This window comes from Actinomadura sp. NPDC048021 (assembly GCF_040653135.1).
Classification (GTDB): domain Bacteria; phylum Actinomycetota; class Actinomycetes; order Streptosporangiales; family Streptosporangiaceae; genus Spirillospora; species Spirillospora verrucosospora.
The window spans coordinates 241,648-291,401 of record NZ_JBEZJQ010000011.1; the positions used below are offsets into that span (position 1 = coordinate 241,648).

48 protein-coding genes and 2 pseudogenes (1 of these 50 running past the window's edge) are annotated in these 49,754 nt (G+C 73.1%); 26 read left to right on the forward strand and 24 right to left on the reverse strand.

Annotation, left to right across the window (positions count from 1 at the left end):
* A protein-coding gene (locus AB0C87_RS20475; RefSeq protein WP_345179489.1) for a glycoside hydrolase family 18 protein crosses the window boundary here: on the reverse strand, positions 1 to 1,085 show its 5' portion. 679 nt of this gene lie to the left of the window's left edge; only the first 1,085 of its 1,764 coding nucleotides appear in the window; it begins with the start codon at positions 1,083 to 1,085; the stop codon falls past the left edge of the window.
* Between the two features lie 10 nt (positions 1,086 to 1,095).
* Positions 1,096 to 2,664: a cellulose binding domain-containing protein gene (locus tag AB0C87_RS20480; protein ID WP_345179487.1), complete on the reverse strand. Its 1,569-nt coding sequence runs from the start codon at positions 2,662 to 2,664 to the stop codon at positions 1,096 to 1,098.
* 397 nt (positions 2,665 to 3,061) lie between these two features.
* Here AB0C87_RS20480 and AB0C87_RS20485 point away from each other — a divergent pair, with 397 nt between their 5' ends.
* The gene (locus AB0C87_RS20485) at positions 3,062 to 3,493 is read left to right on the forward strand and encodes a Fur family transcriptional regulator (RefSeq protein ID WP_345179486.1); all 432 of its coding nucleotides are present in this window, start codon (positions 3,062 to 3,064) and stop codon (positions 3,491 to 3,493) included.
* A 30-nt stretch (positions 3,494 to 3,523) separates the two neighbouring features.
* Positions 3,524 to 5,740, forward strand: a complete 2,217-nt coding sequence (gene katG / locus AB0C87_RS20490; RefSeq protein ID WP_345179483.1) for a catalase/peroxidase HPI — start codon at positions 3,524 to 3,526, stop codon at positions 5,738 to 5,740.
* A gap of 99 nt (positions 5,741 to 5,839) precedes the next feature.
* On the opposite strand, the gene AB0C87_RS20495 is transcribed toward katG, so the two are convergent.
* On the reverse strand, positions 5,840 to 6,274 hold the full coding sequence (locus AB0C87_RS20495) for a Fur family transcriptional regulator (RefSeq protein WP_345179481.1): 435 nt from the start codon (positions 6,272 to 6,274) through the stop codon (positions 5,840 to 5,842).
* Between the two features lie 126 nt (positions 6,275 to 6,400).
* Positions 6,401 to 7,969: a cellulose binding domain-containing protein gene (locus tag AB0C87_RS20500; RefSeq protein WP_345179479.1), complete on the reverse strand. Its 1,569-nt coding sequence runs from the start codon at positions 7,967 to 7,969 to the stop codon at positions 6,401 to 6,403.
* A 314-nt stretch (positions 7,970 to 8,283) separates the two neighbouring features.
* Between AB0C87_RS20500 and AB0C87_RS20505 the strand changes: the two genes are divergently transcribed.
* The gene (locus tag AB0C87_RS20505; protein WP_345179478.1) at positions 8,284 to 9,009 is read left to right on the forward strand and encodes a hypothetical protein; all 726 of its coding nucleotides are present in this window, start codon (positions 8,284 to 8,286) and stop codon (positions 9,007 to 9,009) included.
* A 52-nt stretch (positions 9,010 to 9,061) separates the two neighbouring features.
* On the opposite strand, the gene AB0C87_RS20510 is transcribed toward AB0C87_RS20505, so the two are convergent.
* Entirely contained in the window at positions 9,062 to 9,634 is a 573-nt protein-coding gene (locus AB0C87_RS20510; RefSeq protein WP_345179475.1) for an isochorismatase family cysteine hydrolase, read from the reverse strand.
* Positions 9,635 to 9,750: 116 nt separating this feature from the next.
* Between AB0C87_RS20510 and AB0C87_RS20515 the strand changes: the two genes are divergently transcribed.
* A complete protein-coding gene (locus AB0C87_RS20515) occupies positions 9,751 to 10,677 on the forward strand; it encodes an NAD(P)-dependent oxidoreductase (protein WP_360578977.1) in 927 nt (308 codons plus the stop codon).
* Between the two features lie 61 nt (positions 10,678 to 10,738).
* On the opposite strand, the gene AB0C87_RS20520 is transcribed toward AB0C87_RS20515, so the two are convergent.
* A complete protein-coding gene (locus AB0C87_RS20520; RefSeq protein WP_360578979.1) occupies positions 10,739 to 10,900 on the reverse strand; it encodes a hypothetical protein in 162 nt (53 codons plus the stop codon).
* A 36-nt stretch (positions 10,901 to 10,936) separates the two neighbouring features.
* Between AB0C87_RS20520 and AB0C87_RS20525 the strand changes: the two genes are divergently transcribed.
* A complete protein-coding gene (locus AB0C87_RS20525; protein WP_353833062.1) occupies positions 10,937 to 12,481 on the forward strand; it encodes an AMP-binding protein in 1,545 nt (514 codons plus the stop codon).
* Positions 12,482 to 12,523: 42 nt separating this feature from the next.
* Here AB0C87_RS20525 and AB0C87_RS20530 read toward each other — a convergent pair whose 3' ends face one another.
* Both AB0C87_RS20530 and AB0C87_RS20535 read right to left on the reverse strand, forming a co-directional pair.
* On the reverse strand, positions 12,524 to 12,970 hold the full coding sequence (locus AB0C87_RS20530) for a hypothetical protein (protein ID WP_360578982.1): 447 nt from the start codon (positions 12,968 to 12,970) through the stop codon (positions 12,524 to 12,526).
* A gap of 383 nt (positions 12,971 to 13,353) precedes the next feature.
* Positions 13,354 to 14,736, reverse strand: a complete 1,383-nt coding sequence (locus AB0C87_RS20535; RefSeq protein ID WP_345179465.1) for a cytosine permease — start codon at positions 14,734 to 14,736, stop codon at positions 13,354 to 13,356.
* A gap of 156 nt (positions 14,737 to 14,892) precedes the next feature.
* Between AB0C87_RS20535 and AB0C87_RS20540 the strand changes: the two genes are divergently transcribed.
* Entirely contained in the window at positions 14,893 to 16,449 is a 1,557-nt protein-coding gene (locus AB0C87_RS20540; RefSeq protein WP_345179463.1) for a helix-turn-helix domain-containing protein, read from the forward strand.
* A gap of 14 nt (positions 16,450 to 16,463) precedes the next feature.
* On the opposite strand, the gene AB0C87_RS20545 is transcribed toward AB0C87_RS20540, so the two are convergent.
* The 3 genes from AB0C87_RS20545 to AB0C87_RS20555 are packed head-to-tail and all read right to left on the reverse strand — an operon-like array spanning position 16,464 to position 19,184.
* Positions 16,464 to 17,330, reverse strand: a complete 867-nt coding sequence (locus AB0C87_RS20545; protein WP_345179462.1) for a polysaccharide deacetylase — start codon at positions 17,328 to 17,330, stop codon at positions 16,464 to 16,466.
* A 34-nt stretch (positions 17,331 to 17,364) separates the two neighbouring features.
* Positions 17,365 to 18,495 carry an NADH:flavin oxidoreductase gene (locus AB0C87_RS20550; RefSeq protein WP_345179460.1) on the reverse strand — a complete coding sequence of 377 codons (1,131 nt, stop codon included), beginning with the start codon at positions 18,493 to 18,495 and terminating at the stop codon, positions 17,365 to 17,367.
* 47 nt (positions 18,496 to 18,542) lie between these two features.
* The gene (locus AB0C87_RS20555; protein WP_360578984.1) at positions 18,543 to 19,184 is read right to left on the reverse strand and encodes an urea carboxylase-associated family protein; all 642 of its coding nucleotides are present in this window, start codon (positions 19,182 to 19,184) and stop codon (positions 18,543 to 18,545) included.
* A 376-nt stretch (positions 19,185 to 19,560) separates the two neighbouring features.
* On the opposite strand from AB0C87_RS20555, the gene AB0C87_RS20560 reads away from it, so the two are divergent.
* The 17 genes and pseudogenes from AB0C87_RS20560 (at position 19,561) to AB0C87_RS20640 (ending at position 35,089) form a co-directional block, all read left to right on the forward strand.
* A complete protein-coding gene (locus tag AB0C87_RS20560; protein WP_360578986.1) occupies positions 19,561 to 20,358 on the forward strand; it encodes an STAS domain-containing protein in 798 nt (265 codons plus the stop codon).
* Positions 20,358 to 20,744, forward strand: a complete 387-nt coding sequence (locus AB0C87_RS20565; RefSeq protein WP_345179454.1) for an STAS domain-containing protein — start codon at positions 20,358 to 20,360, stop codon at positions 20,742 to 20,744. Before AB0C87_RS20560 ends, AB0C87_RS20565 begins: the two co-directional genes overlap by 1 nt.
* Positions 20,741 to 21,151 (forward strand): anti-sigma regulatory factor, encoded by a 411-nt coding sequence (locus tag AB0C87_RS20570; protein ID WP_345179452.1) that lies wholly within the window; start codon positions 20,741 to 20,743, stop codon positions 21,149 to 21,151. The genes AB0C87_RS20565 and AB0C87_RS20570 overlap by 4 nt, the downstream gene beginning before the upstream one ends.
* The gene (locus tag AB0C87_RS20575) at positions 21,139 to 22,194 is read left to right on the forward strand and encodes an ATP-binding protein (RefSeq protein ID WP_345179450.1); all 1,056 of its coding nucleotides are present in this window, start codon (positions 21,139 to 21,141) and stop codon (positions 22,192 to 22,194) included. Before AB0C87_RS20570 ends, AB0C87_RS20575 begins: the two co-directional genes overlap by 13 nt.
* Before the next feature lie 4 nt (positions 22,195 to 22,198).
* The gene (locus AB0C87_RS20580) at positions 22,199 to 23,923 is read left to right on the forward strand and encodes an ATP-binding protein (RefSeq protein WP_360578989.1); all 1,725 of its coding nucleotides are present in this window, start codon (positions 22,199 to 22,201) and stop codon (positions 23,921 to 23,923) included.
* On the forward strand, positions 23,920 to 25,500 hold the full coding sequence (locus tag AB0C87_RS20585) for a SpoIIE family protein phosphatase (RefSeq protein WP_353833057.1): 1,581 nt from the start codon (positions 23,920 to 23,922) through the stop codon (positions 25,498 to 25,500). The genes AB0C87_RS20580 and AB0C87_RS20585 overlap by 4 nt, the downstream gene beginning before the upstream one ends.
* Positions 25,501 to 25,695: 195 nt before the next feature.
* A complete protein-coding gene (locus tag AB0C87_RS20590; protein ID WP_353833056.1) occupies positions 25,696 to 26,670 on the forward strand; it encodes an urea transporter in 975 nt (324 codons plus the stop codon).
* Between the two features lie 34 nt (positions 26,671 to 26,704).
* Positions 26,705 to 27,013, forward strand: a complete 309-nt coding sequence (locus tag AB0C87_RS20595; protein ID WP_345179443.1) for an urease subunit gamma — start codon at positions 26,705 to 26,707, stop codon at positions 27,011 to 27,013.
* Positions 27,014 to 27,105: 92 nt separating this feature from the next.
* Positions 27,106 to 27,774 carry a hypothetical protein gene (locus AB0C87_RS20600; RefSeq protein ID WP_360578993.1) on the forward strand — a complete coding sequence of 223 codons (669 nt, stop codon included), beginning with the start codon at positions 27,106 to 27,108 and terminating at the stop codon, positions 27,772 to 27,774.
* A gap of 24 nt (positions 27,775 to 27,798) precedes the next feature.
* Positions 27,799 to 28,101: pseudogene (ureB, locus tag AB0C87_RS20605) on the forward strand (urease subunit beta); the annotation flags it as partial.
* 135 nt (positions 28,102 to 28,236) lie between these two features.
* Entirely contained in the window at positions 28,237 to 29,958 is a 1,722-nt protein-coding gene (ureC, locus tag AB0C87_RS20610) for an urease subunit alpha (RefSeq protein ID WP_360578995.1), read from the forward strand.
* A complete protein-coding gene (locus AB0C87_RS20615; RefSeq protein WP_360578997.1) occupies positions 29,955 to 30,665 on the forward strand; it encodes an urease accessory UreF family protein in 711 nt (236 codons plus the stop codon). The genes ureC and AB0C87_RS20615 overlap by 4 nt, the downstream gene beginning before the upstream one ends.
* Before the next feature lie 23 nt (positions 30,666 to 30,688).
* Entirely contained in the window at positions 30,689 to 31,324 is a 636-nt protein-coding gene (gene ureG / locus AB0C87_RS20620; protein ID WP_345179437.1) for an urease accessory protein UreG, read from the forward strand.
* Positions 31,306 to 32,274 (forward strand): urease accessory protein UreD, encoded by a 969-nt coding sequence (locus AB0C87_RS20625; protein WP_345179435.1) that lies wholly within the window; start codon positions 31,306 to 31,308, stop codon positions 32,272 to 32,274. Before ureG ends, AB0C87_RS20625 begins: the two co-directional genes overlap by 19 nt.
* A gap of 8 nt (positions 32,275 to 32,282) precedes the next feature.
* Positions 32,283 to 32,798 carry a CrcB family protein gene (locus tag AB0C87_RS20630; RefSeq protein ID WP_360356797.1) on the forward strand — a complete coding sequence of 172 codons (516 nt, stop codon included), beginning with the start codon at positions 32,283 to 32,285 and terminating at the stop codon, positions 32,796 to 32,798.
* Positions 32,795 to 33,151 carry a fluoride efflux transporter CrcB gene (gene crcB / locus AB0C87_RS20635; protein WP_360579000.1) on the forward strand — a complete coding sequence of 119 codons (357 nt, stop codon included), beginning with the start codon at positions 32,795 to 32,797 and terminating at the stop codon, positions 33,149 to 33,151. Before AB0C87_RS20630 ends, crcB begins: the two co-directional genes overlap by 4 nt.
* An 18-nt stretch (positions 33,152 to 33,169) precedes the next feature.
* Positions 33,170 to 35,089, forward strand: coding sequence for an FUSC family protein (locus tag AB0C87_RS20640; protein ID WP_345179429.1), 1,920 nt, complete (start codon positions 33,170 to 33,172; stop codon positions 35,087 to 35,089).
* A gap of 13 nt (positions 35,090 to 35,102) precedes the next feature.
* Here AB0C87_RS20640 and AB0C87_RS20645 read toward each other — a convergent pair whose 3' ends face one another.
* Positions 35,103 to 36,317 (reverse strand): ammonium transporter, encoded by a 1,215-nt coding sequence (locus AB0C87_RS20645; protein WP_345179427.1) that lies wholly within the window; start codon positions 36,315 to 36,317, stop codon positions 35,103 to 35,105.
* A gap of 323 nt (positions 36,318 to 36,640) precedes the next feature.
* Between AB0C87_RS20645 and AB0C87_RS20650 the strand changes: the two genes are divergently transcribed.
* The gene (locus AB0C87_RS20650) at positions 36,641 to 37,648 is read left to right on the forward strand and encodes an NBR1-Ig-like domain-containing protein (protein WP_345179611.1); all 1,008 of its coding nucleotides are present in this window, start codon (positions 36,641 to 36,643) and stop codon (positions 37,646 to 37,648) included.
* Positions 37,649 to 37,695: 47 nt separating this feature from the next.
* Here the strand turns inward: AB0C87_RS20650 and AB0C87_RS20655 are convergent, their stop codons facing one another.
* The 3 genes from AB0C87_RS20655 to AB0C87_RS20665 are packed head-to-tail and all read right to left on the reverse strand — an operon-like array spanning position 37,696 to position 40,472.
* Complete coding sequence (locus tag AB0C87_RS20655; RefSeq protein WP_345179426.1) at positions 37,696 to 38,643, reverse strand: peptidase inhibitor family I36 protein; 948 nt, start codon at positions 38,641 to 38,643, stop codon at positions 37,696 to 37,698.
* A gap of 34 nt (positions 38,644 to 38,677) precedes the next feature.
* Positions 38,678 to 39,568: a peptidase inhibitor family I36 protein gene (locus AB0C87_RS20660; RefSeq protein WP_360356785.1), complete on the reverse strand. Its 891-nt coding sequence runs from the start codon at positions 39,566 to 39,568 to the stop codon at positions 38,678 to 38,680.
* A gap of 43 nt (positions 39,569 to 39,611) precedes the next feature.
* Positions 39,612 to 40,472, reverse strand: a complete 861-nt coding sequence (locus tag AB0C87_RS20665; RefSeq protein ID WP_360579003.1) for a peptidoglycan-binding protein — start codon at positions 40,470 to 40,472, stop codon at positions 39,612 to 39,614.
* Between the two features lie 235 nt (positions 40,473 to 40,707).
* On the opposite strand from AB0C87_RS20665, the gene AB0C87_RS20670 reads away from it, so the two are divergent.
* Positions 40,708 to 41,484 carry an aldo/keto reductase gene (locus AB0C87_RS20670; protein ID WP_345179422.1) on the forward strand — a complete coding sequence of 259 codons (777 nt, stop codon included), beginning with the start codon at positions 40,708 to 40,710 and terminating at the stop codon, positions 41,482 to 41,484.
* 52 nt (positions 41,485 to 41,536) lie between these two features.
* Here AB0C87_RS20670 and AB0C87_RS20675 read toward each other — a convergent pair whose 3' ends face one another.
* Genes AB0C87_RS20675 through AB0C87_RS20685 form a run of 3 tightly spaced genes read right to left on the reverse strand, consistent with a single transcriptional unit; the run spans position 41,537 to position 43,708 of the window.
* Entirely contained in the window at positions 41,537 to 42,457 is a 921-nt protein-coding gene (locus AB0C87_RS20675; RefSeq protein WP_345179421.1) for an NAD(P)-dependent oxidoreductase, read from the reverse strand.
* A complete protein-coding gene (locus AB0C87_RS20680) occupies positions 42,454 to 43,059 on the reverse strand; it encodes a dihydrofolate reductase family protein (protein ID WP_360579006.1) in 606 nt (201 codons plus the stop codon). Before AB0C87_RS20680 ends, AB0C87_RS20675 begins: the two co-directional genes overlap by 4 nt.
* Before the next feature lie 46 nt (positions 43,060 to 43,105).
* Positions 43,106 to 43,708 (reverse strand): dihydrofolate reductase family protein, encoded by a 603-nt coding sequence (locus AB0C87_RS20685; protein WP_360579008.1) that lies wholly within the window; start codon positions 43,706 to 43,708, stop codon positions 43,106 to 43,108.
* Between the two features lie 107 nt (positions 43,709 to 43,815).
* On the opposite strand from AB0C87_RS20685, the gene AB0C87_RS20690 reads away from it, so the two are divergent.
* Positions 43,816 to 46,719 (forward strand): AAA family ATPase, encoded by a 2,904-nt coding sequence (locus AB0C87_RS20690; RefSeq protein ID WP_360579010.1) that lies wholly within the window; start codon positions 43,816 to 43,818, stop codon positions 46,717 to 46,719.
* Positions 46,720 to 46,901: 182 nt separating this feature from the next.
* On the opposite strand, the pseudogene AB0C87_RS20695 reads toward AB0C87_RS20690, so the two are convergent.
* The 6 genes and pseudogenes from AB0C87_RS20695 to AB0C87_RS20720 form a co-directional block, all read right to left on the reverse strand.
* A pseudogene (locus AB0C87_RS20695) lies at positions 46,902 to 47,594 on the reverse strand (alpha/beta hydrolase); the annotation flags it as partial.
* A 59-nt stretch (positions 47,595 to 47,653) separates the two neighbouring features.
* Positions 47,654 to 48,232: an alkaline shock response membrane anchor protein AmaP gene (locus AB0C87_RS20700; RefSeq protein ID WP_345187797.1), complete on the reverse strand. Its 579-nt coding sequence runs from the start codon at positions 48,230 to 48,232 to the stop codon at positions 47,654 to 47,656.
* Positions 48,232 to 48,840, reverse strand: coding sequence for a DUF6286 domain-containing protein (locus tag AB0C87_RS20705; RefSeq protein ID WP_345187795.1), 609 nt, complete (start codon positions 48,838 to 48,840; stop codon positions 48,232 to 48,234). Before AB0C87_RS20705 ends, AB0C87_RS20700 begins: the two co-directional genes overlap by 1 nt.
* Complete coding sequence (locus AB0C87_RS20710) at positions 48,837 to 49,190, reverse strand: Asp23/Gls24 family envelope stress response protein (protein ID WP_345187792.1); 354 nt, start codon at positions 49,188 to 49,190, stop codon at positions 48,837 to 48,839. Before AB0C87_RS20710 ends, AB0C87_RS20705 begins: the two co-directional genes overlap by 4 nt.
* Positions 49,187 to 49,390: a hypothetical protein gene (locus AB0C87_RS20715; protein ID WP_345187789.1), complete on the reverse strand. Its 204-nt coding sequence runs from the start codon at positions 49,388 to 49,390 to the stop codon at positions 49,187 to 49,189. Before AB0C87_RS20715 ends, AB0C87_RS20710 begins: the two co-directional genes overlap by 4 nt.
* Positions 49,391 to 49,420: 30 nt before the next feature.
* On the reverse strand, positions 49,421 to 49,754 hold a 334-nt coding region (locus tag AB0C87_RS20720; RefSeq protein ID WP_360579013.1), incomplete at its 5' end, for a hypothetical protein.

A 49,754-nucleotide genomic window follows, 5' to 3' on the forward strand; every position in this document is an offset into this window, starting at 1 on the left:
CTGTCGATGATGGCCGACACCGACCGGACGAACGCGTCCCGCGCGGCCGCCGTCGTGAGCTGCACCTGCCCGTTCTGGCCGCCGATCGAGATCAGCACCTTCTTGCCCTGCGCCTGCTTCGCGCGGATCGCGGCGACGAACTCCTCGTCGCTCTCCACGTTCGCGCACTCGCTCGCCGGGCAGCGGGCGAACCGGATGTCGCCGGAGGTGGGCGACGTCGGCTCGCCGAACGCGAGGTCGATGATGTCCCACGCGTCCGGGACGTCCGCCATCCGCACGTAGCCGGAGCCGTTGGCGAAGCTCGCGTGCAGGTAGCCGACGAGCGCGTGCCTGGGCAGCCCGGTGTCGGTGCAGCCGCTGGTCCGCGCGCTGACGGGCCCTGATCTCACCGACTCGCCGACGTCGTTGTAGGCGGCGACCGTGAAGGTGTGCGAGCTGCACGCGGCCAGGCCCGAGACGGTGGCGGCCGTCCCGGTGACCGTGGCCTTGACCGCGGTGCCCTCGTAGACGCGGTAGCCGGTGACCGTCCCGGACGACGCCCCCCACTGGAGGGCGATCGAGCCGTCGGTGACCGCGCCGGTCCTCGGGGCGCCGGGCGCGCCCGGGACGCCCGGCTGCGGCGCGCCGCCGGGACCGTCGAGGGCGACGTCGTCGGCGTAGTACGCGCCGTTGCCGTACCAGCCGTGCAGGTAGATCTGCGCGGACGTCTGGTCGGCGCCGGTCGTGAACGTCAGCGACAGCTTGGTGAAGTCGGCGGCGGACGGCGTCCACGCGGACGTCCCGCCCGTCACGCCGAGGTAGACGTAGCTGCCGCGCACCCAGGCCGACAGCGTGTACGCGGTGTTCGCCTTCACGCTCACGGTCTGCGTGCACTGGCCGGTGCTCCCGGCCGACACCCCGCCCGCGAGCGCGTGCCCGCCCGTCCGCGCAGGGCTCGTCACGACCGAGCCGCCGTCGCACGTCCAGGGGCTGAGCGAACCGCTCTCGAACCCGGCGTTGGCCAGGATGTTGTCCGCGTGGGCCGGGGCGGTGACCCCGGTCAGCAGCCCGGCGACCATGGCCGCCACAACCCAGATCCTCTTCATGGCGGCCTCCCTACGGCAGGGTGTCCAGGTGCGGGCCGACGGTCCCGGCGAAGCCGCCGCCGTTGGTGACGTCCCAGTTGACGGACCACGTCATCGCGCCGCGGATGTCGGGGTAGGTGCGCGACGGCTTGAACGTGCCGCAGCCGGTCCCCTTGGCGAGGCAGTCGAGCGCGTTGTTGACGGCCGACGGGGCCACGACCCCGCCGCCCGCCGCGCCGGGCCCGGCCGGGAGCCCGAGCGACACCTGGTCGGGGCGCAGCCCGTTCTCCAGCTGGATGCAGGCCAGCGCGGTCATGAAGTCGACCGTCCCCTGCCCGTACACCTTCTGGTCGCAGCCGAGCATCGCGCCCGAGTTGTAGTACTGCATGTGGACGACGGTGAGGATGTCCTTGATCTTCAGCGCGAGCTGGAAGTACGACGCGCCGGTCGACTGCATGTCGAGCGTCTGCGGCGCCATCGTGATGATCAGGTCGGCGCCGGCCTTGGCGCGCAGCGCCCGCAGCGCCTGCTCCATGAAGGTCGGGTTGAGGCCGTTCTCCAGGTCGATGTCGACGCCGTCGAACCCGTACTGCGTCATCAGCCCGGACACCGAGTCGGCGAAGAGCTGCGCGGACGCGCCGTCCGCGACCCGGATGGCGCCCTTCTCGCCGCCGACCGACAGGATGACCTTCTTGCCCCTGGCGTGCAGGCCGGCGATGTCGGCCTTGAACTGCGCGTCGGTGTAGCCGCCGAGGGCCGTGGAGAGCTCGGGGTCGAGGCGGAACGAGACCTCGCCGGACCGGCCGGTCGCCTCGCCGAAGGCCACGGCGACCAGGTCGTACTGGTCCGGGACCTGCGAGAGCCTGATCTCCTGCGCCGGGTTGACGAAGTCGTGCCAGTAGCCGGTCAGGAAGTGCTTGGGCAGCGGTCCGGTCGCGCACCCGCCGGTCGTCCCGGTGACGGCCGCGCTGGCCGGCGACTCGCCCTTGTCGTCGTAGGCCCTGACCGTGTAGGTGTGCGTCGAGCACTTGGCGAGCCCGCCGACCGTGGCGGAGGTCCCGGTGACCGTCGCCTTCAGGTCCGGGCCCTCGTAGACGCGGTGCCCGGTGGGCGTCCCGCTTCCGGGCTGCCAGGCCAGCGTCAGCGAGGTGTCGGTCCGTCCGGTGACCGTGGGCGTGCCGGGGGCGCCGAGCCCGCCCGGGGGATCGGTCGGCCCGCCCGCGCAGGGCCGCCCGTTGAACGTGCAGTTCTGCGGGCTCCCGGGACCGTTCCCGAGGAAGCCGAACGTGACGGACCCTCCGGGCGGCAGGACGGCGTTGTACTCGCGGTTCTGGAACGTGTTCCGCTGGCCGTTCTTCGTCAGCAGCGCGTCCCAGTAGGAGCCGACGGACGTCCCGGACGGCAGGTCGAACTCGACCCGCCACCCGTTGATCGCGGTGTCGGTGCCGTTGGTGAGGGTGAAGCGTCCCTCCCAGCCCGAGCCCCAGTCGGAGGGCTTGGTGAAGGTCGCGGCGGCGGCGCCGGCGGCGTGCGCGCCGGGCGCGAGGGCGAGGACGAGGAGCAGGGCGGCGAGGACGCCGAGGGCAGAGCGGGGGCGCAAGGGCTCACTCCATCGCTTCAGGCAGGCTGGCGGATTCCCCCGAACCCCGAGATCGTTCACGTATTAGACAGGAAGGTTTCCTATCTATTTAGGGTCAAGGTAGCCAGCGGCCGGGGCGTCGGCAAGACCCTGGTGCGGGCGCCGTGCGGGCCCCGTGCCGGCGTCCGGGATCACCCCAGCTCGCGCACCGAACCAGCTCCCGCGATCTTGGAAATCGGCAATTCTCGCCGGAACTCGCGGCGATCGACGGCGAACATCGCCAGGTGACCGGCCCGGCCGCCCGATCTAGGCTCGCGAGGACCCCGTGCGCGGCCGGTCGCGGGTAAAGAAACGATCTTCCTGAACATGGTTGATTCAATATCTTGACTGATTCCAGAAAATGGGACAGTCTGGGGTCGTGGCCAGCTCCTTGGACTTCCACGCGATGCTGCGTGCGGCCGCCCTGAGCGTGACCCGCCCGCGGCTGGCGGTGCTGAGCGCCGTCAACGCGCACCCGCACGCCGACACCGAGTCGGTCATCGGCGCCGTGCGCGAGGAACTCCCGAAGGTCTCCCACCAGGCCGTCTACGACTCGCTGCGCGCGCTGACGGCGGCGGGCCTGCTGCGGCGCATCCAGCCGTCCGGTTCCGTGGCCCGCTACGAGTCGCGGATCGGGGACAACCACCACCACGTCGTCTGCCGTTCGTGCGGGGCCATCGCCGACGTCGACTGCGCCGTGGGCGCGGCGCCCTGCCTGACGGCCTCCGACGACCGCGGCTACCTGATCGACGAGGCCGAGGTCGTCTACTGGGGCCTCTGCCCCGACTGCTCAACCGCCCACAGTTCCTGATTCACCCACGGTCGCCCTGGAAGGAATCACATGTCCGAGAAGAACGAAGCCGCCGCCGGTGGCGGCTGCCCGGTCGCGCACGAGCGCGCTCCCCACCCGACCCAGGGGGGCGGCAACCGCGGCTGGTGGCCGGAACGGCTCAACCTGAAACTGCTCGCCAAGAACCCGCCCATGGCCAACCCGCTGGGCGAGGACTTCAACTACGCCGAGGCGTTCGAGAGCCTCGACCTCGCCGCCGTGAAGCAGGACATCGCGCACGTCCTCACGGACTCCCAGGACTGGTGGCCCGCCGACTTCGGCAACTACGGGCCGCTGATCATCCGCATGGCGTGGCACAGCGCGGGCACCTACCGCGTCAGCGACGGCCGCGGCGGCGCCGGCGCGGGCCAGCAGCGCTTCGCGCCCCTCAACAGCTGGCCGGACAACGCGAGCCTCGACAAGGCCCGCCGCGTGCTGTGGCCGGTCAAGAAGAAGTACGGCCGGAAGATCTCGTGGGCCGACCTGATGATCCTGGCCGGCAACGTCGCCCTGGAGACGATGGGCCTGAAGACCTTCGGCTTCGCCGGCGGCCGCCGCGACGCCTGGGAGGCCGAGGAGGACGTCTTCTGGGGCCCCGAGACCGCCTGGCTCGACGACGAGCGCTACAGCGGCGAGCGCGAGCTGGAGAAGCCCCTGGCCGCGGTCCAGATGGGCCTCATCTACGTCAACCCGGAGGGCCCGAACGGCAACCCGGACCCGGTCGCCGCGGCGCGCGACATCCGCGAGACGTTCGGCCGCATGGCGATGAACGACGAGGAGACCGTCGCGCTGATCGCCGGCGGCCACACCTTCGGCAAGACGCACGGCGCCGCGCCGGCCGACAGCATCGGCGCCGAGCCCGAGGCCGCCCCGCTGGAGGACATGGGCCTCGGCTGGAAGGGCACGCACGGCACCGGCAAGGGCCGCGACTCCTACACCAGCGGCCTCGAGGTCACCTGGACGCCCACCCCCACCAAGTGGGACAACACCTTCTTCGAGGTCCTCTTCGGGTACGAGTGGGAGCTGACCGAGAGCCCCGCCGGGGCGCAGCAGTGGCGGCCGAAGGACGGCGCGGGGGCCAACACCGTCCCCGACCCGGAGGACGGCACGCTGAACCGCCAGCCGATGATGCTGACGACCGACCTGTCGCTGCGCTTCGACCCGATCTACGAGCCGATCTCGCGGCGCTTCATGGAGAACCCGGACGAGTTCGCCGACGCGTTCGCCCGCGCCTGGTTCAAGCTGACCCACCGCGACATGGGCCCCGTCAGCCGCTACCTCGGCCCCGAGATCCCGTCCGAGACGCTGATCTGGCAGGACCCGGTCCCGGCGGTGGACCACGAGCTCGTCGACGCCGAGGACGTCGCCGCGCTCAAGCGCCGCCTGCTGGACTCCGGGCTGTCGGTCGCCCAGCTCGTCACCACCGCGTGGGCGTCGGCCGCGTCGTTCCGCGGCACCGACAAGCGCGGCGGCGCCAACGGCGCCCGGATCCGGCTGGAGCCGCAGCGCAGCTGGGAGGTCAACAACCCCGACGAGCTGCGGAACGTGCTGCGGACCCTGGAGCAGGTCCAGGAGACGTTCAACGCCGAGCAGACCGGCAACAAGCGGATCTCCATCGCGGACCTGATCGTGCTCGGCGGGTGCGCCGGGGTCGAGGAGGCCGCCAGGGCCGCCGGGTACGACGTCGAGGTGCCCTTCACGCCGGGGCGCACCGACGCCTCCCAGGAGGAGACCGACGTCGAGTCCTTCGAGGTGATGGAGCCGACGCACGACGGGTTCCGCAACTTCCTCCAGAAGGGCAACGTCCTGCCGGGCGAGTTCCTCCTGGTCGACAGGGCGAACCTGCTCACGCTGACCGCGCCGGAGATGACGGTCCTCGTCGGCGGCCTGCGCGCCATCGGGGCGAACTACGACGGGTCGTCGCTCGGCGTCCTCACCGACAACCCCGGTGCGCTGACCAACGACTTCTTCGTGAACCTGCTCGACATGGGCACGGTGTGGAAGGGCACGGGCGAGGACCCGATGACCTCTGAGACCTTCGAGGGGCGCGACGCCTCGGGGGCGCTCAGGTGGACCGGCAGCCGGGCCGACCTCGTGTTCGGCGCGAACTCCGAGCTGCGCGCCGTCTCGGAGGTCTACGCGAGCGACGACGCGGGCGAGAAGTTCGTCCTCGACTTCGTCGCCGCGTGGGACAAGGTGATGAACCTCGACCGGTACGACCTCACCTGATCGGGAACGTCCGGGACGTCCGGGCCGGTCGCTTCGGTGGCCGGCCCGGACGCCGTCACGGGGCTGTGCGGGCCGGGCGCGGCCCGGGCGCGGCCCGGGTCAGCCGGCGTCCGTCCGGCAGGCCGGGCACAGGCCCCAGAACGTGACGTCGGCCTCGTCGATGAGGTAGCCGGCGTCGTCCACCGGGTCCAGGCAGGGCGGGTGCCCCACGGCGCAGTCGACGTCCTTGATCGCGCCGCAGTTCCGGCACACCAGGTGGTGGTGGTTGTCGCCGACGCGGCCCTCGAACCGGGCGGGGCTTCCGGCCGGCTCGATGCGGCGGACCAGCCCGGCCGCGGTGAGCGCGTGGAGCGCCTCGTACACCGCCTGCAGGGAGATGTGGCCCACGCGGTCGCGCACGCCCGAGGCGAGCGCCTCGACGCCGAGGTGGTCCCCGGCCCGGACGGTGTCCAGCAGGGCCACGCGGGCGGCCGTCACCCGAAGTCCGGCGCCGCGCAGCTCCTCGGCGGCGGACGGGGTCTGGGACGCGGTCATGGCGCCGAACCCTCCTCGTAAACGCGAATCGTTTAAGACAACAAATGAGGCAAGTCTAGCCGGGCGGGCCGGAGGCGGGCGCGGCCCGCGTCCCCCGAGCCGGGACGCGGGCCGCCGGCGGGACGGTCAGAAACCGGCCGTGATCTTGGTGAACTCCCAGGGCTGCTGGTCGGTGCCGCTGCAGTTCTCGGCGACGCCGCCGCCCGGGCAGGGCCGGTCCCGGTTGACCGACCAGAACGCCAGCCTGGCCAGGCCCTTGGACTTCGCCCAGTCGCGGATCTTCGTCCAGGTGGCGGTCGAGGTGAGCTCCTGCTGGTCGGACAGGCCGTTCATGCCGGAGATCCCCATGTGCGAGTAGGCGGTGGCGTCCGACCACCCGAACGCCGACTTCAGCGCCGTCTTCAGGCCCTCGGACGCGTTGACGGTGCTGCCGTACATGTCCGCGCCGCCGCCGAAGTCGAACGGCATGATCGTGAAGACGTCCACGTTCGCCTGCAGCGCCGCGGCCTGGTCGATGAGCCGCTTGCCCCAGTAGTTCGGCCCGGTGGTGGTCGTGCCGAACGTCAGGATCGTCTGCAGACCCGGGTTGTTCTGCTTGAGGATCTTCAGGGCGCCGAGGACGCGGTCCTGCACGGCGGCGTTCTCGAACTCGTCGCTGTTCTCGATGTCGATGTCGATGGCCTTGAGCCCGTAGGCGTCGATGACCTTCTGGTACGCGCCGGCCAGCGCCTCGGGCGTGGAGCAGTTCGGGCCGAGCTTGTTGCCCGACCAGCCGCCGACGGAGGGCAGCACGTCGCCGCCGGCCGCGCGGATCTGCGAGATCGCCTGCTCGTCCACGCCGCCCTTGAGCGGGCGCTGCCCGTCCCAGCCGGGGTTGCAGCCGCCGCTGGACAGGATGAACGCCATCGTGAACCACTTGATGCCGGTGGCGCTCATGACGGTGGAGGGGCTCGGCGGGTCGCCCCAGCCCATGTACAGGTAGGGCGCGGCGCGGCGGCTGGCGGGCGGCGGCTCCGTGCAGCCGGTCGTGGTGGCCGTGACCGGGCCGCTCGCCGCCGACTCGCCGGCGGTGTTGTACGCCTTCACCGTGTAGGTGTGGTCCGAGCAGGCGGTCAGCCCGCCGACGGTGGCGCCGGTCCCGGTCGCGGTGGCCCTGACCGCCGTGCCCTCGTAGACGCGGTAGCCGGTGACCGTGCCGGACGAGGCCTGCCACGACAGCGTCAGCGAGGTGTCGGTCCTGGCCGTCACGGTCGGCGTCCCGGGGGCGGAGGGGGTGCCGGGCGGAGGCGTGTCGCCGCCCGTGCAGGAGGCGCCGTTGACCGTGCAGTTCTGCGGCGCCCCGGCCCCGTTGACGATGAAGCCGAACGTGACGCTGGCGCCGGCGGCGACGCTCCCGTTGTACTCGCGGTTGGCGAACGCGGCGTGCTGCCCGGACTTGGTGAGCAGCGCGTCCCAGTAGGTCCCGACCGACGAGCCGGACGGCAGGTCGAACTCCACCTTCCAGCCGGTGACGGCGGAGGCGGTGCCGTTCTTGATCGTGTACCTGCCCTCGTACCCCGAGCCCCAGTCGGAGGCCTTGGCGAAGGTCGCCGTCACCGAGGCGGCGGCGCCGGCCTGGACGGGGACGAGGAGGGCGAGCACGAGGGAGCAGAGGGCGGTGAGCAGGAAACCGGGGAGAAGCCTTCTTCTTCGCAATGTCACTCCCGGGTAGGAGACGTGGACGAGCGGGAATCCCCCGAACCCCGAGTCGGTCGCGCGCGATCTGATAGGAAACTTTCCTATAAAACTCGAATGCACCGTAACCACCCGCCCGCCGCCCCGCAAGACCCTGGCGCACACCGATCGCGGCCCGCCCGGACGCCCGTCCGACCACCCCTGCTCCCGGACCGAACCGGCCGGTCGGACCCCGGAAAGTCCGTCCGGCCGCGCGCCCCCGCGGATCCGCTGGTGGGCGGCGGAGGGCGCTGGCATGATCGTCGAATCTCGAACCCTGACAGAACGGTGCGTCGATGCCCCCCAGAACCGTTTCCGCCGCCGCCGCGCTGGCCGTCGCCGCCGGTGTGCTCGCCGGCGGCGCGACCGCCGCCGAAGCCGAGTCGCTCCAGTTCCGCGTCGAGGTGCCGAAGCGCCTCTCCGTCGGCAAGGGCGACTACAACGCGTCCTGCGCCATGGACGTGTGGGTGTGGGGCACCCAGGGTCCCTCGGTCGCCTACTCCAGGGCCTATCTGATCGACCCCGACGGGCGGATCCCCGCGGGCCGCGTCTACAAGCGGGTCCTGGCCAAGGACCAGGTCGGCTGGTCCGTCGGCTGCCCCGGCCACGTGGAGGACCTCGGACGCTGGCGCGTCCGGGTCGTCGCCTACAACGCGAGCGGCAAGGCACTGGGAAGCCGCGAGGACTACTGGTACGAGAAGTTCGACACGGCGATCCAGAGCTACAACGCCGCGCCCGAGCCCGTGCGCGCGGGCCGCCCGATCGCCGTGTCCGGCCGCCTGAAGCGACTCAACGACTTCGCCACCGGATACACCGTGTACCCGGGCAAGACGATCCGCGTCTACTTCCGTCCCCAGGGCTCCGCGTCCTGGACGTACATGGGATCGGCCAAGACCGCCCGCGACGGCCGGTTCCAGAAGGCGTTCACGGCCAAGCAGGACGGCTACTGGCGCGCCTACTTCCCCGGCACGAGCAACTTCGACCGCCAGAAGTCCGCCGACGACTTCGTCGACGTGCGCTGACCGGTTTGGAAAACGAGAACGCCCCGCCCGTCCGGCGGGGCGTTCTCCGCTTTCAGAAGCAGCGGTCGGCGGTGACGATCTCGGCGCGCATGTTCGACTCCATCATGCGCAGCGCGGCGTCGCCGAGCCCGGCGTCGATGTGCGCCACCGCGTCCCGGACCACCCGGAGCTGGAAGTGCCGGACGTAGGCGTCCAGCGCGCTGTAGAGGACGCACTGCTCGGTGACCTGGCCGGTGAGGACGACCTGCTCCACCTTCTCGCGGGACAGCAGGTACTCCAGCGCGGTCCCGTAGAAGGCGCTGTGCCTGACCTTGGACATGAACCCGCAGCCGGGCTCCGGGACGACGGGCTCGACCAGGTCGGGCCGCCGCCCCTTCAACGCGCGGTCGACGAGGTCCCTCCGGTCGGCCGAGAAGTCGCCGTAGTTGTCGTTGACGTACAGGACGCGCACGTCGTCGCGCCGCCTGGCGTCGTCCAGCAGGCGCCGCAGCGGGCCGACCATCTCCTGCACGCTCTCGATCAACGCGTCCGCGTCCTCGTGCTCGTACGGGTTCAGCATGTCGATGACGATCAGTGCGCTCGTGCTCACGGACGTGCCCTGCCCGGCGGGGAGGATCGCAATCATGACCGCCGCCCGCGGCGTTCTCCCAGGCCCGTCGCGGAAAGGCGGTGCCGGTATGTCACAGACCCGGAGGGAGGGGCGTCTTGAGGGGAGAGGCATTCCAGGGAAGGAAGAAGAGGATGCGAGTCTTCGTCACCGGAGCGACGGGAGCGCTGGGGCGCCACCTCGTCCCCGGGCTGATCGCGGCGGGCCACCAGGTCACGGCCGCCACGAGGTCGCCCGCCCGGGCGGCGGTCCTGCGCGGGACGGGCGCCGAGCCGGTGGTCCTGGACGGCTTGGACCGCGACGCCGTGGTCGCGGCGGTGCGGGCCGCGGCGCCGGACGTGATCGTCCACCAGATGACGGCGCTGGCGGACATGCGGAGCCTGCGCAGGGTCGACCGGGTGTTCGCCGCGACCAACGAGCTGCGGACGCGGGGCACCGACAACCTGCTGGAGGCCGCGGACGCCGCGGGCGTCCGCCGGGTCGTCGCGCAGGGCCACAACTTCCTCTACGGGCATTCCGGCGGCCCGGTGAAGACCGAGGACGACCCGGTCGAGACGCGGCCGGTCCCGTCGGCCGAGCGGACGGTGGCGGCGATCAGGTACGTGGACGAGACCGTGCGGCTCAAGGCGCCGGAGGGGATCGTGCTGCGCTACGGCACCTTCTACGGGCCGGGCGCTTCGGACTCCATGGTGGAGCTCGTGCGGAAGCGGCAGATGCCGGTGGTCGGCGGCGGGGCCGGGGTCTGGTCGTTCATCGACTGCGCCGACGCCGCGTCCGCGACGCTCGCGGCGATCGAACGCGGCGAGCCGGGCGCGTACAACGTCGCCGACGACGACCCGGCGCCCGTCGCGGAGTGGCTGCCCCGCCTCGCCGAGGTGGCGGGCGCGAAGCCGCCGCTGCGGGTGCCCGCGTGGCTCGGGCGGCTGCTCGCCGGAGAGTTCGTCGTGGCCCAGATGACCAGCGCGCGGGGCGTCTCGAACGAGAAGGCGAAGAAGGAGCTCGGCTGGGAGCCGCGGTACGCGAGCTGGCGGGAGGGGTTCCGCGCCGCGGTCGGCGCCTAGCGGCGGGGGCGCGACTTGTAAGCGACTCCTTATTCGGGTTTAGCTTACAGGAGTCGTTTCGTCAGGAGGTCGCGCCGATGACGGTGACCGAGGGGACGCCCGCGAGCCCGCCGGACGGGCGGGAGCGCCGCGGCGAGCCCGCGCCGTCCGGTACATGCCGATCGCCTACCGCGCCCGGCAGGCGGCCCGCGCCCAGGAGCGGCTGGAGCGCGCCCTGGCACACCGGCCCATGTGAACCCCCCGCAGGAGGTCGATCACCATGCCCGCCGAAGACCCGCTGGCGGCGACGGCCGCCGCCGCCCCCTCGAAGATCGCGGTCGTCGAGGGCGAGCGGCGCCTGACCTACCCGGAGTTCAACACCCTCGTGAACCGGTACGCCAACCTGCTGGTCGAGCACGGCGTCCGGGCCGGGACCAAGGTCGTGTGGTGCGGCCGCAACAGCACCGAGGTCGTCGCGCTGATCTCGGCCCTGCGCAAGTGCGGCGCCGTCGGCGTCCCGCTCAACTACCGCCTCACACCGGAGGAGACGGCCTACGTCGTCGAGAACGCCGACGCCGCGCTGGTGGTGTTCGACGCCGAGCAGGCCCCCCAGCTCGAAGCGGCCCGCGGCCTGGCGGCCGGCGTCCGCGCCTGGCTCGCCTGGGGCTCCGCGCCGCCGGACTGGGCGTCCTCGCTCGACGCCCTGGCCGACCGGAGCCCGGGAACCGAGCCCGTCGCCCGCGGCGCCGACCCCGCGGCCGGCACCTCGATGTTCTACACCTCCGGGACGACCGGCAAGCCGAAGGGCGTCGTGCGGGGCGAGCCCGACCCGGCCCTGGTCCTCGGGCTGGTCGGCGAGATCGGCTTCGAGCCCGGCGACGTCTACCTCACCACCGGCCCGCTCTACCACTCGGGCCCGATGAGCTTCATGCTGATCGTCCAGCTCATGGGCGGGACCGTGGTCGTGATGCGCGACTTCGACCCCGAACGCTGGCTGGACCTCGTCGAGCGGCACCGGGTGACCACCACGTTCTCCGCGCCGACCCCGATCCGCCGCGTGGTGGACCTGCCGGAGGAGGCGATCCGTCGCAGGGACCTCTCCTCGCTGCGGCGGGTCATCGCCAACGCCGCCCCGTGGCCGTTCGAGCTCAAGCGCCGGTACGTCGACCGCATCGGCGACGGCTCCCTGTTCGAGGTGTACGGCTCCACCGAGCTCGGCGTCGACACCGTCCTGCGCCCCGAGGACCAGATGCGCAAGCCCGGAAGCTGCGGCCGCGCCGCGCCCGGCGTGGAGATCGCGCTCTTCGGCGAGGACGGCCGCCCCGTCGAGGAGCCGCGCGTCCCCGGCGACCTCTACGTGCGCGGCGCCGGCACCTTCAACGCCTACTACAAGGCGGAGGGCAAGTTCCGGGACGCCGGCCGCGGCGACTGGCTGACCGTCGGCGACATCGCCTACCGCGACGAGGAGGGCTTCTACTACATCTGCGACCGCCGCACCGACATGATCATCTCGGGCGGGATGAACATCTACCCGGCCGAGATCGAGGCCGTCCTCACCGCCCACCCGGCGGTGGCCGACGCGGCCGTGTTCGGCGTCCCGTCCGACGAATGGGGCGAGTCCGTCCACGCCGCCATCGTCCCGGCACCGGACGCCGTCGCCACGGACGACGAGCTCCGCGACTTCTGCCGGGAGCACCTGGCCGCCTACAAGACCCCCAGAGGCTTCGACCGGCTCGCGGAGATCCCCCGCAACCCCTCAGGCAAGACCCTGAAACGCCAACTCCGCGCCCCCTACTGGGAATCCCGCCCCTCCAACCTCACCTGATCCGGCCGCGGTCGGGTGCCGCGGCCGCCGGCTCTCGTCCGGTCAGGGGTGGGCGCGTTCGGTGTGGCGGTGGTCTGCCTTTCCCTCGGGTTCCGTAGGGCGGGCCCAGGGAGAGCGCTGGCCGGGGTGGCGGTGGTGGGTTCTGGCCCGCCTCGGGAGGCGTTGGGTCAGGTACTCCGTGGCGTCCTCGGCGTCCCGGGGGAGGGGCGGCGCGGTGCCCCGGTCGGCGAGGCGCGCCGAGGTGATCGTGAGCTCGTAGTGGGCCCACACCATGGCGGCGTTCTCCAGGCGGCCGGGCGTGGCGTGGACCAGGTAGACCTCGGACAGGGCGGTGACGATCAACAGGACGGGCGTGCCGCGGTCCAGGTCGGCCGCGGTGGGGTCGGACGGCCAGACCGCCACGCGCAGGCGCCGGTCGTCGAGGACGCGGAGCTCTCCCCAGTCGGGCACGCAGACCCGGGGCCGCCCGTCCGGGGCGCAAGTGATCATAACGACGGGGTGCTGGCGGGAGGGGGCGCTGCTGATCGCTTGGACGGCGGCTGGGAGCACCTCGGAGGAGAAGGCCATCGGCATGTCCGCCTTACGTCGAAGGTCCGACCGGCCCGGCGGGCGCCCCGGGCCGGTCCCTGCGCGTCTCACTCACTCGATCATATGTTCGATTTCAGGGTCGGGCGAGCGAAAATTCGACGAGCGAGGGCGCCTGCATCATTCCCAGTGGAGGGGGGCCGCCATGCGCCGACCTGTCGTGCAGGAGACATGGTTGGCCCGTTGAGGATGCGTCGAGCTCGGCGGTCCGCATCCGGGCGGACGCGCACGGTGAGCCGCCGGCGCCGTGGCGTCGGCGGCTCACCGTGGAGGGCGCGGAACTCCCGTCAGGCGGCCGTCCCGATCGGTGCGGCCTTCCGGTGGGCTCGGCGCGCCAGGGCGTAGTGCAGCCCGCCCGCGACCAGGGCGCCCGAGAGCCACGAGAAGTCGGTGTTCCCCAGCGTCCGCGCGATCGGGCCCTGCAGGGCGGGCACCGTGCCGAACTGCCACGCCCATGCCGCCAGCAGCCCGAGCGCCAGGCTGACCAGGGCCCGGACGTTCGCGCCGCCGTCCCGGTAGAGGGCGGACACGTCGATCCGGCCGCGCCGCAGGACGAAGAAGTCCACCAGGACGATCGCCGCCCACGGGCTGATCCACACCAGGATGGACGCCATCCAGTGGTCGAACGCCTGGGCGAAGCTGTCGGCGTGCACGAACACCACCAGCACCAGGGACGCCACCGTCCCGGCCACCAGCGTCACCTTCCACCGGGCGACCCGGATGCCGACCGACAGCGCGGCGAGCGAGCACGAGTACAGGTTCAGGATGTTGGTCGCCACGGGCCCGTGCATGATCAGCAGCAGGACGGGCACGGCCATCACCCCGAACGCGCCCGTCACGAGGCTGGAGGGGTCGCCCCCGTCGCCCGCGCTGGCGAGGCAGGCGCCGAGTGCGGCCAGCCACACGGTGGGGACGTACATCCCGAGCGCGGTGGACCAGAACACCGACCGGTCCGAGGCCGCGGGGCGGACGAAGCGGCTGTAGTCGGCGGAGTAGGGCAGCCAGCTGATGCCCCAGCCGATGCCGATGGCGGTGAGCAGCTGGGTCACGGCGGTGAACTTGTCGCCCGCGGTGGTCGCGGTGGAGGCCGTCCAGTGGAGGTCGGCCTGCGCGAGGGCCAGCCCGGTCATGACCACCATCACCAGGACCGTGGCCGGGACGGTGTACTTCTCGAACGTGCGGATCGCGTAGAACCCGTAGAGGGCCAGGAGGAGCTGGGCGCCCATGATGAGCCCGGCCACCAGGTAGCGCAGCCCTGTGCCGCCGTGCACCCCCGCCTGGGCGAGGATCTCGATCACCAGGTCCAGCACCACCCAGGTGTTGACGCCGACCCAGCCCATGGTCAGCAGCCCCTGCACCAGGCCGGGGACGAGGGCGCCGCGCCGGCCGAACGGCCCGCGCCCGAGGACCATCTGGTTGACGCCGGTGCGGTGGCCGATCACGTTGAACAGCCCGAAGACCGCGCAGCCCACCAGGTTGCCGAGGGTGACGACCACCAGGGTCTCCACCAGGCTCAGGCCGAGCGTGACGCCCAGCGCGCCGAGCACCCAGTTGATCGGCGCGATGTTGGCCCCGCACCAGATCCAGAACTGCTGCCACGGCGTGGAGTCGCGGGCGGAGGCCGGGATGGGCTCGATGCCGTGTTCGTCGAAGCGAACCTGATCTTCCAAGCGAACCGGTTCGGCGGCCGGGCCTCGGTATGCGGATTCGTTGCTGGACATGGGTTCCTCCGTCCGTGACGTACAGCACACCAAAGCACTGCGCCGTCCCGTCCAGAAGTAGAGAAACCTCTATCGTCGAACCCAGGGGATGGATAGATTTACAGGGTGTTCACGCTGGCGTCCCTGCTGGAAGACGAGTCGCTGGGCCTCAGGGTCCTGGTTCCGGGCCCTGAAGGGGCCCTGGAGGAGCCGGTCGCCTGGGTCCACAACACCGAGCTGCCGGACCCCTCGGGCTACGTGCGGCGGCGCGAGCTGGTGCTGACCAACGGCCTGTGGGACGACCGGATCGCGGCCTCCGGGTTCGTCGCCAACGTCCGGCGGGCCCGGGCGGCCGGCATCGTCTTCGGCCTGCGCCCGGAGCGCCCCGCCACCCCGCAGGACCTGGTCGACGCCTGCCGTGACGCGGGCGTGCCCCTGCTGGAGATCGCGGCGGCGGTGCCGTTCACCGCGATCTCCGAGGCCGTCGCCACCCGCTACAGCGAGGAGCGGCAGGGCGCGCTGGTCGGCATGGTGCGCCGGGGGGACGCGCTGGCCACGGCGATCTCGCGGGGTGCGGGCGCGTCCGGCGTCCTGCGGGTGCTGCGCCGCGACCACGAGCTGCCGCTCGCGGTCGTCGACCGGATGGGCCGCCTGCTGGCCTCGGCGGGGACGGAGCTGGACGCCGCCCAGCTCCACGCGGTCGCCACGGGGCTGACCCGCCGTCCGCCGCCCCTGGAGCTCGACCTCGGCGCCGCCGGACGGGCCGCGCTGTACCTGGTCGGCGCGGTCGGCGACGTCGACGCGGCGCTGATCTGCCTGCGCCCGGTGAGCGAGCTGACGCGCGCCGAGCAGGACGCGCTGGACCAGGCGGCGCGCTTCCTCAGCCTGGAGGTCGCCAAGCAGCAGGCCGTGCAGGCGATCGAGCTGCGGTTCGCCAGCGAGCTGCTGGAGATGGTGCTGTCGGGGGGCAGCCGCGACGCCGAGGTCCCCGGCCGGCTGCGCGCGTTCGGCGTCGACCCGGAGGGGCCGCTCGCGGTGTGGACGACGGCGTTCGCGGGCGCGGAGGCCACCCTGCCCGGACTCGCGGAGGTGGTCGGCGAGTTCTTCGTCTCCGCCGGCGTCCCGGTCGTCGTGGCGGCCGGGTCGCAGGACGTGGTGGCGGTCCTGTCGTGGCGGCACGGCGAGCGGGAGGCGGCGCCCCTCGCCGAGCGCCTCGCCGCCGCCGTGGGGGAGCGCTTCCCCGGCCACCGCGCCGTCGTGGGCCTCGGCGGGACCGCCCGGGGGCCGGCGGGGCTGCGCGAACCGCTCATCAGGTCGCGCGAGGTCTGCCGCACCCTGCGGCGGGGCGGCGCCGGGCCCGCCGTCCGGACCTTCGCCGAGCTCGGCCCCCACCGGCTCCTGCTCGGGACGCAGAACGCGGCCGCCCTGCGCACCCTGGCGGACGGCGTGCTCGCGCCGATACGCGAGCACGACGCCCGGCGGGGCGGCGAGCTGGAGGCCACGCTGCGCGCGTTCCTGGACCACGACGGGCACTGGCAGGCCACCGCCGCCGCCCTGCGGGTGCACGTCAACACGCTGCGGAACCGGCTCGCCAGGATCGCCGAGCTGACCGGCCGCGACACCGCCCGCACCGCCGACCGCGTCGACCTGTTCCTGGCCCTGCGGGCCGCCGACATGGCCTGACCCGGCGCGGGCGGTCAGTGGGGGTGGACGTCCGGGTCCACCCGCGGGGGGCGGTGGGGACGCGGCCGGACGTCCGGATCGGCGAGCGCCGCCTCCGCCACGTCCCGGCAGCGGGCGAACGCGACGTCACCGCACTCCCGCGCGTACTCGATGAACCGGCGCAGCGCCAGCGCCCGGCCCGGCCGCCCGGACAGGAACGGGTGCACGCACAGGTTGAACAGGCACCGGTAGTGCCGCATGCCGTCCAGCTCCGCCCGCCACAGCTCCAGCACCTTGCCCGGCGACTCGATGACCGCCCCGACGTGCGGCTCGGGCAGGTAGGCGTACTGCTCCCAGTCGTCCAGCGACCAGTGCACCGGCAGCTCGACGATCTCGCCCGCCGCGGTGGGCACCCGGTAGGGCCGGTCGTCGCCCATCAGGGACGAGTCGTAGCGCAGCCCGTGCTCGGCCACCAGCTCCGCCGTCGTCCAGGACGCCTCCCACAGCGCCGCCCGGTGCCCGGTGATCTCGATGCCCTGCCCGGCGAACACCTCCAGGGCGCGCTCGAAGTCCGCGCGCTCCTCCTCCGGGGACATCGACGTGGGCGGACGGTGGGAGTAGGAGTGGTGCGCCACCTCGTGCCCGCGCTCGACGATGGAGGCGGCCAGCCCCGGGCGCCGCTCGGCCACCCAGCCCGGCACGAAGAACGTCGCCGGGACCTCCAGGTCGTCCAGCAGTTCGAGGATCCGGGGGAGCCCCACGTCCGGCCCGTAGGCCTGGTGGGACATCGTGCTCGCGTGCGCGGCGTACCGGCCGCCCTGGGCGAGGACCGGCGTCTCGGCGTCCACGTCGAAGCCCAGGGCGACCACCGCGGCGGCCCCGCCGTGCCAGCTTCCGGCCATGTCCCCGCCCCTCTCCTCGCCCTCCGCCGCCGGATCAGGCGTCCGCACCGGCCGCCAGCCGCCAGCGCCGGACGTTGTCCAGGGTGACCATCGGCGACAGCATCGCATGGTCGAACCGCTCGGACGGCGTGCCCTCGGCGAGGCGGCGCGGCAGGTCGGGGTGCACCAGCGCGCCCCTGGCCACCGAGACCAGGTCGGCGTGGCCGTCCGCCAGGACCTGCGCCGACAGGTCCGGATCGTGCATCCCCCCGTTGGCGATCACCGGCAGGCCGCTCACCCGGCGGGCCAGGCCGGTGACGGTGAGCCCCCGGTCCAGCCGCGCGGATTCGAGCCAGTTGCGCCCTTCGCTCGCGACGTGCAGGTAGCTCGCGCCCGCCTCGGCCAGCGCGGCGAAGATCACCTCCGCGTCGTGGGCGCCGCCGGGCCAGCGGTACCGGAAGTCGTTCACCTTGGTCTGCGACACCCTTACCCCGACGCTCCAGTCCGGCCCCACCTCCGCGCGGATCGCCGCGACGACCTCCGCCGCCAGGCGCACCCGGGAGGCGACCGGCCCGCCGTAGGAGTCCTCGCGCAGGTTGGTGTAGTCGGTGAGGAACTGGTCCAGCAGGTAGCCGTTGGCGGCGTGGACCTCCACCCCGTCGAACCCGGCGCGCTTGGCGTTCGCCGCCGAGGCGACGAAACCGTCCACGGCCTGCCTGATGTCGTCCAGGCTCATCTCCTTGGGGGCCGTCCAGGGGCCGTGCCCGCCGTACTCGGGCATCTTGACGCCCTGCGGCACCACCGCGGACGGCCCCGCGGTGTCGTCGCGGTAGGGGTTCCCCTGCGACAGCGCGCCCGCGTGCATCAGCTGGGCCACGATGGAGCCCCCGGCCTCGTGCACACCGGCCGTGGCCTCTCGCCAAGCGGCCACGTGCCGCTCCGACACCAGGCCCGGCTGGTTGAGGTAGCCCTGGCTGTAGACGGTGTCGGTGTAGGTCCCCTCAGTGATGACCAGGCCGAAGCCGCCGCGCGCGAACTCCGTGTAGTACTCGGCCATCTCGGGGGTCGGGGTGCCGTCCGGCGCGGCCGAGACGCGTGTCATCGGCGCCACCACCAGGCGGTTGGACGTGCGCAGCCCGCCGGCTCGTCCCGGCTCCAGCGCCGGATGCGCGATCTTCACGGTCATCTTCGCTCTCCTTCTCGTTCCGTGGACCGGGTCGAGGCCGGTCCGTCTCACAGGACGTCGATCGCCATCGGGGTCGGGCCGTCGGCGTTGATCCCGGCCAGGTCCTGCGGGCACGCCGACACGACGACGACGCAGTCCATGACCGCCTCGAAGGTGATCGCGTCCCCGGCCCGGCTCTCGGCGGCCAGCCACCGCAGCCGTCCGGACGCCTCCACCGGGATCCGCATGAACACGTTGACCGGCTGCGGGACGGTGGCGGTCGACAGCCCCATCCCCGCCAGCGCCGATTCGAGGTTCCGCGCGCACGAGGCGTGCCCCGGCGCTCCGAGCCCCTCGTACCGGGCGGGGTCGCACGCGGCGATCAGCATGTCGTGCGAGCCGGGGGAGGTGTCGTCCGCCAGGGTCAGGATCGGCCTGCGCCGATCAGTGACGAACGACTCACCCACCTGGGGAAAGAGCCGGCTCGTCACGCTGCGGGTGTGCGCGGCGCTCAGATGCTCGCGCGGGTCGTCCGCGGCGAACGCGAACAGGTCGCCGACCTGGCCGCCCTCCACGTCCACCACGCGCACCCGCCGCCCGGCGCCCACCCGCACCGCCCGGCCTTCTCCGGCGGGCACCATCGTCCGTCCCATCGTCACCATGCCGGACAGCACACCACCGGCCAGACCGCCGTGGCCATAGAGCTTCATCCAGGTTTGTATAGGTCGGGTGGACCTTCATCCATGGTCGACCGTCCTGGACGGGCCAGTGCCCGGCCCGCCCTCCGGCGTGCCCGCTTCGCGCCCGCACGGGGCGAGGCCGATGGCGGCCATGCACCCTCGGTCACGGCCGGTAACCGGCGGAGCGGGCCGCCGGTCGGTCGCCTCATGGTCCACGACCCGCTCGCCGGACGCGGCCCGGACCGGAGCCACGCCGCCGCCCGCTCCGAATGATCATGGCGCCTGGTCCGTTTCTCTCTGATATGGGCGGTACTCTTCCCGCAGCGTTCATGCGTGATGAAGGTGCGGCGGGCAGAGAGGGACACGGCAGTTGAGCAAGGGAACAGGCGATGCACATCTCCCCGAGATGTTGCGCTCCCGGCGGGATGTCATTCTTAACCGGTGGGTCAACCTGGTCGTCGCGGGGGTGCGCGGCCGGATCACGGAGAGTGAGCTCAGGGTCGAGCTCTCCGAGCTGTACGGGTTGATCGAGAAGGCGACCGGCGGAGAGCGGGAGGCGGCCGCGGAACTCCGGGCCGCGCTGACCGAGATCTCCCGCACCCGCGCCCGGCAGGGATTCAGCCCCAGCGAGACCGCGGTGAGCGTGTTCTCGATCAAGCAGGCGGTCCTGGAGCAGGTCGGCGCCCTCGGCGACGTGGCGGCGTACGCCGAGTTCGCGGCGTTCTCCTCCGAGATCGACGATCTGGGGCTGCTGACCTTCGAGACCTACGCCGCCGCGCGCGAGCAGGTCATCGCCGACCAGACCGAGCAGCTGCTCGAACTGTCCACGCCCGTGGTGAAGCTGTGGGAGGGGATCCTCGGGGTCCCGCTGGTGGGCACGCTCGACTCCGCCCGCACGCAGGTGGTGATGGAGACCCTGCTGGAGCGCCTGGTCGAGACGGGCTCCCAGTTCGCGGTGATCGACATCACCGGCGTCCCGGCCGTGGACACCGAGGTGGCCCAGCACCTGCTGAAGACCGTGATGGCGGCCAGGCTGATGGGCACCGACTGCGTGATCTCCGGCATCCGCCCGCAGATCGCCCAGACCATCGTGGCGCTCGGGATCGAGTTCGGCGACATCCCGACCAAGGCCTCCCTGGCCGACGCCCTGGAATGGGCGCTGGAGCGCAACGGCACCCGGGTCGTCGCCGGGGCGGGGGCCTGATGGAGCGCGTGCCGATTCTGAAGATCGGCCAGGTCCTGCTGGTGTCGATCCAGATCGACCTGCAGGACCAGACCGTGCTGGCGCTCCAGGAGGATCTGGCCGACCGGATCGTCAGGACGGGCGCACGCGGTGTGATCATCGACATCACCGCGGTGGACATCGTGGACTCGTTCATCGGCAGGATGTTCGCCACCATCGCCTCGATGTCGCGGCTGATGGACGCCGAGACGGTCGTGGTGGGCATGCGGCCCGCGGTGGCGATCACCCTGGTCGAGCTGGGGCTGTCGCTGGGCGGCGTCCGCACCGCCCTGGACCTGGAGAAGGGCATGCGCCTGCTCGGCGCGCCGCTGCCGGCCATCGCCCCCGGCGCCGTGGACGCTCGGTGACGACTCCGGCGGGTGACTCCGTCCCCATCACCTCCAACGACGACGTGGTCCGGGTGCGGCAGCTCGTGCGGGCCGCGGCGGCGTCGGCGGGGATGTCGCTGGTCGACCAGACCAAGATCGTCACAGCGGCCAGCGAGCTGGCCCGCAACACCTTCGTGCACGGCGGAGGCGGCTCCGCGCGCGTGGAGTCCGTCGTCAACGCGCGGGGACGCGCCGGGGTGCGGCTGGTGTTCACCGACTCGGGCGGCGGGATCCCCGACGTGGCGCAGGCGCTGACCGAAGGGTGGACGAGCGGGGGCGGCCTCGGCCTGGGCCTGCCGGGCGCGCGGCGCCTCGCGGACGAGTTCGAGCTGGAGACCGAGGTCGGGAGGGGCACCACGGTGACGGTGACCAAGTGGATCCGCTGACCGGCACCGGATGGATGACCAGCCCGCCGCCCGGTGACGCGGTATGGCTGCGGGCCGAGGAGCCCAGCGCGGCGGCCGGCGCCCGGCGCCACGCCGCCCGCCTGGCCGGGAGGCTCGGCTTCGCGGGGGAGCGCCTCGGGCAGATCCAGCTCGCGGTGACCGAGGCGGCCACCAACCTCGCCAAGCACGCCGTGCAGGGCGAGATGCTCGTACGGATCGTCCGGACGGGTGAGGAGGCCTCGCTGGAGCTCGTGTGCCTGGACCGGGGCCCCGGCATCACCGATGTCCGCGCGTCCCGCCTGGACGGGCACTCCACGTCCGGCACGCTCGGCCTGGGGCTCGGGTCGATCGAGCGGCTCGCCGACCGCACCGGAATGCATTCGCTCCCGGGCGCCGGCACCGTCCTGTACGCCGGGTTCACGCGGTCCGCCGGCAGGGAGGCCGGCCCGGCGCCGGGCCCGCCCTTCGCCGGGCTGACCCGGCCGATCGACGGGGAAGAGGAGTGCGGCGACGCCTACGCCGCGCGGCTGGACGGCGGAACGGTCTACGCGATGGTCTGCGACGGCCTCGGGCACGGGCCGATGGCGGCGCGGGCCGGCCGGGAGGCCGTCACGGCGATGCGCGAGGCCGTGCTGCCGGCGCGCCCCCTCGACCTGCTGCGCCAGGTGCACCAGCGCCTCGGGGCGACCCGGGGCGGCGCGGTCGCGGTGGCGGCCGTGGACCCGGCGGCGGGCGCGGTGCGGTTCGCCGGCCTGGGCAACGTCGCCGGATGGATCGTCGGTCCCGACCGCCGGCAGGGCATGATCTCGGTGCCGGGCATCGCCGGCGCGAAGACCCGGACGCTGCGCGAGCACGCCTACGAGCTGCCGGAGGGCGCCGCCGTGGTGCTGCACTCCGACGGGCTGACCGACAAGTGGGGCCCCGCCGGCCGTCCCGGGCCCTCCCGCGAGCCGCTGCTCATCGCCGCGGACCTGCTGCGCTCCGCCGGGGTGCGGCACGACGACCGCTGCGTGCTGGCCGTGACCACCGCCGGACGGAGGTGAGCCGATGCCGGAGGAACTGCTGCGCCTGCGGGTGGCCGACGACGAGGGGGTCTTCGCCCTCCGCCAGGCCGGCCGGCAGGTCGCCGCGGCGGTCCGGCTGGACGTCCAGGACCAGGTGCGGGTCGCCACCGCGCTCAGCGAGGTCGGCCGGGAGCTGGTGGCCCACTCGGGCAGCGTCGCGGTGGTCTTCTGCCTCGACGTGCGTCCCGTGCCGCGGCTGCTGATCGACCTGGAGTACGCGCCCGCGCGCGGCGACCGCCGTCCCATGGAGGGCGACGCCGCCGCCGCGCGCCTCATGGACCTGGTGGAGGAGACGGGGCTGGAGGCGAAGCGGACCGTCCGCCTCGCCAAGGACCTGCCCGCCGACGCCGTCGCGGTGGCGGGAGCGACGCTGGCCGACCTGCGCGCCCGGCTGGCGCGCCTGCAGCCCGCCACCGCGCTGGAGGAACTGCGGACCCAGAACGCCGAGCTGGTCGAGGCGCTGGAGGACGTCCGGCGGCAGAGCGAGGAGCTCCGCGCGCTCAACACCGAGCTGGAGGAGACCAACCAGGGCGTGATGGCCCTCTACAACGAACTCTCCACCGAGCTGGAGGAGACCAACCGGGGAGTGGTCGCGCTGTACGCCGAGCTGGAGGAGAAGTCCGACCAGCTCCGCGAGGCGGGCGAGGCCAAGAACCGCTTCTGGGCCAACATCAGCCACGAGCTGCGCACGCCCGTCAACGGCGTCATCGGGCTCGCCCGGCTGCTCCTCGACCCCGCGGCCGAACCCCTCACCGAGGAGCAGCGGCACCAGGTCTCGCTGATCGCCGGCGCCAGCGAGACCCTGCTCTCCCTGGTGAACGAGCTGCTGGACATGGCCAAGGCCGAACAGGGGCGGCTCGCGCCGCGCCGCACCCTCGTCGAGGTCTCCTTGATGCTGCGGCAGCTGGCGGACCTGATGACGCCCATGGCCGAGCAGTCGGGAGTGCGGCTCCAGGTGGACGCCGCCGAGGCGGGGGCCCTCACCCTGGTCACCGACGAGGTGATGCTGACCCGGATCCTGCGCAACCTGGTGGCCAACGGGCTGAAGTTCACCGACGAGGGCGAGGTGCGCCTGACGACCCGGCGCGCACCCGGCCACCTGGAGTTCGTCGTCGCCGACACCGGGATGGGCATCCCGCCCGGCGAGCAGGAACGCGTCTTCGAGGAGTTCTACCAGGTACCGGGCACCAAGCCGGGGGGAACGGGGCTCGGCCTGACCTACTCCCGCCGTCTCGCCCACGCCCTCGGCGGCGATCTGACGCTGGAGAGCGAGGTCGGCGCGGGCACGACGGTGACGCTGCGCCTTCCTCCGTACCTCGGCCTGGCCGAGCTCCGCCTCGCGCACGTGCTGGTCGCCGACGGGGACGGCGCCGCGCGCCGGCTGCTGCGGGACATGATCGGCGACGCCGCCGAGCGCGTCAGCGAGGCCGGCGACCCGGAGACCGTCCAGGACCTGGCGGCCTCCTCCGACCCGCCCGAGCTGATCCTGCTCGGTCCCGGCATCTCCGCCGCCGACGCGGTCGGCGGGCCCGGCGGGCCGCCCGCCGGGACCGCCGTCGTGCAGATCGCCCCGTCGGACGCGGCCGCCTCGGACGGGACGCGGCCCGAGCGCGTCGACGCCGTCCTCGACCAGGCCCAGCTCGCCCCGGTCATGCTCGCCGACGCGGTGGCGCGGGCCCGGGCCCGGCGAACGGCGCGGACGCCATGACCGACGTGATCCCCACCGCGACCACCCTGGTCGTCGACGACAACGAGACCAAGCGCTACATCATCGGCAGCTGGCTGCGCCGCGCCGGGCACATCGTCGTGGAGGCCGCCACCGCCGCCCAGTGCTGGGAACGGCTCGCCGAGCACCAGATCGACCTGGTCGTCCTCGACGTCCAGTTGCCGGACGCGAACGGCATGGAGGTCTGCGAGCAGATCAAGGCCGCCCCCGCGACGGCGTCGCTGCCCGTCGTGCACATCTCCGCCACGGCCGTCGAGGCCACCGACCGCACCCACGGGCTGCGGCGCGGCGCCGACGCCTACATGACCGACCCCATCGACCCGGGCGAGTTCATCGCCACCGCCGAGGCGGTCCTGCGCTACTACCAGGCCCGGCGCCGCGCCGAGCGGATCGCCGAGCGGATGGCGGCGTTCACCAGCACCTCGCTGGCCATCAACGCCGCCACGACCTTCGACGGGCTCGCGGCGGTGGCGGCGCGCGGCGCGTTCGACATCTTCTCGTCCCCCGCGGCGGTGTACATCCTCCCCCCGGACGGCCACGTGAGGAGGACGGCCAATCTGGGCGGCGAGCCGTGGAACCGGCCCTGCCCTCCCGACGTGCCCGCGCGGCTCGCCGCGGCGACCGGCCTCGGCGACGACACCGGCACCCGCATCGCGGCCGTGCCGGTGGCGCGCTGGCGCGAGCTGCTGCCCGACAGCGAGCCGAAGGGCGAGGTCCTGCTGGTGACCTCGCGGGCCAAGCCCGGCCGCCCCGCGATCGGGGTGGCGATCGAGGCCGGCGGCGCCTCCGACGAGGACGCCACCCACCTCCTGCGCCAGCTGGGCCAGGCGGTGGCGCTGGCGATGGAGGCGCTGCGCTCCTACACCGAGGAGCACATGATCTCCCTGACGCTCCAGCGCAGCCTGCTGCCCGCCGTCCACCCCGCCATGCCCGGCTGGGCGTTCAGCGTCCGCTACGAGCCGGCCAGCGACCAGGCCGAGGTGGGCGGCGACTTCTACGAGGTCATCGACCGCGGCGAGGACGTCCTGGTGGCCATCGGCGACGTGCAGGGGCACTCCCTGCACGCGGCCACCGTCATGGCGGAGCTCCGGCACGCGATGCGCGCGTTCGCCGCGGAGGGCCATGGCATCACCGAGATCCTCAGGCTGCTCAACACCGTGATGCAGCGCTACCACGACGACCAGACCGCCACGATGTGCCTGATGTCGCTGGACCCGCGCACGGGACGGCTCCAGGTCGCCAACGCGGGCCACCTGCCGCCCCTCCACATCGCCGGGGGGCAGGCCGAGTACGGCGGCCGGGGCGGCCTCCTGCTCGGCTTCCCCGCCGAGCGTCTCGGCCTCGAGGAGACGACCGTCCCGCCGGGCGGCACCGTCGTGCTCATCACCGACGGGCTGGTCGAGGACCGCACGGTCTCCCTGGCCGCCAACCTCGAACGCCTCCGGGTCCTCGCCACCGACGTGGACGACGACCTGGAGGCCTACAGCGACCGCATCATCACCGAGTTCGGCCACCGCGAGGACGACGTCGCCCTCATCGTCCTGCGCCGCGACGCCTGAGTCAGAGGCGCCGAGGAATCGCCGGGAGTCACCGTCCCCGTGAAACGCCGGCGGCGGGATCCGACCCGATCGCGTGCGCGGTGATTGACCCAAAACGTGCACTCCCTTGAGCTAGTCGATCGAGGCAGCGGGAATCAGGCGAGGCGTACGGGAATCCACGCTCCGCGATCGCGCGCGGGCCATTAGGGAGTGCACTTGTCCTCGGCACCGGATCCGTCGGAACCGGAAGCGGAACCGGAGCGACGGCGAGGCCTTGACTACCTTCTCACCATTCCGAGGGGCATCGCGCAGGTCGATTTCCAGCCGAACCACTGGACCGGTCTGATCTTCCTCGCGGCCCTGTTCGCGGGCGGCTGGCAGTTCGGCGCCTACGGGCTTCTGGGGACGGTCGTCGCCACGCTCACCGCCCACCTGCTCGGCGTCTCCTGGCGGGACCGGACCTCGCTGGGCCTGGAGGGCTTCTGCGGCACGCTGATCGGCGTCAGCCTGGTGCTCTACCTGAACGCCCGGTGGATGACGGTCCTGCTGGTCATCGGCGGCGCGATCGCCGGCAGCGTGCTCACCTCGGCGCTGCGGGCGGTCCTCGCCCCGTACGACCTGCCCACGTTCACCGCGCCCTTCTGCGTGATCACGTCTGTGATGGTCATCGGCGGGCCGTCCTTCGGCCGGGTGTGGGCGGAGCACGCGGGCTCGGCCCCGCCGTCCGCGTCCGCTCCGGGCACGGCGATGACCTGGACCTACTTCTGGAAGGGCACGTTCAACGGCGTCGGCCAGGTGTTCTTCCAGGACAAGTGGTACGTCGGCCTGATCTTCCTGGCCGGCCTGGTCGTCGCCGGCTGGGTGACGGGGCTGGTGGCCCTGGTCTCCAGCCTGATCGGCCTGCTCACCGGCTGGGCGCTGGGGGCGCAGGCCGCCGACCTCGGGGCCGGCCTGTACGGCTACAACTCCGTGCTGACCGGGCTCGCGCTGTTCGGCACCTTCGTCGTCGTCACCTCGCTGAGCGCCGCCTACGCCGTGGTCGGCACGGTGGCGGCGGCGGGCCTGACGGCCGGCGTCGGCACCCTGTTCGAGGTGGTCGGAGGCCACACCCTCACCTGGCCGTTCGTGCTGGTGACCTGGGTGTTCCTCGCCGCCGTCCCGATGTTCAACAAGATCGAGCGCGCTGGGTGACCGCCGGCGGCGGTCGGGCGCGGAAGGGAAACCGATGAACCTCACCCCGCGGGAGATGGACAAGCTCGTCCTCTTCACCGCCGCTCAGATGGCGCAGCAGCGCCGGGACAGGGGCCTGAAGCTGAACTACGCCGAGACGGTGGCGCTGATCAGCTCCGCGATCGTGGAGGCGGCCCGGGACGGCAGGACCGTCGCCGAGTGCATGGAGCTCGGCAAGCGGGTGGTCGGCCCCGGCGACGTGCTGCCCGGCGTGCGCGCGATGCTGAAGCTGATCCAGATCGAGGCCGCCTTCGACGACGGCACCAAGCTGGTCTCCTGCCACGACCCGGTCGGCGGCAGATAGTGTCCGGCGGCCGCCGGGTCGTCCTGGTCGGCGGGCATGAGAGCCGCCAGGGCCGGTGCCTTCCGGACCTGGCCGGTCCCGGGGGCCCGCGCGTGCGCGCCGCGGGACGGGACCTGCACTCGGCGCTGCGGCCAGGCGACCGCCTCGTGGCGGTGCCGATGACGCTCGGGCGCGACCCGGACCTGCCGGTCGTCACCGCGCAGACCCTGAGGTGGGCGGATCGGGAGCGGGCGCCGGGAGACCTGCTGCTGGCCGGGCCGCTGGGCACGGCCGAGCACCTGGTCGGCTGGATCAGGGGCGAGGTCACCCGGACGCTGCTCGACGGGCCGGGGGAGCGGGCGGTCCTGCTGGTGGCGCCCGCCGCCGGGCCCGAGCCCGACGCCGAGCTGTTCAGGGTGGCGCGGCTGGTGTGGCAGTACACGCCCGTCCGGTGGGTGGAGGTGGCGCTGACGGGCGGTGAGCCGGACGTGGACGAGGGCGTCGAGCGCTGCCGGCGGCTCGGGGCGGACGACGTCGTCCTCGTGCCCGCCTCCTTCGTGCCGGCGCCCCGGCGGGACGGCGTGCGGACAGCGGGCCCGCTCCTCGGACCGGCCTCGCTCGCCGCGCTGGTCCGCGCACGGGTGGCCGAAGCGGAACGCCGGTGGAGCGGCGACGGCGACGACGGGCTGGCGCCCGCCGCTCCCGGGCACGGCCACGGCCACGGCCACGGGCACGGCCATGAGCAGGATCACGGTCATCTCCGGGAGATCCACGTCGGGTGATGGCGGACATGAAAGGAGAGGTCCATGTCGGATGACGTCTACATGTACGGCGAGGGCGATATCGAACTGAACGCCGGTCAGCCCAGGGAGACCATCCTGGTGCAGAACACGGGCGACCGCGCCGTCCAGGTCGGTTCGCACTTCCATTTCTTCGAGACCAACCGGGCGCTGAGATTCGAACGCGACAAGGCGTTCGGGAAACGGTTGGACATCCCGTCGGGAACCGCGGTCCGATTCGAGCCCGGAGACACCAAGGAAGTGACGCTGGTCGAGTACGGCGGGGGGTTGCGGCTGGTGGGTTTCGGGGGCCTGCTCAACGGCAGCGTCCGGTCGAGCGAGGCCCACCGCACGGCGCTGCGGCGGATGCACAAGCGCGGCTATCTCGACGAGCCGGTCGAGCCGCCGAAGAAGACGTCCAGGAAGACGAAATCCTCCCGTTCCGGGAAGAAGGGCTGAGTCGCCATGACCACGATGAGCCGTCAGCAGTACGCGTCCATGTACGGCCCGACGGTCGGCGACCGGCTCCGCCTCGGGGACACCGACCTCGTCGTCGAGGTGGAGAAGGACCACACCGAGGGGCACTACGGGGACGAGGCCCAGTACGGCGGCGGCAAGACCGCCCGCGACGGCATGTCGGCCGACCCGGCGTCGGGGCGGTCGGTCGCCCTGGACCTGGTGATCACGAACGCGGTGGTCCTCGACCCGGTGCTGGGCGTCGTCAAGGGCGACATCGGCATCAAGGACGGGAAGATCGCCGGAATCGGCAAGTCGGGCAACCCGCACACCCAGAACGGCGTCGACCGGCGTCTCATCATCAGCGCGACGACCGAGGTGATCTCCGGTGAGAACCTCATCGCCACGCCCGGCGGGATCGACACCCACGTCCACTTCATCACGCCCCAGCAGGCCCAGCACGCGCTGAGCAACGGGATCACGACCCTGGTCGGCGGCGGCACCGGTCCGGCGGACGGCAGCCGCGGCTGCACCACCACCCCCGGCCCGTGGAACATCTCCCGCATCCTCCAGGCCTACGAGGACATCCCGATCAACATCGCCGTCTACGGCAAGGGCAACAGCAGCCTCCCGGGCCCGTTGGAGGAGCAGATCGCCGCGGGCGCCGCCGGGCTGAAGGTGCACGAGGACTGGGGCGCCACCCCGGCCGTCATCGACTGCGCGCTGTCGGTCGCCGACGAGCTGGACATCCAGATCAACATCCACACCGACACCCTGAACGAGGCCGGCTTCGTCGAGGACACCATCAACGCGATCAACGGCCGCGCGATCCACACCTACCACTCCGAGGGCGCGGGCGGCGGGCACGCCCCCGACATCCTCCGGGTGACCGGCGAGCCGAACGTGCTCCCGGCCTCCACGAACCCGACGCTGCCCTACACCGCCAACTCGGTCGACGAGCTGCTGGACATGACGATGGTCTGCCACCACCTCAGCTACGACGTGCCCGAGGACGTGGCGTTCGCCGACAGCCGGGTCCGCGCCGAGACGATCTCGGCCGAGACGGTGCTGCACGACCTCGGCGTCATCAGCATCATCGGCTCGGACTCCCAGGCGATGGGCCGGGTGGGAGAGTCGTTCACCCGCGCCTTCCAGGTCGCCCACCACAACAAGGACAAGAGGGGCGCGCTGCCCGAGGACTCGTCCCGCAACGACAACTACCGGGTGCTGCGCTACCTGGCCAAGCTGACCATCAACCCGGCCCGCGCCTCCGGGATCGCGGACACGATCGGCTCCCTGGAGGACGGAAAGCTCGCCGACATCGTGCTGTGGCCGGTCCACTCCTTCGGAGCCAAGCCGTCCATGGTCGTCAAGGGCGGCATGGTGAGCTGGGCGCAGATGGGCGACCCGAACGCGTCCCTGCCGACGCCGCAGCCCGTCTACTACCGGCCGACGTACGGGGCCTTCGGAAGGGCGCTGTCGAGCACCTGCGCGACCTTCATGTCCGGCGCCGCGATCGAGGCGGGCGTGCCCGAGCGCCTCGAACTGAAGCGGCTGATCCGGCCGGTGCGCCAGTGCCGGACCGTCGACAAGCGCCACATGCTCCGCAACTCGACGCTCGCCGAGATCAAGGTCGATCCGGAGACCTACAAGGTGACGGTGGACGGGGAGCCCGCGCACATCGAGCCGGCCACGAAGCTGCCGCTGAACCGGCTCTTCTTCCTGGCATGAGCGCACGTCCGGCCACCGCGGACCTGGATCCGCTGCTGGCCCAGTTCCAGCTCACCGACTCCGGCTTCCCGAGCGGGATGTACACGCTGTCGCACGGTCTGGAGGGGTACGTCCAGCTCCAGATCACCGGGCCGGAGAACCTGCGCGAGCTGCTGACCGACCTGCTGGACAACGCGGTCGGCCCGGCGGACGCGGCCGCCCTGGTCCTGGCGCACCGCGCGGCCCGCGAGGCCGGCTGGGACGAGCTGGTCCGCGTCGACCGGCGGCTGCACGCGATCAAGCTGAACCGCGAGCAGCGGGCCGCCTCGACCCGGACCGGACGGCAGGTCCTGGACACGGCGGCCTTCGCGTTCCCCGCGCCCGAGACCGCCCGGCTGGCGGAGCTGGTGGCGGACAGGACCACGCCGGGCAACCACGCGGTCGTGGTCGGCGCGCTCTACGCGGGCCTCGGCGTGTCCGCGGCGCACGCGGTCGCCGCCGACCTGTACGCCTTCGCCGCGAGCTGGACGGCGGCGGCGGTGCGGCTGGGGCGCACCGACTTCCGCCGCGCCCAGCGGCTGCTGTGCGAGGTCCGCCCGGACCTCGCCCGGGTCGCGCGGGCGGCGCTCGCCGTCCGCGACCCGCGGGAGCTGCACGGCTCGGTGCCCGTCGCCGACGTCGTCTCGGCCGCGCACGAGCGGGCGGAGGCCCGCCTGTTCGTCACCTGATCCGTTGACACGAAGGAGGCGGGATGGAGCTGGACAAGGTCTTCAAGGTGGGCATCGGGGGCCCGGTCGGAAGCGGCAAGACGGCGCTGATCGAGGCGCTGGTGCCGAGGCTGCGGACGCTGGGCCACGAGATCGGCGTCATCACCAACGACATCTACACCCAGGAGGACGCCGAGCACGTCCGCCGCACCCTGGCCGGGACGCTCGACCCCGAGCGGATCGTGGGGGTCGAGACGGGCGCGTGCCCGCACACCGCCGTCCGCGACGACCCGACCATGAACCTGGCGGCGGCGGCCGAGATGCTCGACCGCTTCCCCGAACTCGACCTCCTGCTGTTCGAGAGCGGCGGCGACAACCTCACGCTCACCTTCAGCCCGGCGCTGGCCGACGTGTACATCTTCGTCCTGGACACCGCCGAGGGCGAGAAGATGCCGCGCAAGCGCGGCCCCGGCACCACCGACTCCGACCTGCTGGTCATCAACAAGATCGACATCGCCCCGTACGTCCGCACCGACCTGGCGGTCATGGAACGGGACGCGCGGGCGGTGCGCGGCGAGGGCCCGGTCGCGCTGACCGACTGCCTCGCCGGCACCGGCGTCGCGGAGGTCGTCGACTTCATCGAGGCGCGGGCGGGGGCGGCGTGTACCTCGCCGGTGTAGGGGCGGCGGGCGGCGCAGGGGGGACCGACCGCCTCTCGCCCGAGCGGTACCTGCCCCGCTGGGTGCCCGAGCCCGTGCGGCGGCACGCCCGCGCCGTGGACATGCTCCCGGCCGGCAGCCCCGGCAAGGTCGGCGTCCTCGACCTGGAGTTCGAGCTGGTCGGCGACCGGACGGAGCTGACCGGCCACTACCAGAAGGCGCCGCTGCACATCACCCGCCCGCTCCGCCCCGATCCCGGAGCGCCGGACCTGCCGTACGTCATGCTCATGTCGTCCGGAGGCGGTGTCCTCCAAGGGGACCGCTACCGCGTCGACGTCTCCTGCGGTGCGGGGGCGTCCGTGCACGTGACCACCCAGGGCGCCACCCGGCTCTACCGGATGGAGCAGGACTACGCCACGCAGCTCGTCCGGCTCGCGGTGGGCCCCGGCGGCTACCTGGAGTACATGCCGGACACGACGATCCCCTTCGGGGGCGCCCGCTTCTACCAGCACATCGCCGTCATTGCCCCTCCCGACTCCACTGTCCTGATGGGCGAGACGCTGCTGGCCGGCCGGCTCGCCCGCGGGGAACGGCACGCCTACACGGCGTACTGCAGCGACGTCGAGGTGCACGACACCGCGGGACGGCTGCTGTTCGCGGATCCGCTTCACCTGGTGCCAGGGGAGCGGGCGGTGACGGGCCCGGCGGTGATGGACGACTTCGGGGTCCTGGCGTCCCTGTACGTCGTCACCGGTCGGAGACCCGCGCAGGCCGTGGCGGACACGATGCACGAGGCGCTCGCCCGCACGGGGCTGCGGGCCGGAGCCAGCGTCCTGCCGGGAGACCGGGGCGCCTGGGCGCGCGTCCTGGGGGAGCGGTCGCCCGAGGTCGAGACCGCCTTCATGCACGTCTGGGATGCCGTCCGCCGGCTGCTGCTCGGCGTGCCCGCCCCCGAGCGGCGCAGATGGTGACACCGGCCATGGGGGATCCGCGAAGGCGGGCCGGGCGGCTGCTCCGCCGCGAGGCGGCCGAGGCCACCGTCCTGGACCGGCGCGGGAAGGGGCCGCCCCGCCACCCGGGGATCAGGCCGCGCGCGCTCCTCGACGTCGCGATCGGAGGGGCGGTGGGGGCGCTGGCCCGTGACCTGCTCATCAAGGCGATGCCCGGGGCGCGGCACGGGTTCCCCTGGGGGACCCTCCTCGTGAACATGCTCGGTTGCCTGTTCATCGGGATCCTGACGACGTACCTGCTCAAGGGCAGGCCGCACCCCGTCGCCCGGCCGCTGCTGGTGACCGGGTACCTGGGAGGGTTCACCACGTTCTCCCACCTCATCGACGGCGTGCACGCCCTCGGCCGCGCCGGCGCCTGGGACCAGAGCGCCGTCTACGCGGTGGTCAGCGTGGTGGGCGGATGGATCGCGGTCGCCGCCGGCCTCTGGGGCGGAAGGCTCCTGCCGTACCGCGCCGCAGGACCGGAGGGCGGCGCGCCGACATGATCGCTCTGCTGGTGCTCATCGGGGGAGCGTGCGGCGCCATGCTGCGCTTCGTCCTCGACACGACGGTCAAGAACCGGTTCGGGAAGGCGTTCCCGTGGGGGACGCTGACGGTCAACCTCCTCGGCACGGGAATCCTGGGCGCGCTGCACGGCGTGACGACGAGCGCGGGACCCGACGGCCTGGTCGGCACCGGTTTCTGCGGTGCGCTGACGACGTTCAGCACCTTCGAGCTGGACACCGTCCATCTCTTCCAGGACGGGCAGTACGCCAGGGGCGCGGCGAACGTGCTCCTCTCCCTGGGGCTGGGCATCGGCGTGTTCAGCCTCCTGTACGCCGCCTTCCAAGCGGTCTGACGCGGGCCGTCCCTGCCGATGGGCGCCACGCGGGCCGCTGCCGGGAACTGGCTGAGCCGGGCCCTCGCGCCGTCCAGGGAGCCCCTGCCCTGGCTCGGCGCCGCCCGCGCGGCGGTCGCGTTCGGCACGGTGACCGCGGTGGCGCTGGCCCTGGACGAACCCCGCGCCGGACTGCTGGCGGCGGCCGGCATGGTGCTGGCGACGATGCGGCCCGACACCGGCCCCTACCGGTCGAGGGCGCTCGGCCTCGCCGCCTCGCAACTGGCGGGCGCGGCCGGCCTGGTCGTCGGCCAGTTCGCCCACGGGCACGGCTGGGGGACGGTCACGGCGACCACGGCGGTCGCGCTGCTGTCCGGGCTGGTCAGCTCGATCGGCACCATCGCGTCGGGGGCCTCGCTGGCGCTGCTGTTCATGAACGTGATCGGTACCGGCCTGCCCGGGCCCGGGGAGTGGTGGCTCCCCCCGCTCTTCCAGCTCGCGGGCGGAGCCTTCTACATCGTCCTGGCGGTGCTGAGCTGGCGGCCGTGGAGACGCCGCCCCGGCCCCGAACACCGGGCCGTCGCCGACGTCTACGGCAGGGCCGCCGACCTGGTCGACGCCGCCCCCCATCCGGGCGGCGCCCGGACGGCGCTCAGCATGGCGGTGGACACCGCCCAGGACGCGCTGATGTGCCATCGCGTCCGCGACAAGGAGCACTGGGGCGAGGAGACGCGGTGGCTGGTCGCCATGCTCAACGCGGCCACGCCCCTCCTGGAGGCGCTCACCCTGCTCATCCGGTCCGCGCGGCCCGCGCCGCCGGGACTGGCCGAGGCGGTGCGGCGGATCGCGGACGCCGTCCGGAGCGGGAACCGGGACGCGGGGACCGCGCCGTTCCGGGGGGACCCGGCGTTCGCCCGGCCCGTCGAGTTCGCCCGCCGGCGGCTGTCGGAGGCGCACCCCGAGGACCCCGACTGGCTCGGGCTGCCGAGACCGCTGCCGGCCCGGGCGTACCGGGCCGCCCGGATGGCCCTCACTTCCGCTGCGGCCTGGCGGTACGGGCTCCGGCTGGCCCTGTGCATGGCGATCGCCTCGGCGTTCGTCGAGTTCCCGGGCGTGCTCCACGACCTCTGGATCCCCACGGTGCATTCCCTCTGGCTCCCGCTGACGGTCGCCGTGGTCCTGAAACCCGACTTCGGCTCGGTCTTCGTCCGGTCCCTGCTGCGCGCGGTCGGCACGGTCGCGGCGGCCGTCCCCACCCTGCTGGTGCTGGTGGCCGTCCCGCGCGGCTGGGCCGCGGTCCCGCTCGCGGCGCTGTTCGGCGGGCTGATCCCGGTGCTGAAGGCACGGTCCTACGCGATGCGGACGGTCGCGGTCACCCCCCTGATGCTCTTCCTGTTCGACATGACCTCGCCGCAGCCGTCCGACGAGCTCGTGCTGGCCCGCCTGTCCGACACCCTCCTCGGCTGCCTGATCGTCATGGTCTTCGGATACGCCCTCTGGCCGTGGAGCCGCCGGGTCCGGATCGGCGAGCGGTTCACCGCGGGGTTCGGGGCGCTCGCCGACTACCTCGACGAGGCCTTCACCGGCCCCCGGAACGTCCGGGCCCGGGACCGGAGGGCCCTGCACCGCAGCCTCGACGCCGTCCGGGCCGACCTGCGGGAGGTGCAGTCCGAACCCCCGCCGGCCGGCCGCGCGGGCGCCGCCTGGTGGCCGGTCCTGGGCGCCCTCGACGCGCTCGTGGACACCGTCACCGCCGCGTCCGTCAAGGTCCGCGGGGGCGCCGAGCCGCCGCCGCGGCGGGCGGCCCGGGCCATCTCGGCGGATCTCCGGGAGATGGCGGCGGCGGTGCGCGACGGACGGCCGCCGCGGACACCGCGCCTGCCCGGCCCGTCCGGCGAGGGCGTCCTCGGCGAGGCGGCCGTCCAGATCCGCCGTCTGCACAGGACCCTTCCGCTGTGACGGCCGGGCGCGTTCACCCGATCCGCAGCTCCGTGTCGAGGCCCTCGGCCTCCTCGCGGGCGCTCGGGCGGAAGGCCAGCAGGACGTCCACGACCTTGCCGATGACGTAGGTCAGCACGAAGCTGTAGCAGCCGACGGCGAGAATGGCGACGATCTGCTTCCCGAGCAGGGAGATCGAGCCGCCGTAGACGAGCCCGGCGGTGGGGCTGCCGTACTTGCCGGTGGCGAAGAACCCGAGCAGGACCACGCCGACGATGCCGCCGGCGCCGTGGATGCCCACGACGTCCAGGGTGTCGTCGTATCCGACGGACGTCTTGACCTCGACGGCGTACGTGCAGACGACGGCGACGACGATGCCGAGCACCGTCGCGCCGAACAGGTTGACGTATCCGCAGGCGGGGGTGATGGCCACCAGGCCGGCGAGCGCGCCGGTCGTGCCCCCCAGCCTGGAGAACCGCCCGAACCGGGCCCGCTCCAGCAGCATCCAGGCCAGCATCGCGACGCACCCGCACATCATGGTGTTGACCACGGCGTTGGCCGCGAGGGCGCCGTCCGTCAGCGCCGATCCGCCGTTGAACCCGAACCAGCCGAACCACAGCAGCCCCATGCCCGCCATCACCAGCGGGATGTTCTTCGGCTCGGGAGGCCCCTCCCTGCGGAAGCGCAGGCCCGGCCCGAGCACCAGCGCCAGCGCCAGGCCCGCGATGCCGGAGTTGAGTTCGACGACCAGGCCGCCGGCGAAGTCCAGCGCGCCCCACCGGTTGATCCAGCCCCCCTTGGAGAACACCCAGTGGGCGACCGGCAGATACACGAGGGTCACCCAGACCACGCCGAAGACCATCCAGGGCCCGAGCCGGACGCGGTTGGCGACCGAGCCGCTGATCAGTGCGAGCGTGATGATCGCGAAGACCAGCTGGAACATCGAGAACACGTACTCCGGGATGACGCCCCTCAGGACCGACGGGGTGGTCTTGAGGAACTGCCACCTGCCCCAGCCGATGAGGCCGGCCCCTCCCACGTCGTCGCCGAACGCTAGGCCGTACCCGTAGGCGAACCAGACGACGGTCACCACGGCGATCGAGACGAAGCTCATGTAGAGGACGCTGACGAGGTTCTTCGCCCGGACCATGCCGCCGTAGAAGAGGGCGAGTCCCGGCGTCATGAGCAGCACCATGGCGAAGCTGACGAGCACCCATGCTGAATCGCCGGTATTCAACCCAAAACTCATGCATCAACTCCTGGCTTAAGGCGACACCATTGAGGTATGGGCAGCGGCGAGCATGTGAAACGCTCCGGAGGAGTGCCTCCGGACAAATTTAGATAGGTCGGCCTTTGCCTTCGTTTACCAGGCCGAACTTTTTCTGGGGCGTCGCCGGGGCGGGCGGTTGCGGTGTGGTCGCGGCGCCCGATGATCATCGCGTGCGGTTCCAGGCCGTGGACGCGGTGGGGCCGCGCACAGGTCACGACGAAGCGACCGGAACGGTAGAAAACCGATAAAAACATGTGCTTGAGGGGAGGACCGGGCGCTGTTAGCTTCACCCGGTGGACCACATGCGTGCACAGGCGGAGGCGATCGAGGACTTCGCGGCGGTTCTACGAGAACTGCGGGAATCGGTCGGCAACCCGCCTTTCCGTGAGATGTCCGGAAGGTCGGGGGCCATCTCGCACACGACGTTGCACGAGGCCACGAAGGGCAACCGCCTCCCGAGCTGGGGGACCACCGTCGAGTTCGTCAAGGCGTGCGGCGGGGATCCGGCCGCGTACCGGGAACGCTGGGAGAGGGCGAACCAGGCGGTCAGGTCGGCGAACGCCGAGAGGCCCGCGTCCGCCGCGCTCGAAGCCTCCGTCCCGAAGACGGCCGAGGCCCAGGCCCTGCACATCGCCCTGGAGCCGCCGGGGCCCTCCGAGCATGACGAGACCTCGGCTCCCCGGTCCGCCGCGCCGGTGCCCGGGCATGGCGCGGGGGACGTGCGGGCGCTCTACCCGGCCCCGAAACGCCGGGGAAGATACCGGTTGAGCAGCCCGGGCGCGGTGGCGCTGGCGGCGGCGGTCATCGGTACGTGGGCCGTGGTCCTCATCGTGGTCGACCACGACTCCGGCAAGGACGGCATGGAGGAGTACGGGAACCGGGCGAAGAACGCGCTCACTCCTGCCGACTGCCCGGTGCAGCCGACCAACCCGGCGCCGGCCTCGCCGAGGCACAAGGGCGACGCCGCCAGCTTCGTCGCGGACATCACCCTGCCCGACTGCACGCGCGTCGGCGCCGGCCAGAACATCACCAAGGTCTGGCGGCTCAAGAACACCGGAACGGTCCCATGGGACGGCTACTCGCTGCGCCGCCTCGACCTCCCGCAGAAGGCCGGCGACTGCCAGACCATCTCCGACGTGCCGATCGCCGACACGGAGCCGGGCCGCACGGTCGACGTCCGGGCCGAGATCACCACGCCGCGGAAGCCGGGCTTATGCTACGTGCGGTTCAAGATGGTGGACGGTGAGGGAAAGGTCGCGTTCCCCGGAAGCCGTCCGGTCAACTTCCAGGTCATCGTCGAAGGACCGTAGCCCCCGCCGCGAGGGGCACGGCGGGGGCCGGTCGAACGGTCGGGGGATCAGGAGAGCGTGATCCCGGTGTAGTAGGCGTTGAGGATCCTGGAGTAGCTCCAGCCGGCCTCGGCCTTGTCGCGGGAGCCGTACTGCGACATCCAGTCCCCGGTGACCCAGCCGCCGCACGCCGTCGTCGTGGAGCAGTAGTGGGCCTCAAGGATCTTCCCGCCGCGGGTCATGCGGGTGTCCCACGTCGCGTCCACCGCGGCGCTCGTCGACGCCTTCGCGGATCCGGGCTTGTAGACCTGGCTCGACGTGGTGTCGTAGACGTCGAAGCACTGGCCGCCCGACGTCGTGCGGGTCGAGTGCAGCGCCCAGTACCAGCCGTAGCTCTTGACGGCCATCGCGCCGGCCTTCAGGGACTCCGCGGGCCAGCTCGGCACCCACTCGTTGGGCAGGACGTCCTTGACGTAGCTCTTGAACGTCACCCGGTCGACCCGGCCGAGCGACACCCGGTACACCAGGATCGTCGATGGGAGCCTGCTGTCGGAGCCGTCGGTCTTGCAGCCGGTCGGCGGCGGCGTCGAGCCCAGGAACTGGTGGGAGGCGTTCTGGTTCTTGAGGGTGGCGTTCAGGTTGCCCTTGGCGCCGGCGCTGAAGTCCTGGTAGCTGCCGCCGTAGTTGCTGTTGTAGTAGACGCGGACGGTCTTGCCGGTGTTGTTCCAGACGGAGGCGGCGTTGTTCTTGACGCACAGGCCTTTGCCGTTGCCGTCGCCTTTGAAGTCGTAGCAGGAGGGCTGTGTGGTGCCGTAGTCGGCGATGGATCCGGTGAAGTCCGAGATCGAGCCCTGGTTGTCGCTGTTGTAGTAGTAGCAGAACTCGCCGCTGTCGCACTTGCCGTCGCGGGCCGCGGCCGAGGCGGGGGAGGCGGGGACGAGGGCGATCCCGCCGAGCGCCGTCGCGGCGGTCGTCGCGGTGACCCGCGAGATCAGCCGCACGCTTCGTTTCGACACAGTCGTCTTCCCCTCTGGTGGAGGCCGCTGCGCTCTATCGGACGTTGTAGCCCTGGGAGTTCCAGAACGTGGTCGGGTTCGGGTTGTCCAGGGTCGGGTCGTTGACGCTCTTGGCCGCGTGCGTCTGCTGCCCGAGACGCATCTCGACGTGGGTGTGGGCGCCCGAGCTGGACGACACCCCGTGCCACGACTCGTCGGCGATGACCTGGCCGCGGCTGATCGACTGCCCCACGCTCAGCGAGGACCGCGGAGCGGAGTGCAGGTAGATCACCGTCTTGTCGAGCGAGGCGTTGTAGACGGAGATGGTGGAGAGCCCCGAGCTGCCGGTGGCCCCGCGCGCGATGTAGATGATCTTACCGGCGACCAGGGCGTGGACGTCGGAGCCGATGCCGCGGGCGATGTCGATGCCCTCGTGCCGTCCGGGCGTGGTGGTGTACCCGTCGAAGCCGCAGGTGATGCTCCCGCCGCTCGCCGCGTACAGCCCGTACGACATGTTCGTGCGCGCCGACGGCGAGAACTCGTGGGAGGCGTTCTGGTTCTTGAGGGTGGCGTTCAGGTTGCCCTTGGCGCCGGCGCTGAAGTCCTGGTAGCTGCCGCCGTAGTTGCTGTTGTAGTAGACGCGGACGGTCTTGCCGGTGTTGTTCCAGACGGAGGCGGCGTTGTTCTTGACGCACAGGCCTTTGCCGTTGCCGTCGCCTTTGAAGTCGTAGCAGGAGGGCTGTGTGGTGCCGTAGTCGGCGATGGATCCGGTGAAGTCCGAGATCGAGCCCTGGTTGTCGCTGTTGTAGTAGTAGCAGAACTCGCCGCTGTCGCACTTGCCGTCGCGGGCCGCCGCCGAGGCGGGCAGGACGTAGACGGACGCGACCCCGCCGAGCGTGACCGCGCCGGTCGCCGTGGCGGTGAGGGCCTTGGTGAGCTTGTTCATGCCGTTCTCTCCTTCGGTTCCCTTGTCAGGGGGTACGGACGGGTCAGCTGCGCTGGTACTCCTCCCAGGTGTGGATGGTCACTTTCGGGCCGTCGTCGGGGCCGCGGCCGGAGAGGCCGTCCAGGCCGAGGTAGTAGTCGCCGGTCTGGTGCTGGGCCTGGCTCGAGAGGTCGGTGTCGCTGATGGCGGCGGCGTGGATGTGCCACGGCCAGTCGCCCTGCGCGGGGCTGCGCACCCATGCGGCGAAGCCGACACGGCGCAGCGTGCGGGCGACCGCGGTGCGGGTGGCGGAGTCCATCCCCTGCACCGAGACGTCCACGACGCCCCCGCCGTCGTGGGTGCCCGCGGAGGTGGGGTCGCCGCCGGGGTTGTAGGAGCCCTGGTCCAGCACGAGGTCGCGGCCGAGCAGCCGCTCCGCCTCGGCCAGCATGCTCCGCGTCCGGGTGTTGACGACGGCCCCGTCGGCGGGCACGCGCGCACCCGGTTCGATGACGTCGGCGACGGTGAAGCGTCCGGTTCCGAGCTTGGCGAGCGACGTCTTGCCCGGCAGCCCGTTGGCGGCGAGACCGGTGTAGCCGAGCGACTTCTGGTACTTCGCGTAGGCGGCGACCGTGGTGGTGCCGAAGTAGCCGTCCACCCACGCGGCGTCGAGCAGGTTCCGGTCGCGCAGTGCCTGCTCGACCAGGAGCACGCTGGCCTTGGCGCCCGGGGTGAGCGTGTCGTCCGCCCGCCGCGGGTCGATCTGGGCGGCCTTGACGGTGGCCTCCATGTTCACGCTCGGCAGGGCCCGGACGCCGGGCGCCTGGCCGCCGGCCGCCCGGGCCGCCGGCGTCTCGGCCGGGCCGGTGAACGAGGTGAGCAGGGTCGCCGTCACGAGGGCGGCGGCGTACGAAGGCAGCTTCATCGGGTCTCCTGGGGAGGGGACTGGGCGCAGAGCCCGCGGCGGATTCCACGGTCGCCCGGCTGCTCACGTGTTCACAAGAAGATCGTTGTTGTCAGCCTGTCCGCCAGGAGATTCCGTACAGACGTAGACACGATCTGACAGACGGGACGCGCGGCTCGGAAGGCCCCTCCGGGGCACCGGGCGTCAGGAAACGGAAATCGTTGCGGGACGCTGATCGCGGGGAAGAATGCGATGCATGACGCGGACTGTGACTCTGCCCGGCGGCGGCGCGCTGCCGATGATCGGTTTCGGGACCTGGCAGCTGCGGCCCGAGGCGGCGTACGCATCGGTGCGGGAGGCGCTGGAGATCGGCTACCGGCACGTCGACACCGCCACGCTGTACCGCAACGAGGCGGACGTCGGCCGGGCCCTGAAGGACAGCGGCGTCGACCGGGAGGAGGTCTTCGTCACCACCAAGCTGCGCCCGCAGGACGCGCGGGACGCCCGCCGCACCCTGGAGACGAGCCTCCGCCTGCTCGACACCGGCTACGTGGACCTCTGGCTGATCCACTGGCCGACCGGCGGGGACGAGCTCGTCCCGACCTGGCGGGCGCTGCTGGACGCCCAGGACGCGGGACTGGTCCGCCATGCCGGGGTGAGCAACTACAGCCCGGCGCTGATCGACGGCCTGACGGAGGCCACCGGGCGGCGGCCGGCGGTCAACCAGATCTCGTGGAGCCCGGCGCAGCACGACCCGGCGCTGCTGGACGAGCACCGGCGCCGGGGGATCGTGGTCGAGGGCTACAGCGGTCTGAAGAACACCGACCTGCGCGACCCCGTCCTCACCGGGATCGCCCGGCGGCACGGAGTCACGCCCGCCCAGGTCGTCCTCCGCTGGCATCTGGAGCACGACATCGTGATCCTTCCGAGGTCGTCGCGCCGGGAGCACATCGCCGCCAACTTCGACCTCGAAGGCTTCGCTCTCACGGACGAGGACGTCGCCGCCGTCGACGCCCTCGCCCGAGACGCCTGACCGGCCCGCCCCACGCGAGCGGGGGCGGGCCGGGAGGGGCGGGAGGTCCCGGTCAGCGGGGGTTGCCGGCGCGCCAGGCGACGTAGTCGGCGACCGCCTTGGCGACGTCGAACTCCGGCGTGAACCCCGTGTCGCCGGTGAGCCGGCCGATGTCGAGGTAGGGGTCCTCGCCGGGGCCGTTCCGCCTGCCGGGCAGCAGGTCGAGCCGCAGGCCGGGCGTGATCGCCTCCAGGGCGTCGGCGACCTCGCGGTTGGTGAACGGCCGCCCGCTGGAGACGTTGTAGGTGTCGTGCCCCAGCGTCCTCGCGGTCATCAGGAGGGCGATCGCCCGCCCCGCGTCCGGTGCGTAGCAGCAGTCGCCGCCGTCCTCGGCGTGCAGCGGCGGCGGCCGCTCACCGCGGAGCACCGCGCTGACGTACGGCGGGACGTGGAAGAACGGGGACTCCGGGTCGACGAGCGGTCCCCAGACCGTCCCGATCCGGAGGACGACCGGCTGCACGCCGCTGCCCTGGAGGGCGTGCGTGGTCAGCGGCTCCACGGCCTTCTTGAAGGCGATGATCAGGTGCGGCAGGTCCGCCGTGGGGAGCGCGAGCTCCTCCCGCCAGGGGATCTCCGGGCGGCCGATGTACGCGCCGAGGCTGCTCGCGACGGCGAACCTGCGGACGCCCCAGGAGCGGGCGGCGTCCAGCGCGTTGAGCAGGCCGGACATGTCCGTGCGGAAGTAGCCGACCGGGTCCTCGCCGGGGACGCTGCCGGCGAGGTGGACGATGTCGCCGATGTCGTGGCGGTCGCCGAGGGAGAGGAAGGCGTCCCGGTCGGTGACGTCGAGGCGTTCCACCGTGACCCGTCCGGCGAGGAAGGACGGGACCTCGCTCCGCCGGTGCGAGGTGACGACGACGTCGTGCCCGAGGTCGGCGAGCGCGCGTGCGGTGTGGGCGCCGATCATGCCCAGCCCGCCGGTGACGAGGATCATCGGATCACTTCGTAGTGCAGGTGGGTCACGCCGGGCGCCGGGACGGCCTCCAGCAGCCGCAGGTTCACGTGCTTCGGGAACGTGCGGAAGTAGCCGTGGCCGCCGCCGAGCAGGACGGGCACCTGGTGGAGGATCAGCTCGTCGACCAGGCCCGCCTCCAGCGCGGAGGTCAGCACCCCGCCGCCCATGAGGGCGACGTCCTTGTCCCCGGCCGCCTCGCGTGCCGCCGCGACCGCCTCCTCGATCCCGCCGGTGACGAGCGTCTGCCGCTCGCCGATCCCGGGAACGGCCCGGTGGCTGAGGACGAACAGCGGCGCCGTCGGGTGGGGGCCGCCCCCGCCCCAGCGCCCGGAGTGCTCCCAGGTGACGCGCCCCGCCACCACCGCTCCCACGCGTGCCGCGGCGGTGTCGAAGACGCGGGCGCTCTCCTCGCTCAGCTTGAACCCGCCGAACTCCCGGCTCGGGGTGTCGCCGTCGAAGTACCAGTCGAAGAGCGTTCCCGCGTCGCCGAGTCCGCGTCCGAGCTCCTCCTCCCCGTCGGGCGTTCGGCCGCTGATGTAGCCGTCCACCGAGACGGCGTGGGCGCTGACGACCCTGCTCATGTGTCCCCCTCGTTGATCATCGGTTGGTCCGTCCGGTCGGGGCCGCTCAGCGCTCGGCCCGGTCGTACAGGAGGCAGATCGCGCCGCTCTCGGTGACCCGGCTGGAGGCCAGCGTCCACGACGCGGAGGGGCCGTCGGGGAACAGCCGGGCGCCGCCGCCGACGAGTTCGGGGCACAGGGTGATGCTCAGCCGGTCCACCTCGCCCGCCTGGAGGAGGCTGCGGATCACGCTCGCGCTGGCCAGCACGATGATGTCGCCGCCCTCCTCCTCGCGGAGCCGCTTGACCGCCGTCACGGGGTCGGTGTCGGCGAGGCGCGCGTTGTCCCAGGCGGCCTCCCTGAGGGTGGTGGAGAAGACGACCTTCTCGACCGCGTTGAGCCAGCGGGAGAACTCCCGGTCCCTGGGGTCGGCGCTCTCGTCGTCGGCGACGGCGGGCCAGAACCCGGCGAACCCCTCGAAGTTCTTGCGGCCGAGCAGGGCGGTGGTGGCCGCGCCGGTGACCGCCACCATGTGGTCGCGGGACGCGGACGCCATGGCGTGCGGGACGATCCAGCTCATGTCGTACTCGCCGCCGGCGCCGTTGACGCGGCCGTCCAGGGACAGCGTGATGTTGGCGGTGACGGTGCGGCGGGCGTTCTGTCCAGTCATCGGACGGTTCCTTTTCGGTCGTGGGCAATACCCCTCACAGTGGCGGCACCGATGGCAGGCTGTCGTCGTCAGAGTTGGTGACATCCGGTCCGGGCTTGGAGGGGGCGATGACCGGTTCCGTCGTCAGCCCCGTCCTGATCGGACGGGACGACGAGATCGCCGTCCTGCGGGCGGCCTACGAGGGTTCCCGGGCCGGGATCCCCGCGACGCTCCTGGTCTCGGGTGAGGCGGGGATCGGCAAGTCGCGGCTGGTCGCGACGGCGGTGGGGGACCTGCCCGGCGACCCGCTGGTGCTGTCCGGGGGATGCCTGGAGCTCGGCTCGGAGGGCACCCCGTACGTGCCGTTCGTCGCCGTCCTGCGCGATCTGGTGCGCCGCCTCGGCCGCGACCGGGTGGCGGCGCTGCTCCCGCCGGGCGGGGCCGCCCTCGGCGACCTGCTCCCGGACCTCGGCCCGGCGCCCGCGCGCTACGGCCCGGCCAGGCTGCTGGAGGAGATGCTGACGCTGCTGGGCCGGGCGGCGGAGACGCGGCCCGTCGTCGTGCTCGTCGAGGACCTCCACTGGGCGGACGCGTCGAGCCGCGAGCTGTTCGCCTACCTGGCCCGCAACCTGGCGGGCGTCGCGGTGCTGCTGGTCGGCACCGTCCGCACCGGCGAGCTGGCCGCCGGGCATCCGAACCGGCGGACACTGGCCGAGCTCGGCCGCAGCGACGCGGTGTCGCGCGTCGACCTCGGCCCGCTGGAGCACCGGCACGTCGCCGCGCTGCTGGCGGCCGCGGACGGGCGGCCGCCCGACCCGGCGCGCAGCGTCCGGATCCACCGGCGCAGCGGCGGGAACCCGCTGTTCGTCGAGGCCCTGAGCACCGCGGGCGAGACGCCGCCGGGCGACCTGCGGACGCTCCTGCTCGCCCGCGTCACCGACCTGCCGGACCCGGCCCGCGAGGCGCTGGAGGCCATGGCCGTGGCGGGCGCCGAACTGGACGACGACCTCGTGAGCGCGGTCGCCGGCGGGCCCGGCCGCGACCTCGGGCACGCCCTCGGCCACCTGACCGAGCGGGAGCTGGTGGTGGCGCGGGAGAACGGGTACGCGATCCGCCACGACCTCATCCGCGAGGCGGTCTACGACGCGTTGCCGCCGCCCCGCCGCCGGCGCATGCACGCCCGGTACGCGGCCGCGCTCGCCGACCGCGCCGCGCCCGCCGGTCCCGCCGCGGGCGGCACGGCCCTGGCCGAGCACTGGACCGCCGCGGGCGAGTTCGCGCGGGCCCTGCCCGCCGCGTGGCACGCCGCCGACCGCGCCGGCCGCCAGAACGCCTACGACGAGCAGCTCCACCTGCTGGAGCTCGTCCTGGAGCACTGGCCGAAGGCGCCGGAGCCGGCCCGGCTCATCGGCGCCGACCGGACGGTCGTGCTGGAACGCGCGGCCACGGCGGCGTTCAACGCGGGCCGGTCGGCCGCCGGGGTGGCGTACGGCACCGCGGCCCTGGACGAGCTGGACCCGGCCGCCGAGCCGGAGCGGGCGGCCCGGCTGCTGGGCCTGCGCGGCCGGCTGCAGAGCCGCATCGACGGCGGAGGCCGCGACGACCTGCGGCGGGCGGTCGAGCTGGCGCCGCCCGGGGCCTCGGAGGAGCTGCGCGGCCGGCTGCTGTCGGCCCTGGCCTTCGTGGAGTTCATGGCGTTCGACCTCGACGACTGCCGGCGGCACGCCGCGCGGGCGCTGGAACTCGCCGACCGGCTCGGCGACGACGCCCTGCGCGCGCCCGCGCTGCTGGTCCTGGGCGCGCTCCACGGCACGCACGGCGAACTGGAGGAGGCAGCCGGCGCCTTCGCCGAGGCCCGCCGCGCCGCCGACGCGGCCGGCGACGCGCACACGTTCCTGACCACCTTCCAATGGGAGTCGACCTTCCTGGGCGACGCCGGGCGGTACGAGGAGGCGGTCGAGCTCGCCCGCACCGGGCAGGAGGTCGCCGAACGGCTCGGCCAGGCCCGGTCCCGCGGCAGCATGCTCGCCAACACGCGCGGCGTCCCCCTGGTCTACCTGGGACGCTGGGACGAGGCCATGCGCGTCGTCGACGACGCACTCGCCCTGGCGCCGCCCCCGCTGTACGCCGCGTTCCTGCGCCTGATCGCCGCGGAGATCGCGCACCGGCGCGGGCAGACCGAGCTGGGCGGGACGCTCCTGCGCCAGGTCACCGAGTTCGCCATGCACACCGTCGGCGCGGCGGAGGCGAAGTCCTGGCTGGCCCTGCTGCGCCTCGACCGCGCGCTCGGCCAGGACGACCTCGGCGCGGCGGACCACGTCGTCGGCGAGCACCTGCCGACGGCGGCGGGCCGCTGGCCGCCGCAGGAGACGGCGCGGTTCGCGGTGCTCGGCGCGCGCGTGCAGCGGGCCCGGCGCGCGGCCGCGCCGCGGAACCGGCGGGTCGCGGATGAGACCGCCGACCGGCTCGCGGCCCTCGCCCGCATGCTCGGCTCGCTGCGCACCGAGACCCCGGTGATGGACGCCTACCGCCGCACCTTCCGCGCCCTGACGGAGGGCGGCGAACTGGCCGCCTGGGACGAGGCGGCCGCGGCGTGGCGCGACCTCGGCAACCGCTACGAGACCGCCGTGGTGCTGGTGGAGGCCGCGGGCGCGGCGCTCGCGTCCAACAACCGTCCCGGCGCCCGGTCCCGGCTGCGGGAGGCGCGCGCCATCGCCGACGACCTGGGCGCCGCCCCGCTGCGGGCGCGCATCGACGACCTCGCGGCCCGCGGCCGCCTCACCGACGACGCCGCCCCGCCCGGCGAGGGCGGGGGCGCCGCCCGCGCCTTCGGCCTGACCCGCCGCGAACTCGACGTCCTGCGCCTCCTCGCGGGCGGGCGGACGAACCAGCGGATCGCCGCGGAGCTCTTCATCTCCGCGAACACCGTCGCCACCCACGTGACCAGAATTCTCACCAAGCTCGGCGCCGCGTCCCGCACCGAGGCCGCCGCCAAGGCCCGCGAGTCCGGCCTCCTGGACGCCCCGCCCTGATGCGGCGCGCTACCGAGGTCACGTCCCGGCGAGGACGCGTCCGCCGTGCCGCGCGGGGACCCGGGTCGGCCAGGAGGCCGGCCAGGCGACGTCGTCGACCGCGAGCCACGGCGCGGCGGCCACGCCCGCGGCAGCATCTCGATCCGCGCGTCCGGCACCGCCTCGTACCGGCGCGCCGACGAGGGCCTCCAGCGGGGATCGGCGGCGCCGAAGACCACCAGCAGCGGGACCCGGACGGCGGCGAGGCGCTCGGGCACGCCGCGCTCGGCGACGTAGGCGGTGTTCCGGCGCAGCACCGCCCGCATGGAGCGGTACGTGATGGCCCGGACCCCGGAGACCCGCTCGTCCGGGACGTCCACGGGGCCCGCGGCCGCGGCACCGATCCCGCGGCGGATCATCGCGTCCGACCGCCTCGCCCACAGCAGCGGCCCGAGGGGCGGGGAGAGGAGGGCCCGGATGAGGAGCGGCTGCCGGAGCAGCGCGTCCGGATCCGGCCCGGTACTGATGAGCGCGAGCGACCCCACGAGGCCGGGACGCCGCTCGGCGAGCGCGGTGGCGACGTAGCCGCCGCTGGAGTGCCCGGCCACGTCGACGCGGTCGATCCCGAGGCCGTCCAGCAGCGCGGCCACGCGGTCCGCCTGGTCGGGCACGTCGTAGGACGCGGCGGGCGGGGACTGCCCGCAGCCCGGCAGGTCGACCCGGACGACGTGCCGGTGGGCGGCGAGCGCCGGGATCATCGGCTTCCAGGTGCCGCCCGAGGCCCCCGATCCGTGGACGAGCAGCAGCGGCGGCGCCTGCCGCGGCCCGTCTTGCACCACGTGCATCCCGTGCATCCCGTGCATCCCGTGCGAAAGCTCAACGTCGGACTCGCTCATGCGGCCACCCTGCACGGGCGTTCGCCCACCGGTCTTGAAGAAATGTTCGCCGAGGGGCGTCAGACGACGGTCGCGGGCTGCTCGCGGGGGGTCAGCCGCAGCCGCACCACCGTGGGAATCGACTCGCGTTCGAGGGCGGCGCAGAGCCGCGGGAGGGCCTCGTCCTGGATGCGGCGCCGCAGCTCGTCGGGATCCGCCTCCTGCCCGTAGAGGATGCTCACCCGCAGCCCGGCCCCCTTGGGCGAGCGGACCAGCAGGGCCCGCACCCTGCGCACGCCCGGGTACTCGCCGATCTCGGTCTCCAGCGCGTCCGTGATGGCCTTGGCCTCCACCCGCGTCGCGCCGGCCCGGATGTCCGGCTCCAGCGAGAGACCCCGCACCCGGCTCGAACGGAGTTGGGCGAGCATCCAGGACAGCCCCATCAGCGCCAGGACGACCGCCACCGCCGCGACGGCGGGCCAGAACCAGCCGTGGCCGTCGGCGAAGCGGCGCGCCTCGGCGGTGAGGACGGGGCCGGAGGCCCGGGCCTTCCCGAAGGCGCCGAAGCCGCGGGCGAGGCCGAGCCCCCCGGCGGCGGCGAGGAGCAGGCCGAGAATGAACAGGCCCGTGCGGTTGACGTGCGCGTTGCGGCGGTCCATCAGATCTCCCGGTGCTTCATGCGCACCGTGACGGAGCGGGTGGGGAGGGGGTCGAGCCGGTCGAGCCGCTCCCGCACCGCCTCGGTGACCTCCGCGTCCAGGCCCGCGGGCTCGCGCACGGGCGTCTCCGCGACCACCCGCACCCGCCGGCGCCCCAGCCGGACCCTGCTGACGCCCGACACCCCGGGCGCGCCTTCGGCCGCGGCGGCGACGGAGCGCTTGAGCCCCCGCCTGCTCACGCCCATCATCAGGCTCGGATCCCGCCCGTGCAGCGGGACGATCCGTGACTTGCCCGGCAGCACGGCGGCCAGCAGGAACCAGACGCCGACGACGGCCAGGCCGGCGAAGATCGCGCGCGCGTACACGCCGTCCCAGTTCGCGTCCCGCACCCACCCGTAGGGGAAGATGCGCGCCGGGTGGTTCAGGGCCGCCGAGATGACCTCGATCGCCGTCAGCACCCCGGCCGCCGTCATCAGCAGCGCCGCAGCGAGGGCCGGCAGCACCCGCTGCGAGCGGAACGTGTGCCTGGCCGCCCGGTCGGCCTTCCGCGAACCGGCCGGCCGCGTGCTCGGCTCCGCGGCGGGCCGCGCCCCGGCCTGGGCGGTCACCGCACGGTCCTCTCACCCGCGGTGGGGCGCCCGAGCTCGGCCACCTCGATGTCCACCTGCCCGACGGTGAGACCGGTCAGCTCCGCCACCCGCTCCCGCACCCGCTGGCGCACCTCGCGGGCGACCGCGCGGACCGGCATCGGGTAGGCCACCGACAGCGCCACCTTGGCCGTGACGATGTCGCCGTGCACCCGCACCTCCGTGCGCGCGGGCCCCCGCCCGGGGATCGGCACGCCGACGATGGTCCGGCCGAGCCCGCCGGACGCTTCGACGTCCTGCGCGGCCTCCGCGACGATGCGCGCGACGGACCGCTCACGGATCGTCGTCCTGCCCCGCTCTTCCTCGGTCATCGCGGCCGCCGCCCCGTGCGGCTCGTCGAGAAGACCTGCCCGAGGTCGAGGCTGCCCTCGATGACCCGGCCGACCACGAAGCCGAGCGCCCCGAGGAACAGGACGAGGAAGAACGCGCCGGCGCCGCCGAACGCCCCGGCGAACCCCAGTGCCAGCCCGACGATCAGGCCGATCACGGGCCACGGCACTCGCACATCCATCTCGATCACCCTCTCGCCTCGGCGGGGTCATCAGCCGCCATCGGCCACGTCCCCGATCACCACGTCCACCGTCCGCCGACCGGCCAGCGGGCGCACCAGACGCCGTACGTCCTCGGCGATCTCGGCGAAGGGCCGTCCGTACCGGACGACCACCCCCACCTCGACCACCGCGTCGTGCACCGCGACCCCCGCGTAGGGGGGCCCGGCGCGGTAGGTCGCGATCCAGCCGCGCGGACCGGCCGTGAGTCCCAGGACGTCCGGGCACGCCATCGCCGCCGCGCCGATCCGCTCCGCCAGTTCGGCGAGCGGCTCCCCGCGGCCGGGCGCCTCGGCCTGCCGGGCGCCCGCCGCGCCGGTCCCGGCG

What these genes read in the sequence shown, in the direction of transcription:
- AB0C87_RS20505 (WP_345179478.1), top strand. Translation starts at nt 8,284, where the DNA reads ATGCCCCCCAGAACCGTTTCCGCCGCCGCCGCGCTGGCCGTCGCCGCC.
- AB0C87_RS20550 (WP_345179460.1), bottom strand. Translation starts at nt 18,495, where the DNA reads ATGACCGTGAAGATCGCGCATCCGGCGCTGGAGCCGGGACGAGCCGGC.
- AB0C87_RS20615 (WP_360578997.1), top strand. Translation starts at nt 29,955, where the DNA reads ATGAGCGCACGTCCGGCCACCGCGGACCTGGATCCGCTGCTGGCCCAG.
- AB0C87_RS20680 (WP_360579006.1), bottom strand. Translation starts at nt 43,059, where the DNA reads ATGAGCAGGGTCGTCAGCGCCCACGCCGTCTCGGTGGACGGCTACATC.
- AB0C87_RS20690 (WP_360579010.1), top strand. Translation starts at nt 43,816, where the DNA reads ATGACCGGTTCCGTCGTCAGCCCCGTCCTGATCGGACGGGACGACGAG.
- AB0C87_RS20580 (WP_360578989.1), top strand. Translation starts at nt 22,199, where the DNA reads ATGCCGGAGGAACTGCTGCGCCTGCGGGTGGCCGACGACGAGGGGGTC.
- AB0C87_RS20560 (WP_360578986.1), top strand. Translation starts at nt 19,561, where the DNA reads ATGTTGCGCTCCCGGCGGGATGTCATTCTTAACCGGTGGGTCAACCTG.
- AB0C87_RS20585 (WP_353833057.1), top strand. Translation starts at nt 23,920, where the DNA reads ATGACCGACGTGATCCCCACCGCGACCACCCTGGTCGTCGACGACAAC.
- AB0C87_RS20525 (WP_353833062.1), top strand. Translation starts at nt 10,937, where the DNA reads ATGCCCGCCGAAGACCCGCTGGCGGCGACGGCCGCCGCCGCCCCCTCG.
- AB0C87_RS20565 (WP_345179454.1), top strand. Translation starts at nt 20,358, where the DNA reads ATGGAGCGCGTGCCGATTCTGAAGATCGGCCAGGTCCTGCTGGTGTCG.
- AB0C87_RS20555 (WP_360578984.1), bottom strand. Translation starts at nt 19,184, where the DNA reads ATGAAGCTCTATGGCCACGGCGGTCTGGCCGGTGGTGTGCTGTCCGGC.
- katG (WP_345179483.1), top strand. Translation starts at nt 3,524, where the DNA reads ATGTCCGAGAAGAACGAAGCCGCCGCCGGTGGCGGCTGCCCGGTCGCG.
- AB0C87_RS20670 (WP_345179422.1), top strand. Translation starts at nt 40,708, where the DNA reads ATGACGCGGACTGTGACTCTGCCCGGCGGCGGCGCGCTGCCGATGATC.
- AB0C87_RS20595 (WP_345179443.1), top strand. Translation starts at nt 26,705, where the DNA reads ATGAACCTCACCCCGCGGGAGATGGACAAGCTCGTCCTCTTCACCGCC.
- AB0C87_RS20650 (WP_345179611.1), top strand. Translation starts at nt 36,641, where the DNA reads ATGCGTGCACAGGCGGAGGCGATCGAGGACTTCGCGGCGGTTCTACGA.
- AB0C87_RS20710 (WP_345187792.1), bottom strand. Translation starts at nt 49,190, where the DNA reads ATGACCGAGGAAGAGCGGGGCAGGACGACGATCCGTGAGCGGTCCGTC.
- AB0C87_RS20685 (WP_360579008.1), bottom strand. Translation starts at nt 43,708, where the DNA reads ATGACTGGACAGAACGCCCGCCGCACCGTCACCGCCAACATCACGCTG.
- AB0C87_RS20630 (WP_360356797.1), top strand. Translation starts at nt 32,283, where the DNA reads ATGGGGGATCCGCGAAGGCGGGCCGGGCGGCTGCTCCGCCGCGAGGCG.
- AB0C87_RS20665 (WP_360579003.1), bottom strand. Translation starts at nt 40,472, where the DNA reads ATGAAGCTGCCTTCGTACGCCGCCGCCCTCGTGACGGCGACCCTGCTC.
- AB0C87_RS20515 (WP_360578977.1), top strand. Translation starts at nt 9,751, where the DNA reads ATGCGAGTCTTCGTCACCGGAGCGACGGGAGCGCTGGGGCGCCACCTC.
- AB0C87_RS20645 (WP_345179427.1), bottom strand. Translation starts at nt 36,317, where the DNA reads ATGAGTTTTGGGTTGAATACCGGCGATTCAGCATGGGTGCTCGTCAGC.
- ureG (WP_345179437.1), top strand. Translation starts at nt 30,689, where the DNA reads ATGGAGCTGGACAAGGTCTTCAAGGTGGGCATCGGGGGCCCGGTCGGA.
- AB0C87_RS20530 (WP_360578982.1), bottom strand. Translation starts at nt 12,970, where the DNA reads ATGATCACTTGCGCCCCGGACGGGCGGCCCCGGGTCTGCGTGCCCGAC.
- AB0C87_RS20700 (WP_345187797.1), bottom strand. Translation starts at nt 48,232, where the DNA reads ATGGACCGCCGCAACGCGCACGTCAACCGCACGGGCCTGTTCATTCTC.
- AB0C87_RS20545 (WP_345179462.1), bottom strand. Translation starts at nt 17,330, where the DNA reads ATGGCCGGAAGCTGGCACGGCGGGGCCGCCGCGGTGGTCGCCCTGGGC.
- AB0C87_RS20495 (WP_345179481.1), bottom strand. Translation starts at nt 6,274, where the DNA reads ATGACCGCGTCCCAGACCCCGTCCGCCGCCGAGGAGCTGCGCGGCGCC.
- AB0C87_RS20510 (WP_345179475.1), bottom strand. Translation starts at nt 9,634, where the DNA reads ATGATTGCGATCCTCCCCGCCGGGCAGGGCACGTCCGTGAGCACGAGC.
- AB0C87_RS20660 (WP_360356785.1), bottom strand. Translation starts at nt 39,568, where the DNA reads ATGAACAAGCTCACCAAGGCCCTCACCGCCACGGCGACCGGCGCGGTC.
- AB0C87_RS20640 (WP_345179429.1), top strand. Translation starts at nt 33,170, where the DNA reads ATGGGCGCCACGCGGGCCGCTGCCGGGAACTGGCTGAGCCGGGCCCTC.
- ureC (WP_360578995.1), top strand. Translation starts at nt 28,237, where the DNA reads ATGACCACGATGAGCCGTCAGCAGTACGCGTCCATGTACGGCCCGACG.
- AB0C87_RS20675 (WP_345179421.1), bottom strand. Translation starts at nt 42,457, where the DNA reads ATGATCCTCGTCACCGGCGGGCTGGGCATGATCGGCGCCCACACCGCA.
- crcB (WP_360579000.1), top strand. Translation starts at nt 32,795, where the DNA reads ATGATCGCTCTGCTGGTGCTCATCGGGGGAGCGTGCGGCGCCATGCTG.
- AB0C87_RS20715 (WP_345187789.1), bottom strand. Translation starts at nt 49,390, where the DNA reads ATGGATGTGCGAGTGCCGTGGCCCGTGATCGGCCTGATCGTCGGGCTG.